The following is a 57671-nucleotide window of genomic DNA, read 5'->3' as shown; positions in this document are numbered from 1 at the left end:
TTCCGCCAAGGAGAAATCCAAATTCCTTGTGTCTCCCACCGATCTTTTGTTCATTCGAGTGAATGGAAATCCCGATTACGTTGGTCGTTGTTCCGTATTTTCGGGACACAAAGAGAAGATCTACTTCAATGATCACATCATGCGAGTATCGCCAAAATTCGATTTGATTTCCCCGGTCTTCTTGCAGGCGATGCTGGATTCTCAATTTGGCCGAGACCAAATTACGACGCACAAGAAGACGTCGGCTGGCCAGCACACAATCAACCAGGATGGCTTGTCGAAGATCGAAATCCCGCTTCCTCCGCTCGCGCTCCAGACTCGTTTTGCGAGTGAATTGGCGAAAATCGATATCCAGGCCCGGCTAGCGGCGGAAAATCAGCAAGGGCTCGACGCCCTCTTCGCCTCCCTCCAACATCGCGCGTTCCGGGGCGAACTCTGAATGACTCGGATCGAGTTCGACTGGGATCCGGCCAAGGCGCGCTCGAACCGAGCCAAGCACGGCGTCAGCTTCGAGGCGGCCATGAGTGTATTCGCCGACCCGCTGGCGCTCAGCCGCCTCGACGACGACCAGGCCGTGGGCGAGGAGCGCTGGATCACCCTCGGCATGGCTGCGGCCGTCGAGCGCCTGCTGCTGGTCGTCCATACCCATGTGGAGCTTTCCAGTGATAGGATCGCGGTCCGGATCATCTCCGCCCGTCGGGCGACGCGCCATGAGACACGACAATACGAAGAAGGCCTCTAGAAGGAACGAAGCCGTGAAGGACGAGTACGATTTCACCGGCGCCGAGCGCGGCAAGTTCCATGTGAAGGACGCCGTCCTCGCCCCGCCGGTCCACCTGGAGACCGACGTGCTCACCTATCTGGCGGCGCGCGCCGAGGCCCGGGGCGCCACCCTCAGCGAACTGGTCAACGGCCTGTTGCGCGCCGATATTGCCCTGATCGAAGCCGCCGGCTGATCGGGGCGGCGGTTGGGGGGCATGTCACAGTTCGCCTTCCTCGCCGCAGAGTTTCCCGAGGTCTATAGCCTGGCCGCCCGCGCCGAAGGCATGGCGCGGACCGATGCGCGCGGCGCCTGCTTCTATGCCCGACTGTCGCTGGAGACCATCGTCGGCTGGCTCTACCGGCATGAGGCCAGCCTGAAATCCCCCTACGAGAACACCCTGGCCGCGCGCCTCCACGAGGCGACGTTCCGGAACCTGGTTGGTCCTGCGCTTTTGGCCAAGGCCAAGGTGATCAAGGACCTGGGCAACAAGGCCGCCCACGAGGGCGCGCGCGCCGTGCCGTCCGGCGACGGCATCGCCACCGTGCGGGAGCTTTTCCATCTCGCCTACTGGCTGGCGCGCACCTACGCAGGTGCCGCGAAGCCCGCGGACGCCATCGCCTTCTCGGCCGACGCCCTGCCGCTCAACAAGGCGGTGCCGGCCGAACGGCTGGACCAACTGAACGCCGCCGCCGAGCGCTTCGTCGAGGCGGTGAAGGCGCGCGAGAGGGCCGAGGCCGCGCAGCGGACCAGCGAGGCGGACCGCAAGGGGCTTGAGGCCGAGATCGCGAGGCTGCAGGCCGAGGTCGCCGCCGCCAAGGCCGCGAATTCGCGGGCGCCCGACACCCACGACTACGACGAGGCGACCACTCGCGACACCTTCATCGACCTCTTGCTGCGCGAGTCCGGCTGGACCTTCACCCGACCCGGCCACGACACCGAATATCGGGTCACCGGCATGCCCAACCAGCCGGGCGAGGGCTTTGTCGACTACGTGCTGTGGGGCGACGACGGCAAGCCGCTGGGGATCGTCGAGGCCAAGCGCACCCGCAAGGACGCCCGCGCCGGCCAGCAGCAGGCCAAGCTCTACGCCGACTGCCTAGAGGCGATGACCGGGCAGCGGCCGGTAATCTTCTGCTCCAACGGCTACGAGCACTGGATCTGGGACGACACACGCTATCCACCCCGGCCAATCCAGGGGTTCCTGACCAAGGACGAGCTGGAGCTCTCGATCCGGCGGCGCACGACCATGCGCCCCCTGGCTTCGGCAGAGATCGATGGGACGATCGTCGAGCGCTACTATCAGACCCGCGCGATCCGCCGCGTCGCCGAGGCCTTCGAAAAGGACCGCTCACGTCGCGCCCTGCTGGTTATGGCCACCGGCTCGGGCAAGACACGGATGGTCATCGCCCTCGCCGACCTTTTGATGCGGGCCAACTGGGCGCGGCGCATCCTGTTCCTGGCCGATCGTCAGGCCCTGGTGAATCAGGCGGTGGGCGCGTTCCGCAAGTTCCTGCCCGACGCATCGCCCGTGAACCTGCTGATGGACAAGAACGCCACGGGCCGCGTCTACGTCTCGACCTACCCGACGATGATGAACCTGATCGACAAGGCCGATGGCGGCGAGCGGCGGTTTGGCCCTGGCCACTTCGATCTGATCGTCATCGATGAGGCCCACCGGTCAGTCTACCGCAAGTACGGCGCGATCTTCGACTACTTCGACAGTCTGCTGGTGGGGCTGACCGCGACGCCAAAGGACGAGGTCGATCGCGACACCTACCGCCTGTTCGACCTACAGCGGGGCGTGCCGACCGACGCCTATGGCCTCGATGAGGCCGTGAATGACGGCTTCCTGGTCCCGCCGGTCGCGGTCTCAGTGCCGCTGAAGTTCCAGCGCAGCGGAATCCGCTACGACGATCTCTCCGAGGACGAGAAGGAGCAGTGGGACGCTGTCGAATGGGATGAAGATGGCAATGTACCTGCCGTCATCGAGCCTGCGGCCCTAAACCAGTGGCTGTTCAATGCAGACACCGTGGATAAGGTGCTGGAGCACCTGATGACTCATGGGCAGCGGGTCGCCGATGGGGACCGCCTGGGCAAGACCATCATCTTCGCCAAGAACCAGGATCACGCGCGGTTCATCGTCGAACGCTTCGACAAAGCCTATGGGCATCTGAAGGGCTCGTTCGCCCGCGTGATCATTTCGGCAGACTCCTACGCCCAGTCGCTGATCGACGACTTCACGCAGGCGGAGAAGGGCCCGCACATAGCGGTGTCGGTCGACATGCTAGACACCGGCATAGACGTCCCGGAGGTCGTGAACCTCGTCTTCTTCAAAGTGGTGCGCTCGAAGACCAAGTTCTGGCAGATGCTCGGGCGCGGCACGCGCCTGTGCCCCGACCTGTTCGGACCGGGCCAGCACAAGACCTATTTCTCGGTGTTCGACTTCTGCCAGAACTTCGAGTTCTTCAATCAGAACCCGGACGTCACGGATGGCGCAATCGGGGAGTCGCTTTCGAAGCGCCTGTTCGCCGCGCGTGTGGAGCTGATCTGCGCCCTGGACGCGCTGCATCCGGGTGGCGATGGCGTGGGCGAGGACGGCACGTTGTTCGACCATCCCGACGACGCCGAGTGGACGCCGGCGAGGCTGCGCGAAACCCTGGCCGCGTTGCTCCGGGAAGAGGTCGGCGGCATGAGCCTCGACAACTTCCTGGTTCGGGCGCACCGCCGCTACATCGAGAAGTTCGGCGACGAAGCCGCCTGGGCGCGGCTCAGCCTCGACGATCAGGCCGAGCTGGTGAACGAGGTCGCGGGCTTGCCGACCAGTGTCACCGACGACGATCTCGCAGCCAAGCAATTCGACGCCCTGATTCTGCGCACGCAGCTCGCGGTGCTGCGCGCCGAGAGCGCGTTCGCCGGGCTGCGCAAGAAGGTGGTGGAACTGGCCGCCTTGCTTGAAGAGATGTCCAACATCCCCGCCGTGGCGCGCGAACTGGCGCTGATTCAGGAAATCCAGGGCGACGACTTCTGGCAGGATGTCACCGCGCCGATGCTGGAAGCCGTGCGCCGGCGGCTGCGGGCGCTGATCAAGCTCATCGAGGTCTCAAGCCGCGGCATCGTCTACACCGACTTCGAAGACGTCATCGGCCCAGGGGCAGAGATCGAAGTGAAGGGCGTCGGCGCGGGGGCCGACATGGTCCGTTTCCGCCTGAAGGCGCGCCACTTCCTGCGCGAACACGAGGACCATATCGCCGTCCAGAAGCTGCGGCGTAACGAACCGCTCACCGGCACCGACCTTGCCGAACTGGAACGGATCTTCGTTGAAGCCGGCGTGGCCGAGCCGCAAGACTTGGCGCGCGTGGAAGCCGACGGTGGCCTGGGCCTCTTCGTTCGCTCGCTGGTGGGCCTTGATCGGGAAGCGGCTAAGACTGCTTTTGGCGCGTTCATCGCCGCCCGCACGCTGTCGGCGAACCAGATCGAATTCCTGAACATGATCGTCGAGCACCTGACCGAGCGGGGGCAGATGGACCCGCGACTGCTCTATGAGAGCCCGTTCACCGACATGGACCCTATGGGCGTCGCCGGCCTGTTCGGAGACGACGCCACCGCGATCATCGATATTCTGGCCGAGGTGAAGCGGCGAGCCGCCGCCTGATCGGGCCGAGGGTCCCCTCCCCTCAAATTTTCCCTCGGAAAATTTGACTCCCCACCTCCCCCGCCATACCCCCACGCCCATGATCCCCCGCTACGCCCGCAAGGAAGCCGCCGCCATCTGGAGCCCCCAGACGCGCTTCAAAATCATGTTCGAGATCGAGGCCTATGCGGCCGACGCCATGGCGGAGCTGGGGGTGATCCCCAAGGAGGCCGCGCGGGTGATCTGGGAGAAGGGCCGCGACGCGGTGTGGGACGCCGACCGGATCGACGAGATCGAGCGCGAGGTGAAGCACGACGTCATCGCCTTCCTGACCCATGTGACCGAGATCGTCGGCCCCGAGGCGCGGTTCCTGCACCAGGGGATGACCAGTTCGGACGTCAACGACACCGCGCTCGCCGTGCAGCTGTCCCGCGCCACCGACCTGTTGCTCGAGGACGTCGACCTAGTGTTGGCCGCGCTGAAGCGCCGCGCCTACGAGCACCGCTTCACCCCGACCGTGGGGCGCAGCCACGGCATCCACGCCGAGCCCACCACCTTTGGCCTGAAGCTCGCCGGCCACTACGCCGAGTTCGTCCGCGCGCGCGAGCGGCTGGCCATGGCGAAGTATGAGATCGCCACCTGCGCGATCTCGGGCTCGGTGGGCAGCTTCGCCAACGTCGACCCGCGGGTGGAGGCGCATGTGGCGGAGAAGCTGGGGCTGGCGGTCGAGCCGGTCTCGACCCAGGTGATTCCGCGCGACCGGCACGCCGCCTATTTCGCGGCGCTGGGCGTCGTGGCGTCCTCGATGGAGCGGCTGGCGACCGAGATCCGCCACCTGCAGCGCACCGAGGTGCTGGAGGCGGAGGAGCCGTTCGACGCGGGCCAGAAGGGCTCGTCCTCCATGCCGCACAAGAGGAACCCGATCCTGACGGAGAACCTCACCGGCCTGGCGCGGCTGGTGCGCTCGGCGGTGACGCCGGCGCTGGAGAACGTGACGCTGTGGCACGAGCGCGACATCAGCCACTCGTCGGTCGAGCGCGGCATCGCGCCGGACGCCACGGTGCATCTGGATTTCGCGCTACGGCGCCTGGCCGGCGTGGTGGAGCGGCTGGTGATCTACCCGGAGAACATGGCCAGGAACCTCGACCGGCTGGGGGGCCTGGTGCATTCGCAGCGGGTGCTGCTGGCGCTGACCCAGAAGGGGATGAGCCGCGAGGATTCTTACGCGGCGGTGCAGCGCAACGCCATGCGGGTGTGGCGCGGCGAGGGGAACTTCCTCGACTTCCTGCAGGCCGATCCGGAGGTGACGCTGAGCGACGCCGAATTGGGCGAGCTCTTCGACCTCGGCTACCACTTCAAGCACGTGGATACGGTGTTCGCGCGGGTGTTCGGCGACGAGGCGAACGGCGCGGCGGCTAAGGCGGCGGCGCAGTAACAACTACTGATGTCATCCCGGACGGCCGAAGAGCCGATCCGGGACCCAGGAGCCACCGCACAGCCTGAACCCCTGGGTCCCGGCTCTCCGCTACGCTGCGGCCGGGATGACGGGAGTTTGGATGGCTTGGGGGACCGACGCGGACCCGGGGGCGGTCACTTGCCCTCGCGGACGCTTTCGCGGGCCTGGGCCATCAGTTCGGCCATCTTCATCCGCACCTCGCCCTCGGTGATGGCGACGCCGGCGCCCTTGAGGTCTTCGAAGACCTTGCGCAGCACGTCGTCGTCGCCCGGCTGGTCCACCTCGGACTTCACGATAACCTGCGCATATTCAATGACATGCTTGTCGGTCAGGCCCATCAGGCCGGCCGCCCACTCGCCCAGCGCGCGGTTGCGCCGGGCCTGGGCCTTGAACTCCTGCTCTTGATCGAGCGCGAAACGCTTCTCGAAGCCACGTTCACGGTCGTCAAAGGTGGTCATCTGGGTCCTGGAGAAAGCGGCGCAACGGGCGACCACATATCCCGCCCCGTTCCCGGTCGCAATCGAAAGGCGGCCTGGCCGCGAGGTTCTGGGGCGGTTGTGGGTCAGGTTTGCGCCCCGGGTCCGCATCCGCTAATTTCCCGCCGCCTCATATGAAGCGAGACGCCGAGTCGAATCCGCGCGCGAGGGACTTGGACCCCGCGCGTTTTTCGTCATTTCGACCGGCAGAGCCCTCGTCCAGGGAGAAGGCGTGACGATGACCCGCCGTAAGAAGATCTACGAGGGCAAGGCGAAGATCCTCTACGAGGGACCGGAGCCGGGCACTCTGATCCAGTACTTCAAGGACGACACCACCGCGTTCGACGCCACCAAGAAGGCCGTGCTCGAGGGCAAGGGGGTGATCAACAACCGGATCAGCGAGCACATCATGACCAAGCTCGCCTCCATCGGGGTGCAGAATCACTTCATCCGCCGCCTGAACCTGCGCGAGCAGCTGATCCGCGAGGTGGAGATCATTCCGCTGGAGGTGATCTGCCGCAACGTCGCCGCCGGCTCGCTCTCCACGCGCCTGGGCCTCCCCGAAGGTCAGGCCCTGCCGCGCTCGATAATTGAGTTTTGCCTCAAGGATGACAAGCTGCACGACCCGCTGGTCTCCGAAGAGCACATCACCGCGTTCAACTGGGCCTCGACCCAGGAGATCGACGACATCATGGCGCTGACCCTGCGGGTGAACGACTTCCTCACCGGCATGTTCGGCGCCGTCGGCATCACGCTGGTCGATTTCAAGGTGGAGTTCGGCCGGGTCTGGGAGAACGACTTCGCCCGCATCATCCTGGCCGACGAGATCAGCCCGGACAGCTGCCGCCTGTGGGATTCGACCACCAACGAGAAGCTCGACAAGGACCGCTTCCGCCGCGACCTGGGCAACGTCATCGAGAGCTACACTGAGGTCGCGCGGCGCTTAGGCATCATGAAAGAGATGCCGACCGTGATCCAAGGCGGCCTGCACTGATGAAGGCGACGGTTCATGTGTTCCTGAAGCCCGGCGTCCTCGACGTGCAGGGCAAGGCCGTCGAGCAGGCCCTGCACGGCCTGGGCTGGGGCGGCGTCTCGAGCGTGCGTGTCGGGCGCACCATCGAGTTCGATCTGGCGGCGAAGGACGCGGCGGCGGCCGAGGCCGAGGTCAAGGCCATGTGCGACAAGCTGCTCGCCAATACGGTGATCGAAAGCTACCGCGTGGAGGTGGCGTGAGGGGGCTCACGCCCCTCGCCCTCCTCGCAACACTCCCGATCTGCGCCTGCGCGCCGAAACCTGAGGCCGCGGCGCCGGCGCCGCTGGCGCTGGATTGTTCCATGGCCTTCGACGCCCAGAGCGCCAGGCTCACCGCCCAGCCGCACCTCGTGCCGGCGCCGCACGCGCCCGGCGAGCCCTACGCCTACTATTCCATGGAGGATGGCCACGCCTCCTACCTGATCACCCTGAAAGGCGCGCCCGGCTATCCGGCGATCCTGATGCAGGCGGCGCGCGGCGGCCAGGTGACCACCACCGGCTGTCGCTACGGCGATGCGAAGGGCTACAAGCAGCTCGTGGCCTATCTCGACAGCCTGAAAACCTGGACCCGCAGATGAGGGGGGACCCGCCGATGAGCCGCTATCACCTCGCCCAGATCAATATCGGCCGGCTTCGGGCGCCGGTGGACCACCCGATGATCGCCGACTTCGTGGCCAATCTGGCGCGGATCAACGCGCTGGCGGACGGCCATCCGGGCTTCGTCTGGCGCCTGACCGGCGACGGCGATGACGCCACCGACATCAAGCCGGACGCCTCCGACCCGATGATGGCGCTGAACATGTCGGTCTGGACCGATCCGCAGTCGCTGGGCGCCTTCGTCTACCGCTCCGACCATGTGGCGATCATGCGCCGCCGACACGAGTGGTTCGAAAAGCTCGAACTCTACATGGCGCTGTGGTGGGTCCCCGTCGGACACCGGCCCACAGTCGAAGAAGGCTGGGGCAAGGTCGAGACCCTGCGCCGCCTTGGCCCCACGGCCGAGGCCTTCACCTTCCGCCAGCCCTTCCCGGCGCCCGACGCCGACCAAGCCCCGCCGCCTGTCCTGGACGAGTGCGCCTGATGAAAGCTCCCCAATGAAAGCTGCCGTCATTGTCTTCCCCGGCTCCAACTGCGACCGCGACTGCAAGGTGGCGATCGAGCGCTCGACCGGCGCCCATGTGGACATGGTCTGGCACGGGGACACGCAGCTGCCCGCCGGCCTCGACCTGATCGTCCTGCCGGGCGGCTTCTCCTACGGTGACTACCTGCGCTGCGGGGCCATGGCGTCGCTGTCGCCGATCATGGGCGAGGTGAAGGCGGCCGCCGAGTGCGGCGTCGCCACCGTCGGCATCTGCAACGGCTTCCAGGTGCTCTGCGAGGCCCAGATGCTGCCGGGCGCGCTGTTGCGCAACGAGCGGCTGAAATACGTCTGCAAGGCGGTCGATCTGGAGGTCACCAACGCCCAGACCCGCTTCACCGCGGGCTACGCCGGCCGCCGCCAGGTCGCCATGACCGTCGGCAACGGCGAGGGCAACTTCTTCGCCGATGAGCCGACGCTGGACCGGCTGGAGGGTGAGGGTCAGGTGGTGTTCCGCTACCTCGACAATCCCAACGGCTCGGCGCGCGGCGTCGCCGGCATCGTCAACGCCCGCGGCAATGTGCTGGGCCTGATGCCGCACCCCGACCGCGCCTTCGAGGCCGAGCTGGGCTCGGCCGACGGCGCCATCCTGTTCCAGAGCGCGCTCGCGAGCGCGTAAGAGGCCCTGTCGATGTCCCTGAAAGCCCTGATGCTCGCCGCGCTGGCAGTGATCGCCGCGCCCGCCACCGCCCAGACCCCGGCCATGACGCCCGATATCCCGGCGAAGTTCGAAGCGCCCACCGTCCGCAACGACTGGATCAAGCGCACGGTGATGATCCCCATGCGCGACGGGGTGCGGCTCTACACCGTCATCGTCATGAAGAAGGGCACGCACGACGGCCCGATCCTGCTGAGCCGCACGCCCTACAACGCCAAGAAGCGCGCCGAGCGGTTCTCTTCGCCGCACATCGACGCGGAACTGGCGCAGATGGACGAGCCGTTCGTCGAAGACGGCTACATCCGCGTCTATCAGGACATCCGCGGCAAGTACGGCTCCGAGGGCGACTACATCGTCACCCGGCCGCTGATCGGCCGGCTGAACCATACCAAGATCGACCACACCACCGACACCTGGGACACCATCGACTGGCTGGTGAAGAACACGCCGGAGAGCAACGGCCGGGTCGGCATGATCGGCTCGTCCTACGACGGCTTCACCACGGTGATGGGCCTGATCAATCCTCACCCGGCGCTGAAGGCCGCCGCGCCGGAAAGCGCGATGATCGATGGCTGGATGGGCGACGACTGGTTCCACTACGGCGCCTTCCGCCAGAAGAACCTCGACTACTTCACCGGCCAGATGAGCGCCCGCGGCGCAGGCTCCGAGATTCCGCGCGAGGCCTTCGACGACTACACCAACTTCCTGCGCGGCGGTTCGGTCGACGACTACGCCCGCGCCGCCGGCCTCGACCAGATCCCCTTCTACAACAAGGTTGTCGAGCACCCGGCCTATGACGAGTTCTGGTCGCAGCAGGCGCTGGACAAGACGCTGGCCGCCCAGCCGCTGAAGGTGCCGACCATGTGGATCGGCGCGCTGTGGGACCAGGAGGACATGTGGGGGACCATCCACGCCTATCTGGCCACGGAGCCCAAAGACACCACCAACACCATGAACTACCTGGTGCTGGGCCCCTGGCGCCATTCCGGCGTCAACTACGAACAGCGCCAGCTGAACGCCATCAAGCTGCCGGGCGACACGGCCACCGAGTTCCGCACCAAGATTCTCAAGCCCTTCCTCGACGAGCACCTGAAGACCAATGGCCCCAAGGCCAACACACCGCCGGTGTTCATCTTCGAGAGCGGCTCTATGGAATGGAAGAAGCTGCAGAAATGGCCGCTCTCCTGCGAAAGCGGCTGCGCGGGCAAGATGAAGCCGCTCTATCTGCAGCCCGGCCAGGGCCTGGGTTTCGGGGCGCCGCCGGCGTCAGGCCCGGCTTACGACGAATATGTCTCCGACCCGGCCAAGCCCGTGCCCTATGTCCACCGGCCCGTGCGCAATGACGAGGCTACCCAATGGCAATACTGGCTGACCACCGACCAGCGGCACGTGGACGGCCGCACTGACGTCCTGACCTACGAGAGCGCGCCGCTCACCGCCCCGTTGCAGATCTCCGGCGCGCCGATCGTTAACCTCTTCGCCTCGACCAGCGGGACCGACAGCGACTGGGTGGTGAAGATCATCGACGTCTATCCGGACACCGTCCCCAGCCAGGTCGAGCTCGGCGGCTATGAACTGCCCATCGCCATGGACATCTTCCGCGGCCGCTACCGCGAGAGTTTCTCAGACCCGAAACCGATCCCAGCGGGTGAGGTGGAGAAGTACCGGTTCCTCATGCCGACGACGAACCATGTGTTCCTGCCGGGGCACCGGATCATGGTCCAGGTGCAGTCGAGCTGGTTCCCGCTCTACGACCGCAATCCGCAGACCTTCGTTCCGAACATTTTCTTCGCCAAGCCTGCCGACTATGTGAAGGCCACCCAGCGCATCTTCCACTCAGGCGCGCAGGCGACAAACATCGAGCTGCCGGTCGTCGAGATGCATTGATCCGTCTTATGGGATCAGTATGTTGCGCCCGCGCCGCGTCGCGGTTTGGCAACAATACGAAATGCTGGCGCCGCGTTTCGGAAAGACGGTTATGCGAAGAGCCGTCCCGGATCGTAGGATTGTTGCTTTCTCCCACCGACCCGCGACGGGTTGCCCTTTCGAATTAGGTCCTTGCGGGTGCGTCCCCTGAACAAGTTCTCTCGTCTGCCGGTGCTTGCGCTGCTGCTGCTGGTCGCTGCGTGCGGCGCCAAGCCGGCCCAAAAGCCGACGCGGACTCCCGAGGTCGGCTATGTGGTCATGACCCCCCAGACGGTGCCGCTGGTGATCGAGCTGGCCGGCCGCACCAACGCCTATGAGACGGCCGACGTGCGCCCCCAGGTCTCCGGCGTGATCAAGGCGCGCCACTTCGTCGAGGGCAGCGTCGTCAAGAAGGGCCAGACCCTCTACGAGATCGACCCCAGCCTCTATCGCGCCGCGGTGGCCCAGGCGCAGGCCAACCTCGCCAACGCCGAGGCGGTCCGCGAGGCCGCCGCCGCCAAGGCCGCCCGCTACAAGCCGCTGGCCGACATCGAAGCCGTCGCCAAGCAGGACTACACCGACGCCAAGGCCGCCGCCGACCAGGCCGCCGCCCAGGTGGCGCAGAACCAGGCCGCCCTGCAGACCGCCAGGATCAACCTGCAGTTCACCACCGTGCCGGCCCCGATCAGCGGACGGATCGGCCGCTCGCTGACCACGGTCGGCGCCCTGGTCACCAACGGCCAGACGACCGCGCTCGCCTCGATCCAGCGGCTCGACCCGATCTTCGTGGACATTCAGCAGTCGAGCGCCGACCTGACGGCGCTGCGCCGCGAACTAGCGTCATCCAACATCACGCCATCGTCGGCCATCGCCCGCCTGACGCTCGACGACGGCAGTGAATACGCGGTGCCCGGCAAAGTCGATTTCGCCGAGCCCGTGGTCGACCAGTCGACCGGCACGGTGACGCTCCGCGCCACCTTCGCCAACCCCACCGGCATCCTGCTGCCCGGCATGTACGTCCGCGCCCACCTCAGCCAGGCGACGGCGCACGATGCGATGCTGGTGCCGCAAGTCGGCGTCAGCCGCGACCCGCGCGGCAACGCCACCGTCTATGTCGTCGGGCCGGACAACAAGGCCGCGGTCCGCCAGATCAAGGCCGACCGGACCATCGGCGACAAATGGCTGGTGACCTCCGGCCTCGCGCCCGGCGACAAGGTGATCACCGAAGGCCTGGACAAGGTGAAGCCTGGCCAGCTCGTGCGCCCGGTGCCGGCGGGGTCGGCGCCGCGGCCGCCCGGCGGGCGCAGCGGCGGTTCCCATGGAGGCGGCCACTCCACGCCGGGTGGCTGAACCCGCATGATCTCGCGCATTTTCATCGACCGACCGGTCTTCGCCTGGGTGATCGCAATCGTGATCATGCTGGCGGGCCTGGGCTCGATCTTCACGCTGTCGGTCGAGCAGTATCCCGACATCGCCCCGCCGCAGGTCAACATCCGCGCCACCTATCCCGGCGCGTCGGCCGAGGTGCTGGAAAACAGCGTCACCCAGATCGTCGAGCAGCAGCTCACCGGCATCGACGGCCTGATCTATTTCCAGTCGACGTCGGACTCGAGCGGCAACGTCAACATCACCGTCACCTTCGTGAAGGGCACCAACCCCGACATCGCCCAGGTGCAGGTGCAGAACAAGGTGCAGGCGGCGATCCCGCGATTGCCGCAGGAGGTGCAGCAACAGGGCCTGATCGTCACCAAGTCCAACCCGGACTTCCTGTTGATCACCTCGATCTTCGACACCACCGACCGGCAATCCAGCGCCGACGTCTCCGACTACGTCGTCTCCAATCTGCAGGAGCCGGTCGGGCGCATCGCCGGCGTCGGCGATATCCGCGTGTTCGGCGCCCAGTACGCCATGCGCATCTGGCTCGATCCCTACAAGCTGGCGGGCGTCAAACTGATGCCCAGCGACGTGATCAGCGCCCTGCAGGCCCAGAACACCCAGGTCGCCGCGGGCCAGATCGGCTCCCTGCCCTCGAACGCCGGCCAGATGCTCAACGCGACCGTCACCGCCCACTCGCGGCTGAACACCGTCGACCAGTTCAACAAGATCATCCTGAAGACCCAGAGCGACGGCTCCCACGTCCTGCTGGGCGACGTCGCCCGCGTGGAGCTCGGCAGCGAGAACTACGGCACCATCAGCCGCCTGAACGGCCACCCGGCCTCGGGCATCGCGGTGTCGCTGTCCCCAGGGGCCGACGCCCTGAAGACCGCCGAGCTGGTCCGCGCCGCGATCACCGAGCGCGCCAAGTCCTTCCCGCCGGGCTACGCCTACGCCTTCCCGAACGACGCGACGGCCTACATCAAGCTCAGCGTCCGCGAGGTGGTCCAGACGCTGGCCGAAGCTATCGTCCTGGTGGTCATCGTGATGTTCATCTTCCTGCAGAGCTGGCGCGCGACCCTGATCCCGGCGATCGCGGTGCCCGTGGTGCTGCTGGGGACCTTCGGCATCCTGGCCATCGCCCACTTCAGCATCAACGTGCTCACCCTGTTCGGGCTGGTGCTCTCTATCGGCCTCCTGGTCGACGACGCCATCGTGGTGGTTGAGAACGTCGAGCGGGTGATGGCCGAGGAGCCCGGAATCTCACCGCGCGAGGCCACCATCAAGTCGATGGACCAGGTGCAGACCGCGCTGATCGCCATCGCGCTGGTGCTGTCGGCGGTGTTCCTGCCCATGGCCTTCTTCGGCGGCTCGGTGGGCGTGATCTACCGGCAGTTCTCGATCACCATCGTCTCGTCGATGGTGCTGTCGGTGTTCGTGGCCCTGACGCTCTCGCCGGCGCTCGCCGCGACGCTCCTGAAGCGCCCGGGCACGGAGCACCATAGCGGCAATTTCCTCGACCGCGGCCTGACGAAATTCGGCGGCTGGTTCAACCATTGGTTCGAGCGCAACGCCGAGCGCTACCACAACGGCGTCAAGTGGGTGATCTCCAAGATGCGCCTGGCCATGCTGGTCTACGCCGGCTTGGTGGCGATCCTGATCGTGGTCTTCCTGCGCCTGCCGACCAGCTTCCTACCGCAGGAAGACCAGGGCACCGCCCAGATCCAGTACACGCTCCCGCCCGGCGCCACGATGGAGCGCACGTTGGCGGCGGTGCACCGGATCGAGGCCTATTTCATGACCAAGGAGAAGGCCAACGTCACCGCCGTCTACGCGGTGCTTGGCCGGAGCAACCAGGGTTCCGCCCAGAACGCCGGCCAGGGGTTCATCTCCTTCGCCCCGTGGGACGAGCGCAAGGGCTCGCAGAACGCTGCGCCGGCGATCACGCAGCGCGCCACCCGCGCGCTTAGCGGCCAGCTTCGCGACGCCCAGTTCTTCGCGCTCAACCCCGCTCCGGTGCGCGGCCTTGGCCAGTCCAGCGGCTTCACCATGGAGTTGCTCAACTCCGGCGGCCTCACCCGCCAGCAGTTCAAAGACGAGATGCGTGAGCTGCTCGCCCAGGCCAAGGAGGACCCGGTCCTCACCGGCATTCGCCAGAACTCGCTGGACGACACCCCGACCCTGTCGGTCGATATCGACGAGCAGAAGGTCGGCGCGCTCGGCATCTCGCAGGCCCAGGTCGACCAGACGCTGGCCACAGCCTGGGGCGGCAACTACGTCAACGACTTCGTGGATCGCGGCCGGGTGAAGCGGGTCTTCGTGCAGGGCGACGCCCAATACCGCAGCCGGCCCGAGGACCTCAGCAACTGGTATGTGCGCACCGCCAGCGGCGAGATGGCGCCCTTCTCCTCCTTCGCCCGGATCAGCTGGGCCCAGGCGCCCTCGGCGCTCGGGCGCTTCAACGGCGTCTCGAACTACGAGATCCAGGGCGACGCCGCGGTCGGCAAGAGCTCCGGCGAGGCCATGGACCACATCGCCGCCATCGCGGCGAAACTGCCCGGGACCTCGATCGCCTGGAGCGGGCTCTCCTACCAGGAGCGGCTGTCGGGCGGCCAGGCGCCCTTCCTCTACGCGGTCTCGCTGATCGTCGTCTTTCTGTGCCTGGCGGCGCTTTACGAGAGCTGGTCGGTGCCGTTCTCGGTGATGCTGGTGATCCCGCTGGGCCTGCTGGGCGCGGCCATCGCGGTGGCGGCGCGCGGCCTGACCAACGACGTCTATTTCCAGGTCGGCCTTTTGACCACCATGGGCCTCTCGGCGAAGAACGCGATCCTGATCGTCGAGTTCGCCGAGGCCGCCGAGCAGCGCGGCGCCAAACCGCTCGACGCGGCGTTGCAGGCCGCGCGCCTGCGCCTGCGGCCGATCCTGATGACCAGCCTGGCCTTCATCTTCGGGGTGTTCCCGCTGGCCATCGCCACCGGCGCCGGCGCCCAGAGCCGGATCGCCATTGGCACCGCGGTGATCGGCGGCATGCTGACCGCCACCGCCATCGCGATCTTCTACGTGCCGATGTTCTTCGTCATGGTGCGGATGATCTTCAAGAGCCGCCACCACAAGCACGAGCCGGCCGACGCGCAGGCCGCGCCCGCGCCAGAGCCCGCCGAATGAACAGGCTCTTCGCGGTCCTGCTCTGTGGCGCAGCGCTCGGCGCCTGCACCCTTGAGCCGCACTATGTGCGCCCGGCGCCGGCCGTGCCGCAGACCTGGCCGGTGGGCGCCGCCTACGCCCCGGCCAGCGCCGCCGCCCTGCCCTCGCTTAGCTACCGCGACGTCTTCAAGGACGCGCACCTGCAGACAATCATCGGCCAGGCGATCGCCAACAATCAGGACCTGCAGATCGCGCTCGCCAATGTCACCATCGCACGCTCGCAGTACCGGGTGCAGCGGGCCGCCCTGCTGCCGCACATCTCGGTCACCGCCTCCCCCGCCGAGAGCCGCGGCAACGCCGTGATCCATCCCGGCGGCATCATGGCCAGCCCGCGTGAGACCAGTCGCAGCTACACCGCCGACCTCGGCTTCAGCGCCTTCGAACTCGATCTCTTCGGCCGCATCCGCTCGCTCACCCACGCCGCCCAGCAGCAATACCTGGCCAGCGAAGCCGGCGTCCACGCCGCGCGCCTGACGCTCGTGGCCCAGGTCGCCGACGCCTATCTGACGCTCGCCGCCGACAAGAGCCTGCTGGCCATCGCCAACGAGACCGTGGCCAGCACCCAGCGCACCGTCGACCTCACCCAGGCGCGGCTCAGCGGCGGCATCGCCCCCCGAACGGACCTGCGGCAGGCCCAGACCACGCTGGACCAGGCCAAATCCGACGCCGCCAATCTCGTCACCCTGGTCGCCCAGGACCGCAATGCGCTGGAGCTGCTAGTCGGCGCCCGCGTGGCCGACACCGACCTCCCGGCCAACATCGAGAGCGTCGAAGGTTTCCTCACCGAGGTCCCGGCCGGCCTGGATTCCCGCATCCTGTTGCGCCGGCCCGACGTCGTGGAGGCCGAATACAAGCTACGCGCGGCCAACGCCCAGATCGGCGCTGCGCGGGCCAACTTCTTCCCCACGATCGACCTGACCGCGCTGGCCGGCGCGGCCAGCCCCGCGCTGGGTCAGCTCTTCAACGGCAGGAACTTTAACTGGTCGGTCAGCAGCACGATCACCCAGCCGATCTTCGCCGGCGGCGCCAATGTCGCGAATCTGGCCTTGGCCAAGGGGCAGCGCGACCTCATCGTCGCCGAGTACCAGAAGGCGATCCAGACCGCCTTCCGTGAGGTGGCCGACGCCTTGGCGCGGCGCGGCACGGTCAACGACCAGATGGCCGCCCAGGACGCCCTGGTGGCCGCCGCCACCGACGAGTACAACCTCGACCTCGCCCGCTATCAGCAGGGGATCGACCCCTATCTGAACACCCTGGTCGCCCAGCGCACGCTCTATCAGGCCCGCCAGACCCAGGCGCAGACCCGGCTGATCCGCGCCGACAGCCTCGTGACCCTCTATCAGACCCTGGGCGGCGACCAGCTGATCGACGCCAAGCCGACCGGCCCAGTCCCCGCCGCCAGGTAGGCCCATGTGACCTGGGGGCATGCTTGTCGTGCGGTCCCGGCGGACTAAGGTGGCGGCCCAAGCTGATCGATTTGAAGCGGGAGACGCGTCATGGCCGATTTCGGAGCCGACCTCGAGCTTGAGGACTTCCGCAAGGACGCCGCCGCCTGGCTGAAGGCCAACTTCCCCGCGACGCTCTCCGGCAAGGGCCAGCTGGCCATGAGCGAGCGCTCCGGCCAGAGCCCCGAACTCGCCCAGTGGCGCAAGGCCATCGGCGAGAAGGGCTGGGCCACGCCCACCTGGCCCGTCCAATACGGCGGCGGCGGCCTCTCGCCCGCCCAGGCTCGCGTGTTGCAGCAGGAAATGGCCAAGGCCGGCGCCTTCAACCCGCTCCTGTTCGGCATGGGCGTGACCATGATCGGCCCGACGATCCTCGACTACGGGACCGAGGCGCAGAAGGCCCAGCACATCCCGCCGATCGTGCGGGGCGAAGTGCAGTGGTGCGTCGGCTATTCCGAGCCCAACGCCGGCTCCGACCTCGCCTCGCTGCAGACCAAGGCCGTCGACGCCGGCGACCATTGGGTGATCAACGGCCAGAAGACCTGGACCAGCGGCGCGCAATATTCCGACTGGTGCGGCCTGCTCGCCCGCACCGACCCGTCGGCCAAGAAGCACGACGGCATCTCCTTCATGCTGGTGAACATGCGCCAGCCGGGAATCGAGACCCGGCCCATCGCGCTGATCGCCGGGGCCTCGCCGTTCTGCGAGACCTTCTTCACCGACGCGACCGCGCCGAAGGACGCGCTGCTGGGTCAGCTCAACGTCGGCTGGACCGTGGGCAAGCGCCTGCTGCAACACGAGCGCGCCAGCCAGACCGGCGCCATCGGCGGCGGCCGCCAGGCGCCGCTCAGCCAGATCGCGAAGAAGTATGTGGCGCTCGACGCGGACGGCCGCATCGCCGACCTCGACCTGCGCACCCGCCTCACCCGCCACGAGATGGACGCCAAGACCCACGCCCTGACGCTGGCGCGGGTCATGGCCGAGTCCAAGGAAGCCAACGGCGCGACGAACGGCGCCTCGGTGCTGAAGAACTCCGCCACCCACGTCGCCCAGACCCGCGCCGAGCTGACGCTCGAGATCATGGGCGCCCAGGGCCTGGGCTGGCAGGGCGACGACTTCAGCCGCGAGGAGATCGAGACCGTGCGCGGCTGGCTGTCGGGCAAGGCGATGTCGATCTACGGCGGCTCGGCCGAGATCCAGAACAACATCATCTCCAAGCGCATCCTGGGCCTGCCGGACAACACCCAGTCGACCTGAAAGAGCGGCCACAGACCCAAAAGCAAGAAAGGCCGCCCTTGCGGACGGCCTCTGCCGCTTCCTTTTTGACCGCGCAGGACCGAAATCCTGGGAAGCGCCGCGGGGCCCCTTGCCCCGGCGACCGGTTACCGACCGCCGTTGCACAATTTGTGCGCGCGGCTCTCGAGGCTGGCAAGCGGCAGGACGACGCAGCCGTACTGTTCCGCCCGGGCTGTAGCGGCGGCGCAACGCCGCGAAATGGCCCCATTGGGAACGAGCCCCGGCCACATCGCGCCGCTTTTCTCAAGCCGTCGGTCGACCGGCCTCCGGTCCGGACCTTGAACAGCCCCCCAGCCCGCCGAATTGGGCGCCGGTCGGCCGACACTTCCAGCCCCTTGAAGCGCCCCTGCCTGTCGCGCGCCCTATCGCGCCGGAGGCCGAGTCCGGCTAGAAGCCCGCCATGAGCGCCCTGCCCTCCAAGACCATGGCCGAAACCGCCGCCGAGTTCGGCCTCAGCGCCGCCGAATACGGCGTCATCGTGCAGCGCCTGAACCGCGAGCCGAACCACGTGGAGCTCGGCGTCTTCTCGGTCATGTGGTCCGAGCACTGCTCCTACAAATCCAGCAAGAACCAGCTGCGGAAATTCCCCGTCACCGGCCCCAAGGTGATCTGCGGCCCGGGCGAGAACGCCGGCGTCATCGACATCGGCGACGGCCCCGACGGGACGAAACTGGCCTGCATCTTCAAGATGGAGAGCCACAACCACCCCTCCTATATCGAGCCCTACCAGGGCGCGGCCACCGGGGTCGGCGGCATCATGCGCGATGTCTTCACCATGGGCGCGCGGCCGGTCGCTCTGCTGAACGCCCTACGGTTCGGCGACCCGAGCCATCCCAAGACCAAGCGCCTGGTCGGCGGCGTGGTCAGCGGCATCGGCGGCTACGGCAACTGCGTGGGCGTGCCGACCGTCGCCGGCGAGACCAACTTCCACCGCGGCTACGACGGCAACATCCTGGTCAACGCCATGTGCGTGGGTCTGGCCGACGCCGACAAGATCTTCTATTCCGCCGCGCCCGCCGCCGGCCTGTCGGTGGTCTATTTCGGCTCCAAGACCGGCCGCGACGGCATCCACGGCGCGACCATGGCGTCGGCGGAGTTCGACGACGCCTCCGACGAAAAGCGCCCGACCGTCCAGGTCGGCGACCCCTTCGCCGAGAAGCTCTTGATCGAGGCCACCCTGGAGCTGATGGCCTCCGGGGCCGTCGCCGCGATCCAGGACATGGGCGCGGCCGGCCTTACCTCCTCCTCGGTCGAGATGGCCGGCAAGGGCGGCGTCGGCGTCGAGCTCGACCTCGACTGCGTGCCCCAGCGCGAAGAGGGCATGAGCGCCTACGAGATGATGCTGTCGGAGAGCCAGGAGCGGATGCTGGCGATCCTCAAGCCCGGCCGCGAGCACGACGGCGAGCGGATCTTCGCCAAGTGGGGCCTGGACGCCGCCACCATCGGCAAGACCACCGACACCGGCCGCCTGGTCCTCAAGCACAAGGGCGAGATCGTCTGTGACGTGCCGCTGGCCCCGCTGTTCGACGACGCACCGCTCTATGACCGCCCCTGGACGCAGCCCGTCCTGCAGCCGCGGCTGACGGGCTCCGATATCCCGCCGACGGCCAATGTGGATGCTCCCGGTGAATGGGAAGCTGCTGTGCTCAAGCTGATGTCCTGCCCCGACATGGCGTCGAAGCGCTGGCTCTGGGAGCAGTACGACCGCCACGTCATGGCCGATACGCTTGAAGACAGCGCCACCGGCGCCGACGCCGGCATCGTGCGCGTCCATGGCACCAAGAAGGCGCTCGCCGTCACCTCCGACGTCACGCCCCGCTACGTCCAGAACGACCCCTACGAGGGCGGCAAGCAGGCCGTGGCCGAGGCCTGGCGCAACCTGACCGCGGTCGGCGCCACGCCCATCGCCATTACCGACAACCTGAACTTCGGCAATCCAGAACGCCCTGAGATCATGGGCCAGATCGTCCGCGCCATCGACGGCATGGCCGAGGCCTGCCGCGCCCTCGACTTCCCCGTCGTGAGCGGCAACGTAAGCCTCTACAACGAGACCAACGGCGCCGCCATTCCACCGACCCCGACCGTGGGCGCCGTGGGCCTGATCGAGGACTATTCAAAGCGAGCTGACTTCTCGTCGATGAAAGCCGGCGACCTGCTAATCCTGATCGGCGACGGCGCGGCCGAACTCGGCGCCTCGATGTATCTCCGAGAGATTCTGGGCCGCGAAGACGGCGCGCCGCCGCCGGTCGACCTCGATGAGGAGCGGAAAAACGGCGACTTCGTCCGCTCTCTCATTCAGGACGGCCTCGTTCGCACCGTCCACGATATCTCAGACGGAGGTCTGATCGCCGCCGCCGCGGAAATGGCGCTCGCCTCGAATGTTGGGATGACGTTGGGCTACGCCTATTGGGGCGTCGCCGAACTGTTTGGCGAAGACCAGGCGCGTTACCTCATCGCCGTTCCCGCCGCCGAGGCTGATGGGATATTCGACCGAGCACTGGCAGCCGATATCGATGCGCATCCGGTCGCCGACGTCGGTGGCGACAACCTTATCGTCGTGCACGACAGCGGAGCGGATCGCTTCAGCATCAGTCTGCAGCGCCTGCGCACCGCCCACGAGGGCTGGATGCCGGGCTTCATGGGCGCCTGATGACGAGCCGCGCCGCCGACCCCAACCTCATCGGCCAGCCGGGTTCCCGCGCCCTGATCCCCACGCCCGCGGCCGTCCTCGACCTCGACGCCTTCGACCGCAACGTCGCCAAGATGGCGGCCCGGGCCAAGGCAGCGGGCCTGGCGCTCCGTCCCCATTCCAAGTCACACAAGTGCTCGGCGGTCGCCCATCGCCAGATCGAAGCCGGCGCGGTCGGCATCTGCTGCGCCAAGCTCGCCGAGGCCGAGGCCATGGCCGCCGCGGGCGTCAGCGCGATCCTGGTCACATCGCCCATCGCCGGCGCCGCCCAGGCCGCGCGCGCCGCGGCGCTCGCCCAACAGGTGGCCGACTTCCGCATCGTCATCGACCACCCCGACGGCGCCGCCGAGCTGGCCGCCGCTTCGCAAGGTCCGATCCAGGTGCTGATCGACGTCGACCCCGGCATGGGCCGCAGCGGCGTACACGACGCCGCCCAGGCGGTGGCGGTGTTCCGCGCCATCGCCGCCCAGCCGAACCTGACCCTGCTCGGCGTCCAATGCTACGGCGGCCACTGGCAGCACATCGAAGGCGCAAACGCCCGCGCCGCCGCCGTCGCCGACGGCATGGCCTATCTCTCGGGCGTCATCGCGGCCCTGCGCGAAGCCGGCGCGAAGATCGGCGTGGTCACCGGCGGCGGCACCGGTTCCTTCGCCGCCGACGCCGCCCAGGGCGTGCTGACCGAAGTGCAGCCCGGCTCCTACGCCTTCATGGACCGCGACTACCGCGACGCGCTGAAGGCCGATCCCGACGGCGCCTTCGAACAGGCGCTGGCCATCGCCGCCACCGTGATCAGCGCCAACCACCCACAGTGGGTGACCGTCGACGCGGGCCTCAAGGCCTTCGCCACCGACGGCCCCCTGCCCGTCGCGCTGACGCCCAAGTTCGCCGAGGCCGCCTACCGCTTCTTCGGCGACGAGCACGGCCGGCTGATGCGCCCGGACGGTGAGGCGGTCGCCCGCGGCGAGCGCGTGGACTTCGTCCCGCCGCACATCGACCCGACGCTGGACCGCTACGACGTCATCCATTTCGTGCGCGGCGATACGCTGGTCGAGATCGCCCCGGTCGAGGCCCGCGGCGCCTCGCAGTAGCGCCGTCCAACTGCGGAGCCACGCCCCATGAAGGCCTATCGGTTCGACAGCTTCGATAACCTGGACGCCCTGCGCCAGCGCGAGGAGGCCGATCCCCGACCCCAGCGCGGCGAGGTCCTGGTCCGTGTTCGCGCGGTCTCGCTGAACTTCCGCGATATCGCCATGGTGCTCGGCCGCTATCCCCGCGCCTGCCGTCCCGGCCTGATCCCGGCCAGCGACGCCGCCGGCGAGGTGATCGAGGTCGGTGAAGGCGTCACGGCCTTCAGGCCCGGCGACAGGGTCATGGGCGCCTTCCACCCGCGCTGGTTCGGCGGCGAGATGCCCTCGACCATTCTCGCCGACAGCTACGGCGCCGAGAACGACGGCTGGCTCGCCCAGCTGAAGGCCGTCAGCCAGGAGGCGATCGTCCGCCTGCCGGATGGCCTGTCCTACGAAGAGGGCTCGACCCTGCCCTGCGCGGGCCTCACCGCCTGGAACGCGCTCACCGGGGCCACGCCGATCCGCGCCGGCCATTCGGTGCTGATCCAGGGCTCCGGCGGCGTCTCGATCTTCGCCCTGCAACTCGCCCGCATGGTCGGCGCGACGGTGATCGCCACCACCTCCAGCGCTGGCAAGGTCGAGCGGCTGAAGGCCCTGGGCGCCGCCGCCGTGGTCAACTACGCCGACGACCCGGAGTGGGGCAAGGCCGTGCGCAAGCTCGCCGGCGGCCGCGGTGTGGACCGGGTTGTCGAGGTCGGCGGGCCAGGCACGATCGGCCAGTCGCTGCGCGCCGTGGCCCTGGGCGGCGAGATCGTCTCCGTCGGCTTCCTGAGCACCGACAACCCCGGCATCGACTTCTTTGCGCTGAAGGCCAGCGGCGCCTCGATCCGCAACGTCGCCGTCGGCGACCGCGCGGGCCTGATCGAGATGACCCGCGCCATCGCGATGACCGGCCTCAAGCCGGTGATCGACCGCGTCTTCGACTTCGACGCCGCCCGCGAGGCCTTCGCCTATCTCGAAACCGGCGCCCAGTTCGGCAAGATCGTGATCCGGGTCTGAGCGTCAGGCCCCGATCGTCGCTAGTCGTCGGCCGAATTGCGCGGCGCGCGCGGGACGCTGGAGGCCAGTTCGACGTGCAGGTGCGCGCCTTGCGGGCCGTGGGCGCGCTCGGCGAGCACACGGAAGGCGCCGCCGGCGTTCTGCTTCAGCTTGGCCGCGGCCTCGGCCGTCGACAGATGGGCGACCACCGCGTCATAGGCCTGCGGCGCCTCCGGCCCGCCCACCGAATGCTTCGAGGTGCGGCCCGGCGCGACCGTCCCCGCGCCCTGGCGCCGCAGCGCATCCTCCTGGGCCTTGGTGCGGTAGCCGCTGGTCTGGCGCCAGCGTCCGGGACCGAACACCCGGTCCATGGTCGCGGAGAAGTCACCGGCCGGCGCCTGTGACGCCGGCACGGGCTTGGGATGGAAGCGCGCATAGTCGGCGTCGGCCGAGACGACCTCGATCTGGGCGTGGGCTGCCGTCACTAGCCCGCCGAGCGCCAATGCGGCGGCAAGTCCTGTCGCACGAAACCTCATCGCGCCAGTTTAGCCGCGACAGGCTTTCCAGACCGTTCAACGGACTTGAGAAAGCCGCGCAGACGGCGCTTGGCGGCGCCGCCAAGCTTGTTAGGGTCGCATCCAGCCCGCTCGCAAAGGATGCCCCGTGCGCCCGATCCTCCTCGCCGCCGCCATCGCCGCCCTGCCGCTCACGGCGCTTTCCGCCGAACCGACCAAGGACACCAGCGCCTGGTGGGGCCACATCAAGGTTCTGGCCTCCAACGGCTACGAAGGCCGCCTGACCGGCAGCCCCGGCTACATGAAGGCCGCGCGCTATGTGGCGGCCAAGTTCAAGGCCGCGGGCCTGAAGCCCGGCGGCGACAAGGGGACCTACTTCCAGTCGGTCGGCTATCTCGAGGAGAACGTCGACGCCGCCCACTCGACCGTCGCCCTGGTCGATGCCGGGAAGGCCACGCCGCTGGCGGTCGGGCCGGACCTGATCCTGGGCTCCCGCGACGCCCAACCGGCGACCGTCGAGGCGCCGCTGGTGTTCATCGGCTACGGCCTGCACCTGCCCGAGGCCGGCTACGACGACTTCGCCGGCCAGGACCTGAAGGGCAAGATCGTGGTGATCCTGGGCGGCGGGCCCGACACGCTCTCGGCGGCGCTGAAGTCGCACGCCTCATCGACCGAGCTCCCCAAAGCCATCGAGGCGGCGGGCGCGGTGGGCGTGGTGCGCCTGCTGAACCCCAAGGCCATGGACATCCCCTGGCCGCGGATGATCGGCAACTCCAGTCAGCCCGGCATGCGGCTGGCGGCGCCCGACCTGCAAACCTACCACGGCCCGATGTTCGCCGCTCAGGTGAACCCGGAGAGCGCCCAGAAGCTGTTCGCCAAGTCCGGCCATACCTACGCCGAACTGCTGGCGCTGGCTGACGCCCATAAGCCCCTGCCCCGCTTCGCGCTCAACCAGTCGCTGAAGGCCAGCGTGGTCACGCAGACCCACGCCATCGCCTCGCCCAATGTCGTCGGCGTGCTGCCGGGCTCCGACCCCACGCTCAAGGCGCAGTACGTCGTGGTCTCCGCCCACCTCGATCACCTGGGCGTCGGCGAGCCGATCCAGGGCGACAAGGTCTATCACGGCGCCATGGACAACGCCGCCGGCGTCGCGGCGATGATCGAGACCGCCAAGGCGCTGCACGCCACCCACGCGCACCCCAAGCGCTCCATCGTCTTCGTGGCCATCGCCGGCGAGGAAAAGGGGCTGCTGGGCTCCAAGGCCTTCGCCGAGCATCCGACGGTGAAGAAGTCTTCCATCGTCGCGGACATCAACATGGACGAGTTTCTGCCGCTCTTCCCGCTGAAGCACCTGCTGATCCTGGGCGAGGGCGAAAGCACCCTGGGCGACGCCGCCCGCGAGGTGGCGGCGGCCCGCGGCTACGACACGCTTCCCGACCCCGCGCCCGACCGCAACATCTTCGTCCGCTCCGACCAGTACAGCTTCATCAAGACCGGGGTGCCGTCGGTGGCGCTGAAGGTCGAGGGCCTGCCGGGGTCGCCCGAGGCGCAGATGGACAAGGACTGGAACACCTACCGCTATCACGCGCCGCAGGACGACCTCAGCCAGCCGGTGGACCTGAAGTCGGCCGACGACTTCGACGCCTATCTGCTGGCGCTGCTCAACCACGTCGCCGACGCCAAGGCCCGGCCGGTCTGGCACAAGGACAGCTTCTTCGCCCGCTTCGCCACCAGCCCGACGGCGGTCGGAAGCTAGGCGGCGCGGGCCGCCTGCAAGGCGTGGGCGTTGATGATCGCCGGGATCAGGCCGGGGAAACGGCCCTCGATCTCGGCGCAGCGCGAGATGTTGCGCATCTCGACGCCTTGGCGCTCGGAGCGGATCAGGCCGGCCTCGCGCAGCACCTTGAAGTGATGCGACAGCGATGATTTGGGGACCGGCTTGTCGTTGACTTGCGCGAAGGCCGAACAGGTCTGGGCGCACGCGGCGCCGGCGATGTTGGTGAAGATCGCCACGCGCACGGGGTCGGACAGGGCATGCAGGATGCCCTCCAACTGAACGTCTTCGATCGCGGGGTGCGCCAGCGGTCTCATAATTTTCAAGTAGGAGGACTTGAAGCTAAGTTCAATAGTTCCATTTATCCGAACCATGGAACGGAGACGGCGCGGAGACCGCGCTGCCGGATCGCTCCCAGGCTCTTGAAGGAACCGAACCCATGAACCAGCTCACCGCCACCCGTCCCGTCGCCGTCAATGGCCTGAAGCTTGAAGGCAAGGTCGCCGTCGTCACCGGAGCCTCCAAGGGCATCGGCGCCGCCGTCGCCAAGGCGCTCGCCGCCCAGGGCGCGTCCGTGGTCGTCAACTACGCCTCCAGTCAGGCCGGCGCCGACGCGGTCGTCGAGGCCATCACCGCCGCGGGCGGCAAGGCGGTCGCGGCCCACGGCGACGTCTCCAAGGCGGCCGAGGCGCAAGGCATCATCGACGCCGCCGTCGCCGCCTACGGGCGCCTCGACATCCTGGTCAACAATTCGGGCGTCTATGAGTTCGGGGCGCTCGACGCGATCACCGAGGACCACTTCCACAGGATGTTCAATATCAACGTCCTGGGCCTGCTGCTCACCACCCAGGCGGCGGCCAAGCACCTGGGCGAAGGCGCCAGCGTGATCAACATCGGCTCGGCCGTCACCAGCCTCTTCCCGCCGGACTCAGCGGTCTACACCGGCACCAAGGGCGCGGTGGACGCGATCACCGGCGTACTGGCCGTGGAGCTCGGCCCGCGGAAGATCCGCGTCAACTCCGTGAACCCTGGCATCGTCGAGACCGAAGGCTCCCACGCTCAGGGCTTCATCGGGTCCGACTTCGAAAAAGCCATCGTCGCGCAGACTCCGCTGGGCCGCGCGGGTCAGCCGGACGACATCGCCGACGTGGTGGTCTTCCTCGCGTCCAACGACGCCAAGTGGCTGAGCGGCGAACATCTGTCGGCCAGCGGCGGCCTGCGCTGATCCCCCAGCCAGGGAACGCCCGGCTATCACAGCCTCCCCTGCCGCGCCCGCGGTGGGGGAGGTTCCTCTATGAAAGGGCCCGCTGCAGCAGATCGAGCGCCGCCGCCGTGAAGGCGGTCATGTTAGCGGCCCGGTCGCTCTCACCGGTCTCGATGGTCACGGCCATCTCCATCGGGCCGGAGATGGCGATGCAGGTGTGGCCGGCGGCGTCGCCGTAGCCGTTGCCGGTCGGGCCCGCCGCGCCGGTCTCCGACAGGCCCCAGGTCGCGCCGAACCGTTCGCGCGCCGTGCGCGCCAGCAGCAGCGCGTAGGGTTCGCTCGCCGAGCGCATCCCGGCCACCGCCTCGCGCGGCAGGTCCATCAGCACCATCCGCGCCTTGCCGGTGTAGACCACCGCGCCACCCAGGTAATATTTCGACGCCCCCGGCACGCCCAGCAGCGCCGCCGAGATCAACCCGCCGGACGAACTCTCGGCCACCGCCACGGTTTCGCCCCGCGCCTTCAGCCGCTCGCCCAGCGCATTGGCCAGCTCGTCCACATCGGCCACGGCCGTCTCCTTTTTCTTGGCGCTGGGCGGCTTCGGCGCCCATGATGGCGCCCATAAGAACACGCCATTTCCCGGGAGGATATTTCATGGACGCCCAATCGCAGTGGACGGGCCTGGACGCGGGGCGCCTGGAGCGCATCGGCGAGCATCTGGAGCGCAACTACATCGGTCCGCAGAAGATCGCCGGCTGCCAGGTGAACGTCGCCCGCCACGGCCACCTCGCCTATTCGAAATCCTTCGGCAGCATGGACCTGGCCCGCGGCAAACCCACCGCCGACGACACCATCTACCGCATCTATTCCATGACCAAGCCGATCACCTCGGTGGCGCTCATGACGCTGTACGAGAAGGGCTATTTCCAGCTCAACGATCCGGTCAGCCGCTATGTGCCGTCCTGGAAGAACCACCGCGTCTGGCTCAGCGGCGAAGGCGGCGGCATGCAGACCGAGGCTCCGGCGCGGCCGGTCAGCTTCCGCGACGTGCTCTCGCACCAGGCGGGCCTGACCTATGGCGGCGGCCTGCCGGGTGTCGGCATTCAGCATCCGATCGACAGGATCTACCGCGACCTGAAGATCCGCTCGGCGGGCGGCGCGGACTCCATGCAGGAATTCCTCGACAAGCTCAGCCACGTGCCGCTGCGCTATCAGCCGGGTCAGGCCTGGATGTATTCGCTGGCCACCGACGTCTGCGGCGCCCTGGTGGAGGTGATCTCCGGCGTCCCCTTCGCCCAATATCTGCAGGAGAACATCTTCGCGCCGCTGGGCATGAAGGACACTGCCTTCCAGGTCGCGCCGGACAAGGTCGACCGCTTCGCCGCCAACTATCAGCGCGGACCCGACAAGACGCTGAAGCTGATCGACGATCCGGCGACCAGCGACTTCACCAAGGAGCCGGGCTTCAAGTCCGGCGGCGGCGGCCTGACCGGCACGTCGGCCGACTACCTGCGCTTCTGCGAGATGCTGCGCCGGGGCGGCGAACTCGACGGCGCGCGCATCCTGGGCCCGCGCACGCTCGAGGTGATGCACATGAACCACCTGGCCGGCGGCAAGGACCTGACCCAGCTCGCCATCGGCGGTTTCTCGGAGACCGCCAACGAGGGCGTGGGCTTCGGCCTGGGTTTCGCAACGACCTTGGGCCAGGTGCAGACCGGGACGCTCGGCGTCGGCGACTACTATTGGGGCGGCGCGGCCTCGACGATCTTCTGGGTCGACCCCAAGGAGGACCTCTCGGTGGTCTTCATGACCCAGCTGATGCCGTCGGGCACCTTCAACTTCCGCGGCCAGCTGAAGAGCATCATCTACGCCTCGATCATCGACTGACGCCGGGCGCCGCCCTGCTGACATGAAGCTGTCAGCAGCGGTTTCGTATGTCCCGTCTCCAACCTGGGGATAGGACCATGAACGCCATCGTGATGATCAAGGACGGCCGCCGCGACTTCGACTTCCTGCACGGCGACTGGCGGGTCGCGCACCGTATGCTCAAGCGCCGCGGCGCCCACTGCGAGGACTGGCTGGAGTTCGAGGGGACCAGCTGCAACCGCCCGCTGATGGGCGGCCTCTGCAACGTCGAGGAGGCCGACCTGCCGGCGCGCCACAGCCAGGGCGTCGCCTTCCGCACCTTCGACATCGCAAGGCGCACCTGGTCGATCTACTGGGTCAGCAGCATCGACGGCATGATGGGCGAGCCGGTGCACGGCCGCTTCGAGAACGGCGAGGGCCGCTTCTACGGCGTCGACCTGGACGACGGGCGCTGCGTGCGCGTGGTATTCGTCTGGGACCAGATCACCGCGTCTTCGGCCCGCTGGACCCAGGCCTTTTCCTATGACGAGGGGCTGACCTGGGAGACGAACTGGATCATGCAGTTCACCCGCGCCTGACCATAAGGGCTTCGATGAACGCACAGCTCCTGTCGCTCGCCTCGCTGTTCGCGGTCTGCCTCGCGACCAGCATCGTGCCGGGCCCGAACAACTTCATGCTGATGCGGTTCGGCATGCGGCACGGGCGCGCGACGGCGCTGGCGTCCGGCTTCGGCGCGACGCTGGGCTGCATCGTCTGGTGCCTGCTGGCCGCGCTCGGCCTGGCGGCGCTGTTGGCCGCGGCGCCCTGGCTCTATAAGGCCTTGCGGATCGGCGGCGGCCTCTACCTCGTCTGGTTCGCCATCGCGCTCTGGCGGACCAAGCCGGACGCGGGCGACCCGACCGGCGAGCCAGCCCCGCTCGGCTGGCAGGCCGCCTTCTGGCAGGGCTTCGCCATCAACATGACCAATCCGAAGTCGATCCTGTTCTTCGCCAGCATCTTCTCGGCCTACGTCGGCCCGAACACGCCCGCCTGGGCCCATGTGGCGGCGGTCGCGATCTGCGTGGCCACCTGCCTGGGCTGGCAGATCGCCATGGCCTGGCTGTTCTCCACCAGGCGCGCCGCCGACGCCTACGCCCGCGCCCAGCGCCCCCTGGACCGCGCGTCCGGGGCGATCATGGGCGCCTTTGGCCTCAGCCTTCTCTGGGTCTTCGATTGAGCTTGGTCAGCGGGGGCGCTAAGCCAGCGCCATGCCCATCGCCCAGCCCCAACTCGAAGCCATCCTCCGCGAAGGCTTTCCCGACGCGCAGATCGTGATCGAGGACCTTGCCGGCGACGGCGACCACTACAAGGCCCGCATCGTCTCCACCGCCTTCGCCGGCCTGCCGCGCGTGCGCCAGCACCAGCTGGTCTATGCGGCGCTGAAAGGAAAGATGGGCGGCGAACTCCATGCGCTGGCCCTCGAGACCAGCGCTCCGGCTTGACCCGCCAATACTTGACCCGGGCGGGCCTCGTCCCTAGCTCTGGGCCTACAGATTTGCGCCGAAGGGCCATCCGATGACCGAGACCACCTCCGCCGACCCGATTCACGACTTCATCGCCAGCGCCGTGGCCGACCATGCCGTCGTGCTGTTCATGAAGGGCGTCCCGGAACAGCCGCAGTGCGGCTTCTCCGCCGTCTGCGTGCAGATCCTCGACCACCTGGGCGCCGACTTCGTGGGCGTCAACGTCCTGCAGAACGACGCGCTGCGCCAAGGCATCAAGGACTTCTCCGACTGGCCGACCATCCCGCAGCTCTATGTGAAGGGCGAGTTCGTCGGCGGCGCCGACATCGTGCGCGAGATGTACATGAACGGCGAGCTGGCGTCGCTGCTGCGCGACAAGGGCATCGAATTCAAGGAATAAGCGCCCGGCCGCAAATGCGGCCGGTTAGTAAGGCGAAGGGCGATGCACCGGTTGCGGCGGCATCGCCCTTTCCGTTTTGACGCGATCAAACATCGGGCTGTCACGCGGCGGTAAGACGCAGACGCTACCTTGCAACGGTTCGTTAACCACAACCGTCAAGGGAGCCTGCAATGTCACGTCGAGGAATCAGCGGCGTCGTGGCCACAGCCGCGATGCTCGCCACGCTTTCGACGCACGTTGCCCATGCCGAGAGCCTTTTGGGCCCCGGAACTGTCGATCGCGTGCTGATAATCAGCATCGACGGCATGCACGCCATCGACTTCGCGAATTGCAGCAAAGGCGTTTCGCCGATCGATGGCGGCACACCCTACTGCCCGCACCTGGCCAGTCTCGCCCAGCGCGGCGTTGCCTATCAGCAGGCGACCACCTCGCGCCCGTCCGACTCCTTCCCGGGGCTGACCGCGATCGTCACCGGCGGCTCTCCCCGTTCGACCGGGGCGTTCTATGACGTCAGCTACGACCGTTCGCTGTCGCCACCGGCCAAGACCACGCCCTACGGCATCGTCGGCGGTGCCGACCTCTGCCCGAAAGTCGTCGGCACCCAGATCGGCTTCGACGAAGAAATCGATGTCAACCTGACACGGATCGATGCCGGCGGCGGCATCGATCCCGGCTTCCTGCCGCGCGACCCGAGGAATCATTGCGCACCGGTCTATCCGCACAGCTTCATTCGGGTGAACACACTGTTCGAGGTGGTGAAGGCCGCCGGTGGCTACACCGCCTGGTCGGACAAGCATCAGTCCTATGAACTGGTGAAGGGCCGCAGCGGCCTGGGGGTGGATGATTTCTATGCCCCGGAAATCAATTCGATACCGGTTTCGCTGCCCCAGGTCACCCTGACGGCTTGCAACCCACTGCCGGATCAAACCGCCGTCGCCAGCAGCAATGCCTGGACCGACAGTTTCGCCAATATCCGCTGCTACGACAGTCTCAAGGTCCAGGCGATCTTGAGCGAGATCAACGGTCGCCGCCATGATGGCATCGGCTCTGCTCCGGTACCGACCGTGTTCGGCATGAATTTTCAAGCGGTCAGTGTCGGTCAGAAGCTGATTGAGAAGAGCGTCGGCATGACTGGCGGCTATACCGACCCCTATGGGGTGCCGACGACCCCGCTGCTCGACGAAATCAAATTTGTCGACCATTCGATTGGCCTGATGGTCGAAGCCCTCAGGGCGCGTAGCCTGCTCGACCACACGCTCATCATCATCAGCGCAAAACATGGCCAGTCGCCGACCGATCCGAAGCGCGTGCAGCGCATCCCGGCCGACAACGCCAGCCTGGCGCCGCCCTCGTCGATCCTCAGCCCGAAGGGCGTCGGTCCGGGCTTCCCAGTCGTTCAAGCGCTCGAGGATGACGTCTCGCTGATCTGGCTCAGCGAGAATAATCTGACCCAGACCGCCGGCAACGTCGCCCTGCTCGAGGCGCACGCGAACCAGATTGGAGCGGGTGGCGGTCAGATCTATGCCGGCCCGACGCTCAATCTCCTATTCAACGACCCGGCCATCGATCCGCGCACGCCGAACATCATCGTCACCCCGAATGTCGGCGTCATCTACACGGGCGGCACCAAGAAGTTGGCGGAGCATGGCGGCTTTGCCCATGACGACACCAATGTCATGCTGCTGGTCGCCCATCCGTCCCTGGCTGCGGCGACGATCAGCACGCCCGTCGCCACCACCCAGATCGCACCGACCGTGCTCGCCGCTCTTGGCCTCGACCCCAGTTCGCTTGATGCCGTCCGCAAAGAGGGCACGGCGATCCTGCCGGCACTTGGTCACTAGCACCGTTAGATCGGGGCAGTTCCCTTTGGTCGAGGCGATCCGCAGACCGCGGATCGCCTCATCCCGGCCCGGGGTGGTCGGATACCGCCTAATCGCCTGAAAGCGGAACGACCATCACCTTGTCGACGCGGTGGCCGTCCATGTCGACCACCTCGAAGCGCCAGCTGTCGACCGTGGTGTGGTCGGCGACGCGCGGCACGCGCTTCATCTGCGCCATCAGGAAGCCGCCCAGCGTGTGGAAATCGCCGCTGTCTTCCTCGGGCAGGTTCTTGATGCCGAGCGCGTCCTTGACGTCGTCGACCGGCGTCAGCCCATCAATCAGCCAGGTGCCGTCCTCGCGCCGGACGATGCCCTGCTCCCCCGGCTCGCCCAGCTCGGCGATGTCGCCGACCAGTGCCTGCAGGATGTCGTGCAGGGTCACCAGCCCGTCGAAATCGCCGTATTCGTCAACGATCAGGGCCAGCGGCTCGCCCGACTTCCGCAGCGTCTCCAGCAGCTTCAGGGCCGGGACCGTGTTCGGTACGTAGAGCGGCGGGCGGATCAGCGCGCGCAGGTCGATCGGCTGGCCTGAGAGTGCCGCCGCCAGCAGATCCTTGACCTGCAGAATGCCGACCACGTTCTCCGGCCCGCCCTCGACCACCGGGAAACGCGACAGGTCCGACGCCTTGACCTTGGCCAGATTGTCCTCGAGCCCATCTTCCAGGTCGAGCAGCTCGACCTGGGTACGCGGCGTCATGATCGCATCGACATGGCGGTCGCCAAGCCGCAGCGCCATCTGCACGATCGAGGATTCGGCCTCGTGGAACTCGCCGGCCGCCGCCCCCTCGCGCATCATCAGGTTGATCTCCTCGTCGGTCACCGGCGCCGAGGAACTCGTCGAGACCGGCAGCAGCTTCAGAACGAGGTCGGTCGCGCCGCTCAGGAACCATTCCGCCGGCGAGACGACGATGGTGACCACCGTCATGAAGCGCGCGAGGAACGTCGAGATCGCCTCGGGATGGGCGATGGCGATGCGCTTCGGCACCAGTTCGCCGACGACGATGGTCATGAACGAGATGGTGATCACGATCAGGCCGACGGCGAGCGCGTGGGCATAGTCGGCGAGCGCCGGAATCTGTTCGATCGTGGCCGCCAGCGGGATCGCGAAGCTGTCGCCGCCGATGGTCGAGACGCTGACGCCGATCAGCGTGATGCCGATGGAAACGGTCGAGAGAAACCGGCCTGACTTGTCCAAGAGGGCCAGCGCCGCGACCGCGCCACGGTTGCCGTTGTTGGCCGCCGCCTGCAGCCTGGTCTTGCGCGACCCGACGAGCGCCAGCTCCGCCATGGCGAAAACGCCATTCAGCAGAATGAGGAAGAGGAGGAGGATGATTTCGATCAGCATGTCCGGTCGGACGATCATAGCACGGGCTACCGTTCCGTTCGACCGAGCTCAAGCCGTTCGCCCATAAAAGAAAAGCCGCCCCGAAGGGCGGCTTTCCGAGATCGGTCGACCGGGCCGGAGCCGATTAGCGCGAGTAGAACTCGACCACCAGGTTCGGTTCCATCTGCACCGGGTACGGCACGTCGGCGAGCTTCGGCGCGCGGACGTACTTGCCCTTGAGCGCAGCAGCGTCGACTTCGTGGTAGGTCGCGAAATCACGCTCGCCCGAGGCAACCGCCTCGAGGACCAGCGCCATCTGCTTGGACTTGTTGCGCACCTCGACGGTGTCGCCGTCCTTGACCTGGTAGGAGGCGATGTTGACGCGCTTGCCGTTCACGGTCACATGGCCGTGGTTGACGAACTGACGGGCAGCGAACACGGTCGGGACGAACTTCATGCGGTACACGACCGCGTCCAGACGGCGCTCCAGCAGCTCGATCAGGTTCTCGCCCGTGTCGCCACGGCGACGGACGGCTTCGTCATACAGGCGGCGGAACTGGCGCTCGCCGATGTTGCCGTAATAGCCCTTGAGCTTCTGCTTGGCCATCAGCTGCGTGCCGTAGTCGGTCGGCTTCTTGCGGCGCTGACCATGCTGGCCCGGACCATATTCGCGGCGGTTGAGCGGGCTCTTGGCCCGGCCCCACAGATTCACGCCGAGGCGGCGATTGATCTTGTACTTGGATTCTTGACGCTTGCTCATGGCACTCTCTTTTGGCCTCCCGCTTCGGGATGGCCTTTTGTCCCGGTAGTCCCGCATCAGACCTGCCCTCAGGCCATGCGGGCGGGGCGTCCTCAGATTTCGAGAACCCCGCATTCCCGGGAATGGGAAGGCGCGGAATATACGGCCTCCCCGGCCGCTGTCAACCGATCGAGCCTGGATGCATGGCCGATGCGCGGCCGACGGGGCCGGAAATGCCGGCCGCGTCCTTTCAGAAGGTCGCCGGTTGGGGTAATCGAAGGCCATGCCGATCGACGGGCTAGTCACCAATCTCCGGGAACCTGCGCTGCGCGAGATCGTCCGCTTGTGGGACGAGGCGCGCGGTGGGCGGCGATTTCCGGCCTGGCGCGACATCGACCCGGTCAAGCTGGCCCCGCACCTGCCGATCCTGTGGGCCTGGCGCTGGGACGAGACGCGCGGAACCTTCATCGGGCGTCTCGCCGGCGAGGCGATCCTCGACGCCATGGGCCCGGGCTTCCGCGGCAGCCGGATCGAGGATTACTTCGCCGGTCGCAATGCCGAGACCTTCATGGCCCGCTATCGCCGCATTCTCGACGAGCCGGCGGCAATGGTGAACAGCGGTTTCGTGTTCTCGCTGATCGGCGGCTCCGGGATCGGCGAGCGCGTTGCCCTGCCGCTGGCCGATGACGGCGAACATCCCGACGGCGTGTTCGGCGCCACGATCTACCGTGTGACCGGCGAGCGCCTGGCCCGCTACCGGGTCACGGTCGCGAGCGGGCGGGAGACGGTCAGGTTCTTTCCGCTCTAAGCGCCGCCGCCTCGCTTCCTGCTCTGCACCAGCGCCGCGACGACGCCGTGCAGGGTCTTCACGTCCTGCTCGGTCAGGTTCGCGCGGGTCAGCAGGTTGCGCAGATTACGGATGGTATGGCCGCGCCGTTCCGGCGGGTGAAAGAAGCCGCCGGTCTCCAGCTCCGCCTCCAGATGCGCGAACAAATGCACCATGTCGCCATGGGTCGCCGGCGTCGAGATCGCCGGGACGATCTCGTCCGGCATCGGCTCCGCCGTGCGCTTGCGCCATTCCCAGCCGATCAGCAGCACCGCCTGGGCGAGATTGAGCGAGGTGAAGCCGGGATTGAGCGGAAAGGTCACGGCCGCGTCGGCGAGCGCCACCTGGTCGTTGGTCAGGCCCGAGCGCTCGCGCCCGAACAGCACGCCGCAGCGGCCGCCCTGCGCCATCTCGGCGATCATCCGGTCCGCCGCCTTGTCGGGCGACAGCACCGGCTTCACCATGTCCCTGAGCCGGGCGGTCGTGGCATAGACGTGATGGAGGTCGGCGATCGCCGCCTCGACCGTGTCGAACACGCGCGCACCGTCGATCACCACGTCGGCACCGGCCGCCGCCGCGCGCGCCGGCTCCGACGGCCAGCCGTCGCGCGGATCGACCAGCCGCAGATCGGTCAGGCCGCAATTGAGCATGGCCCGCGCCACGGCGCCGATATTCTCGCCGAGCTGCGGCTCGCACAGGATGACGGCAAGACCTTCGGCGGCCATCTCAGACCTCCGCGCGCCGCCAGATCGTGCCGTTCGGCCCGTCTTCGAGCGCGATGCCGGCGTCGGTCAGTTCCTTGCGCAACCGATCGGCCTCGGCGAAATTCCGCTCGGCCCGGGCCGCGATGCGCGCCGCGATCAGCCGTTCGACCTCGGCATCGTCGAGCCCGCCGGCACCGGCCGGCCGCCAGCGGAACCAGGCCTCCGGGTCCTGCTCCAGCAGGCCCAGCACCTCGCCGCTCGCCAGCAGCGCGCCCTTGGCGGCCGCCTTGGCCGGAAGGGTCTTGGCCTTGTTGAGCTCGGTCGCGAGCTCGTGCAGCACGGCCTGGGCCTGGGGCGTATTAAGGTCATCCGACAGCGACGCCATCACCGGCACTTCGTCCGGATAGGCGGGGTCGACATCGGTGACGGCACGCAGTGCGCCATAGAACCGGTCGAGGGCACCCTTGGCCTCGCGCACCCGCTCGTCATTCCATTCGAGCGGCTCGCGATACTGCGCCGACAGCATGGCATAGCGCAGCGCCTCGCCCGGGAACCGCTCCAAGAGCGCATGCACCGTCTCGATATTGCCAAGCGACTTCGACATCTTCTCGCCGCCAAGGTCGAGAAACGCGTTGTGCATCCAGACATTGACGAACGGCCGGCCGTCGTGGGCGCACAGGCTCTGCGCCCGCTCGTTCTCGTGATGCGGGAAGATCAGGTCGACGCCGCCGCCATGAATGTCGAACGTCTCGCCCAGGTGCTTTTCGGCCATCGCCGAGCATTCGATATGCCAGCCGGGACGGCCACGGCCCCAGGGGCTGTCCCAGCCCGGCTCGCCATCCTTGGCCGGCTTCCACAGCACGAAATCGGCCGGCGCCTGCTTATAGGGCGCCACTTCGACCCGGGCGCCGGCGATCATATCGTCGAGATTGCGGCCCGACAGCGCGCCATAGTCGGCCATCGAGGCGACGGCGAACAGCACATGGCCCTCGGCCGCATAGGCGTGGCCCTTCGCGATCAGGTCTTCGATCATCGCGATCATGTCGCCGATATGCTCGGTCGCGCGCGGGGTCAGGGTGGGAACCAGCGCGCCAACGGCGGCCATATCCTTGTCGTACTGAACCGCGGTCCGCTCGGTCACCTCGCGGATGGTCTCGCCGCTCGCCGCCGCCGCCGCGATGATCTTGTCGTCCACATCGGTGATGTTGCGGGCGTAGGTGACGTGCTCGGCACCATAGATCTCGCGCAGCACGCGGAACAGCAGGTCGAACACGATGACCGGCCGGGCATTGCCGATGTGGGCATAGGAATAGACCGTCGGTCCGCAGACATACATGCGGACGTTCGACGGGTCGATCGGCCGGAAGTCTTCCTTGCGGCGGGTGGCGGTATTGTAGAGAGCGAGCGGCACGGGCGCTTCTTTCTGAGCGAGACGGCAAATTCGAAGGGTTTATGCGGCCCGGCGGCCGCGACGTCCAGCGCTAGTCCGGACAGCCACACCTACAGAAAACGCCGTCCATCTCATGCCGCATGGCCTTCGAGCCTCCGCAAGGCACGTTCCCGCCCGATCAGGGGCAGGAGCCGGGCCAGTTCGGGTCCGTGATCGACGCCGGTGAGCGCCAGGCGCAGCGGCAGGAACAGCTCCCTGCCCTTGCGGCCCGTCGCCGCCTTCACGGCGCCGGTCCAGGTGCCCCAACTCGATCCGTCGAGCTTACCATCAGGCAGGTGCTGGGCGGCAAGCGCCAAGAATTCCGGATCAGCGACGACCGGCGTCACCGCCCCTTCAATCACATCCCACCACTGAAGCGCGTCGCCGAGGCGCAGCAGATTGCCGCGCACCGCGTCCCAGAATTCGGCAGTGGCGCCGGCCGGCAGGCGCGCGGCTACATCCTCGAACGGCAAAAGATGCATGAGCTTGGCGTTCAGATGCTCCAGCTCGACGACGTCGAGCTTCGGCTGGCTGCGGCCGAACTTGCCGATCTCGAATTCCTGGATAAGCTGAGCGATGCCAGTGTGGATCTCGATCGGATCGGACGTGCCGAGCTTGGCCAGCAGGCTCAGGATCGACATCGGCTCGATGCCGTCGTCGCGCAGGTTCTCGAGGCTGATCGAGCCGGTGCGCTTCGACAGCTTGCCGCCCGACGCGTCGGCGATCAGCGAGAAATGGCCGAAGGTCGGCGGTGCGGCGCCCAACGCCTCGAACAACTGCGACTGGACCGCCGTATTGGCGACGTGATCCTCGCCACGGATGATGTGGGTGACGGCGAATTCGACATCATCGACCACCGAGGACAGCGTGTAGAGCGGCTGGCTGTCGGCCTTGATCAGTACCGGATCGCTCATGCTCTCGGCATGGATCTCGACCGGTCCACGCACCATGTCGTCCCAAGCGACCGTGCCGCGCTCGAGCTTGAAGCGCCAGGTCGGCCTCTCGCCCGCCGCCATGCGGTCCTGGATCTCGCGAGGCGTCAGCTTGAGCGCCGCCCGGTCGTAGATCGGCGGCCGGCCGCGGGAGAGCGCCAGCTTGCGCTTCAGCTCCAGCTCCTCCGGCGTCTCGAAGCACGGGTAGAGCCGGCCCGCCGCACGCAGCCGGTCGGCAGCCTCGGCGTAGCGGTCGAACCGGTCGGATTGGCGCGCGAACAGGTCCCAGTCGAGCCCGAGCCAGGCGAGGTCGGTCTCGATCGCCGCGGCATGAGCCGCCGTCGACCGTTCCAGATCGGTATCGTCGATGCGCAGCATCAGCCGGCCGCCCGATTTGCGGGCGAAGAGCCAGTTGACGATGGCGGTTCGGACATTGCCGAGATGCAGCCGGCCGGTCGGGCTCGGTGCGAAACGCAGAATGGGGGTCACTCAGCCGCCCTGAAATGAATTGGTGATCGGATAGCGCCGATCCCGCCCGAACGCGCGGCGCGTCGTCTTGACACCCGGAGGTGCCTGACGACGCTTGTACTCCGCCCGGTCGAGCATACGCCAGACCCGCATCACCGTCTCGGGCGCATGGCCGCGTGCCACGATCGCATCGACAGGCATCTCCCGCTCGATCAGAGCCGCGAGGATATCGTCGAGCACGTCGTAGGGCGGCAGGGTGTCCTGGTCCTTCTGGTCGGGCTTGAGCTCGGCCGTCGGCGGCTTGGTGATGATGCGCGCCGGCATGACCGGACCGTCGGGCCCGAGCGCGCCCGCGGGCTTATGGTCGTTGCGCCAGCGGGCCAGCGCGAACACGCTCGTCTTGTAGATGTCCTTCAGCACGGCATAGCCGCCGCACATGTCGCCGTAGAGCGTCGCATAACCGACCGACATCTCCGACTTGTTGCCGGTCGACAGCACCATCCAGCCGAACTTGTTCGACAGCGCCATCAGCGTCACGCCGCGGGCACGCGCCTGCAGGTTTTCCTCGGTGATGTCGCCGTTGCGCCCGACGAAGGCCGGCACCAGCATCGTGCCGAACGCGTCCACCGCCGGGGCGATGTCGATGGTCGTGAGCTCGGCGCCCAGCAGTTCCGCCGCTGCCGCCGCGTCTTCGCGGCTTTCCGCGGATGTATAGCGATAGGGCATCATCACGCAGCGGACCCGGTCGGCCCCGAGCGCGTCGACCGCAACCGCCGCCGACAGGGCCGAATCGATGCCGCCCGACATGCCGAGCGCCACGCCCGGAAAGCCGTTCTTGCTCACATAGTCGCGCAGGCCCAGCACCATCGCCTGATAGGTGGCAGCCAGGCCCTCCTCGGGCCGGGACATCAGGCCGGGTTCGATCACCCAGCGTTCGTCGTCGTCGAAGCGCCACTCCGTCGGCACCAAAGCCTCCTGCCAGGATGGCGCCTGCAGCCTCAGACGGCATTGCCTGTCGAGCGCGAACGACCCGCCGTCGAATACCAATTCGTCCTGGCCGCCGACCTGGTTCACATAGAGCAGCGCCAGGCCGCTTTCCTGGACGCGCTGGACCGCCAGCTGCACGCGCTCATCCTGCTTGTCCGCCTCGAACGGCGAGCCGTTCAGCACGATCAGCATCTGCGCGCCGGATTCCTCCAGTGTCTCGGTGACGTCGGGCGTCCACATGTCCTCGCAGATCATGACGCCGAGCCGGACGCCGCGGAACGCGATCGGCCCGGGCGGCGGGCCCGCGGCGAACACGCGCTTCTCGTCGAACACGCCATAGTTCGGCAACTCGTGTTTGAAGCGCATGACCCGGAGTTCGCCGCGATCCAGCAGCAGGGCCGCGTTATGGACCCTGCCCTCGTGGCGCCAGGGCGCGCCCAGCAGCAGGGCCGTGCCGGAGGCAGTCGCCGGCTTCAGCGCCTCGACCGCCTGCTCGACCGCATCGAGGAAATCCTGCCGCAGCACCAGGTCCTCGGCCGGATATCCCGCCAGGAACAGCTCCGGCGTCACCAGCAGATCCGCCCCCTGCTCCCGCGCCGTCGCCAGCGCGGCCCTCAGCTTCGCCGCGTTGCCGGCGATGTCGCCGACCGTTGGATTGAGCTGGGCCAGCGAAATCTTCAGACGATCGGTACTCGGCACGGGATGAGGCCTTTCAAGGATGCGGCGCGGGATCCTGCCGTCGCACGCCCGGACCCTAGGAACCGGGCCGATCCCTGTCAACGCGGCGGCCCGCACGAGCCACGTGGCGCTCGCATGGATGTCATCCCATCGCGCGTAGCGCGCGAGGGGAGACCACACTAGGATAGGGCGCTAAGATCCCGGCCCCGCGCCATGGAGTTTGCCGCCGTGCAGGTCAATCACCGCATCACCCTCGCCGCACGCCCGGTCAATCGGCCGGTGCAGCCGAGTGATTTCCGCCACGAAGAAGCGCCGGTCCCGGTGCCGTCCACCGGCGAGGTTCTCCTGCGCACGCTCTACCTGTCGCTCGATCCCTACATGCGCGGGCGCATGAGCGAGGCGAAGTCCTATGCCCAGCCCGTGCAGATCGGCGAGGTCATGATCGGCGAGGCCGTGGCCGAGGTCGTGACCTCCAACGATCCCTCGCTCCAGCCGGGCGACACGGTCCTGGCGCGCACCGGCTGGCAGGAATACGCCGTCATGCCGGCGAAGGGGCTGATCAAGGTCGACGGCACCAAGGCACCGCTGTCCCATTATCTGGGCGTGCTCGGCATGCCGGGCATGACCGGCTATTTCGCGCTGCTCGACATCGGCAAGCCCAAGCCCGGCCAGACCGTGCTGGTCAGCGCCGCCGCCGGCGCCGTCGGCCAGGTCGTCGGCCAGATCGCCAAGCTCAAGGGCTGCCAGGTTATCGGCATCGCCGGCGGGCCCGAGAAATGCGCCTATGTCACGGACGAGCTTGGGTTCGACGCGGCGATCGACTACCGCGGCAAGGACACCGCCGCCCTCGTCGCCGAACTGGCGCGGCTCGCCCCCGGCGGCATCGACGTATTCTTCGACAATGTCGGCGGCATCATCCATGACGCGGCGATGTCGAGCCTGGCGCTCAATGCCCGGATCATCATCTGCGGCGCGGTCGCGATCTACGACAAGCTCGAGTCCCAGGACACGGGCGCGCGCTGGATGCGTCAGATCCTGGCGAAGCGTGCCCGGATGGAAGGATTCCTGGTATTCGACTATGATCATCGCCGTGCGGAATTCCTGGCCGACATGACCGCCTGGCTGCGCGGTGGGCTGATCCGCTATCGCGAGGACGTGGCTGAGGGCCTCGCGAAGACGCCGGAAGCCTTCATCGGGCTCCTGGCCGGCAAGAACCTCGGCAAGCAATTGATCCATGTGGCGAGCCCGTCCGTCCGATGAGAGCATTCGGTCCCGTCGTCGCTGCCGCCCTCGCGGCGCTCTTCGTCCTTCCGGCGGCCATCCCCTCCGCCCGAGCGGCCGACGTCCCGAATGCGCCGCCGGCGCTGACGGTCTATTCCGACCGGCACCAGACCGAAGACGCCCAGCTGTTCGCCCAGTTCACCAAGGCCACCGGCATCCCGGTCGACCTGGTCGACGAGGATTTCGATCCGCTGCTCGAGCGGCTGACCAAGGAGGGACAGCACACCGGCGCCGATCTCGTCCTGTCGGTCGGCGCCGCCACGCTCTGGCGCTGCGCCCAGGCCGGGCTGCTGCAGCCGATCACGTCGGAGACGATCCTGCAGGCCGTACCGGCCAATCTGCGCGACAAGACCAACCAATGGATCGGTCTCGTCTATTGGGCCCGCGTGATCGCCTATGAGAAGGACCGCTTCAAGCCCGAAGATGTCGCCAATTACGAGGATCTGGCCGATCCGAAATTCCAGGGCCAGATCCTGGTTCGATCGGCCTCCAGCCTCTACAATCAGGCCTTGGTCGCCTCGATGATCGCGAGCCTCGGCACGGCTCCGACCGAGACCTGGGCGCGCGGCCTGGTCGCCAATCTGGCCCGGCCGCCGCAGGGCGGCGACACCAACCAACTGCAGGCCATGGCGGAGGGCGAAGGCAGCGTGTCGATCATCAACACGCGCTATTGGGCGCGCTTCGCCGCGTCCGACAAGGTGACGGAGCAGGAGGTCGTCGCCAATGTCGGCCTGGCGTTCCCGAACCAGGCGAACCGCGGGACCGAGGTCGACATCGCCGGCGCCGGCATCTCGCGCTGGTCGGCCCATCCGCGCGCGGCCGCCATGCTGCTGGAATTCCTGCTGAAGCCCGAGGTTCAGAAGCAGTTCGCGGCCGCCAATTTCGAATATCCCGTGGTCGCGGGCGTCGAGCCGGCGCCGGTGCTGGCTGGCCTCGGCCCCTTCAAGATCGACAGTCTGGCGGTCGGCAAGCTTGGCAAGTTCGCGCCGGAGGCCGACGAGGCGATGGCGCGGGCCGGCTGGGAGTAGCGCACCGGCCGGCGGCAGGCCCGGGCACAAGCATCTTCTCGATAACGGGAGAAGCGACATGAGCCAGTCGGACGACGACGCACCGCTATGCCAGGGGCCGGACCCGAAGCCGCGGCCGCCCAGCTTTGCCCTGCCGCCCGGCGCCACCGACTGCCATGCCCATGTGATCGGCCCGTTCCAGCTGTTCGCGCTGCAGGAGGACCGGAGCTACACGCCGCCCGAAGCGCCGCTCGTAGCCTATCGCACCCTGCTCGACACGCTGGGGCTGGAGCGCGGCGTGGTCGTGCAGCCGAGCGTGTTCGGCACCGACAATGCCTGCACGCTCGATGCGCTCGCCAAGCATCGCAACCGCCTGCGCGGCATTGCGGTGATCGACCACACCATCACCGACGGCAGGCTCGAGCGGATGGCCGGCAACGGCATCCGCGGCATCCGCTTCAACTTGTTATTCCGCGGCGGCGTGGCGCTCGACCTCTTGGAGACCCTGGCCAAACGGATCGAGCGGTTCGGCTGGCATATCCAGTTGCTGATCGACTGCCGCACCCTGCCGATCCTGGCGCCGAAGCTCGCCCGCCTGCCGGTCGACATCGTCATCGACCATATGGGCCACATGCCCACATCCGCCGGGGTCGACCATCCGGGCTTCAAGCATCTGCTGAAGCTGGTCCACGAGGGCCGGACCTGGGTCAAGCTCAGCGGCGCCAACCGCATCTCGACCGCAGGTGCCCCCTATCACGACACCATTCCCTTCGCCCAGGCCCTGATCGACGCCGACCCGACGCGCCTCGTCTGGGGGTCCGACTGGCCGCATGTCGCGATCGACGGCTACATGGCGAACGACGGCGAGTTCCTGGATCTGCTGAAGCTCTGGGTTCCGGACGAGCGTCAGCGGCATCTGGTACTGGTCGAAAACCCGGCCCGTCTCTACGGCTTCGGCGATTGAAGTCGGCGCTCTTGGTAACGGACTGTTGCCGGATCCGGGTCTTGCAAACTCCGGACGCAAAAATTTGATCGGTGCGATGCGGCCGCTCCCTATAATTGCGCCATGAACCGAACGCCGCACATCATGGTCGTGGACGACGACGAACAGATCTGTTCGCTCCTGTCCAAGTTTCTCGCCCGCTACGACTACCGCGTCACGACCGCGCGCGACGGCAAGCAGATGTTCCGGGCGCTCGAAGTCAGCTCCATAGACCTCATCATCCTCGACCTGATGCTGCCGGGCGAAGACGGCTTCGACCTGTGCCGGAAGATCCGCAGCAGTTCGGCCGTCCCGATCATCATGCTGACCGCGATGCGCGAGGACACCGATCGCATCATCGGGCTGGAACTGGGCGCCGACGACTACCTGGGCAAGCCGTTCAACACGCGCGAGCTTCTGGCCCGCGTCAAGGCCGTGCTCCGGCGCAGCACCATGCGCCCGCGCCCGGCCGAGGAGAGCGCGTCGGGCATGCTGGAGTTCGACGGCTGGAAGATCGATCTCGCCAAGCGCGAGCTGCGCAACCCGGAAGGCGCCCTCGTCCAGTTGACCGGCGGCGAGTTCGACCTGCTGTCGGCCTTCGCCGACCATGCCGGGCGCGTGCTGACGCGCGACCAGCTGCTCGACATCGCCCGCGGACGCGCCACGGAGGTCTTCGACCGGTCGATCGACGTCCAGGTCAGCCGGCTTCGGCGCAAGATCGAGGCGGACCCGAAGGAGCCGGCGCTGATCAAGACGGTGCGCAGCGGCGGCTATATCTTCTCCGCAACCGTGACCCGGCTCTGACATGCGGACGCCGCGCCTGCTCCGCGACACGCTGGCGCTCCGGCTGGCCCTGACCACGCTCGCGACCATCCTGGTCATAGTGCTGATCGGCACCGCCTTTACCCTGCTGAACAGCAATCTCGCCCGGCCGCCGCTCGAACATACCGGCCTCTTGAACGAGGTCAGCGTCGGGTTGCGCATGCTCGACGCGGCCCCGCCCGAGCGGCGCCCGGAACTCGCCGATGCGGCCGGCAACGGCGATCATTTCGTCACCTGGTTTCCCTTCCTGCCCGAGCCCCAGGCGGGAACGCCGATCCCGCCGGGCGCCGAGCCGTCGATCGACGAGTTGCGCAACATGGTGGGCGATCCGAAACGCGACGTCCGGGTCTTCCACACGCGCGCGCTGTCGCCGAACTCGCCGCTGCTGTACCACGACGGTCACCACCTGCCGGACCCGCGCATTGCTGCCATTCAGCTGCACGACGGCAGTTGGGCCGTGTTCACCGTCGGCGAACGGAACTGGGGCCTGACGCGGCCCGAGCGGCGCGTCATCTTCATTGCCATCGCCATTCTGTCGATCATCCTGGTGTCGTTCGCCTCGACCCGCCTGCTCGCCCGCCCGATCGAGCGTTTTACCGGTGCCGCCGAACGGTTCGGGCGCGATCCCAAGGCGGCGCCGATCGCCGAGACCGGGCCGGCCGAGCTGCGCCGCGCCGCCCGCGCCTTCAACGGCATGCAGGCGAGCGTGCAGCGCTTTATCGAGGATCGCACCCAGATGGTCGCCGCGATCTCCCATGATCTGCGCACGCCCATCACCCGGCTCCGGCTGCGTGCCGAGTTCGTCGAGGACGAGGAGCAGCGCGACCGGATGCTGGGCGATCTCGACCAGATGGCCGAGATGATCGAGGCGACGCTCGCCTTCGCCCGCGACGATGCGGCGAGCGAGCCACCGACCTCGCTCGATCTGCCGAGCCTGCTGGAGAGCATGGTCGACGAGGCGGCCGACGCCGGCCATGAGGCAAGCTACGCCGGCCCCGCCCACCGCATCTTCCAGGGCCGCCCGGTGGCCCTGCGCCGCGCCTTCGGCAATCTGGTCGACAACGCGATCAAATATGGCGAGACGGTCGAGATAGCGCTCGCCGACACGGGCGACGGCTGCAAGGTCACAATCGCCGATCGGGGGCCGGGCATCGCCGCGACCGATCGCGAACGGGTATTCGCCCCGTTCGTCCGCCTGGAAGGCTCGCGCAATCGAGATACCGGCGGGACCGGCCTCGGCCTGTCGATCGCCCGCTCGATCATTCGCGGCCACGGCGGCGAGATCCGCCTGGAAAACCGCCCGGAAGGCGGCTTGCGCGTGATGGTCGACCTGCCGGGCTGAAGACGGTCAATAGGCCGTGGGCGCGGTGAAGGCGTAGAGCTTGTTGTTGCCCGAGCCGAAGCGGCGGTAGCCGGAGCCCCAATAGACCATGCCCATGGCGATCGACGGCCCACAGATCACCGACCCGCCGCTGGCGAATTGCCAGAGAATGCCGCCGCCGGCCGCGTCGATCGCCACCATGTCGCCCGACATGGAGCCGGCATAGACGACGCCGTTCGCGACACTGAGCGCACCCAGCGCGCCGGCATTCAGGGTCGGGTTGAGCGGGTTTTTGCCGGTCGCCGGGATCTGCCAGAGGATCCGGCCGGTCGCGGCATCGAGCGCCGCCCAGGATCCGGCACGCCATTGCACCGTGCCCGCGGGCGCCAAGTCGTAGGGCACGGCGCCGCTGTCGTTGATCGCCACATAGACCCGCGCGCCATCGGCCGCCGTGCCCCACATGATGCCGCCCGCGCCGCCGCCGGGGCCGACCTGGGTCGCCCAGACTGTCGTGCCGGTATCGGGATCGAGCGCCCAGTAGGCCCCGCTCTTCTGCCCGGCACCCACGAGGTCGACCAGTTGCCCCCCGACCGTGGTGGTGAAGAGATTGGCGCCGGCGCCAAAGTCGAAGTCGGGCCCCCGCGGATTCGGACAGGGAATGCCCTTGGCCGGGCTCGCGATGCAGGAGTTGACGTAGGTGTCGGCGCCGATCATCCGCCGCCCCCATTTCACCTGACCGGTGTAGAGGTCGAGCGCCACGATCGCGTCGATGTAGTCGTCCGGCGCCAGGCAAGCGCTCTGCTGCTCGGGTGTCTTGGCGGCCTGCAGACATGTCGTGACCGGCGCCGGCACCGTATAGTTGTTGCCGGTCGTGGCGTAGAGCGATCCGCGCTTGACGTCGATGGCGAAGCTGCTGCTCCACACGGCGCCGCCGGTGTAGCCCGCCGGCACGGTCCGGAAGCTCCAGACCACGCGACCGGTGTCGACGTCGAGCGCCGCGATCGTGCCGCGGAACGAGGGGACGTAGCCCGCCCGTTGCTGTGCCAGCCCCTCCTCGACCGAGGAGACGCCGACATAGACGAGGTTGCCGAGCACGGTCGGCGACGCGGTAATGAGCGCTGCCGGCAGCGCGTCGACCACCGTTCGCCAGACGAACTGGCCGGTCGCCTTGTCGATCGCCAGGATCGTCCCCGACGCCTCGTCCCCGACGATGATCGTGCGCTGGGTGATGGCCGGGCTGCTGCGGCTCAGCGAGTTCGGATTGCCGGTATAGTCCGAGAGCTTTCGGCTCCAGACCGGTGTCCCGGTCGCGGAGTCGAGCCGGTACAGCCCGCCGCCCCAATCCGGTACATAGAGCGCGCTGCCTTCCACTGTCGGGGTCGCCGACACGTCGCCGGCCGTGGTGAACATCCATTTCGGCGCAAGGTTTGCCGCGTTACGCGGGCCGATCTGCCAGGCGAGCGAAGACCCGTGGGAGTCGGCCTGATTGCCGCCGGCGACCCGCCATTCGCCGTCTCCGGCGAGCCAGGCCTGCGCGCGCGCCGCCCCGGGCAGCGCGGCGGCGATCATGGCCAGGAGCGCGACAATCTTACGACACGTAGCCATCGCAAGCTCCATCCAAGGGTGTGGAGCAACACTACCTCAGGTTTACCGACCCAGCCTAGGACATAAAGGGGACGAGGCGGCCGGCAGGAACAAAATCCTCCCGGCCGGGTTTCGGTCGCTTAACGACGCGGTTGCGGTTGGCGATGTTGCAGTGCACTCTAATCGGAGCGCCACGGCAGATGGTCGCGCGGGGAGAGATACCAAGACGGCGTTTCGGTACCCCTTTCCGCTTGAGGTACACCGTGCATTTCGTCCTGATGATTCTCGTTTGCGCAGCCTCCGTCGATCACGATGCCTGCGACGCCGACACCGCAATCGATCTGGTGCAGAAGCCCGCGACCTCGGAACTCGACTGCAACGGCATCGGCGGCCAGGCGCAGTTCGCCACCTCGGCCTTCGCCGGGCGGGACGATACCTACATCAAGACCGTCTGCCGGCGCGTGAAGGACGGCGCCAGGGCGTCTGCCGGCTGAACCGGTTCAGCCGCCGCTGGCCTCGTCGGCCTCGGACCGCTTCTTCAATAGGAACTCGCGCCCGAGCTTGACCAGCGGCACGCCGTCATAGGCGACGATATCGGCCGTGGCATAGGTCTCGGACCATTGGTCCGGCAGATAGGAGCCGGTGCCGACCACGTCGAGCGGCGCATTGGCCGCCGCCATCATGCGGCATTTGGCCGGCGAGAAGCCCGAGGAGCCGACGATCTTCACCTTCCTGAAGCCGGCCTTGTCGAGCGCCTTCCTGACCGCCCAGATTGCCGCGGCCGAGACGCCGGTGCCGACCAGATAGCGCAGTTCCGCCTCGGTTCGGTAGCCGCGGATCGATTTCGGGGCATGGCGCTCCAGCACCGCGTAGGACTGGGCGAGATCGAGCCCCTCGACATAGCGGCCGCCGTGGGTATCGAGCCGGACCGACAAGCGACCGGCGGCGGCAAGCTCGGGGAAGCGCCGGGCCACCGCCAGGGAATCACTTATTTCGTTGCCGAAATAATCGACCAGGATCGTGATTGGCTCGTTCGGGAAGGTCTCGTGGTACATCTCGGCCGCGCGCACGGTCGAGCCGGCGTAGCCGATGAGCGCATGCGGCATGGTGCCGAGGCCGCGCTCCTGGCCGAAATAATGCGCGGTTTCGGTCGTGGCGTTGCCGATGAAGCCGACCGCGCCGACCTCGTCCCTGGCGGCGGCGGAGCCGACCGAGGCGGCATAGGCCATCATCTCGGCCATCTCGGCACCGGCGCAATGACGTGCATCCATGGCCAGGAACGCGACCTTGGGCAGTTCCTGGCACATGACATAGGCATTGTAGGCCGCGACGCACGGCGGGCCGAGGCGCTGCAGATAGAGCGTCTCCAGATCGACCAGGTGCTTCAGCGATCCGGTGATGTAGAGCATCGGATCGCCGGCGCCGACCCACTCGCCTTCCTGGTGGACGAGCTCGATCTGGAAGCGGACGCCGCGCTCGCGCGCTGCCTTCTCCAGGAATTCAATCACTAGGCGGGGCGTGGAAATGACCGGGCGCCGCATGAACACGGCATAGGTTACTTCCTTGTCGCCGAACCGCTCGACCACCTGCTTGGTGCGCAGGAAATAATGGTCGGTCAGGTCGGGGACCGCATCGATCTCGGGCAGATGGACAACCCCTTGCGCTGCCACGCGGGCGGAATCCGGCATGTCAGGACGCCGCCGCCAGGGCCGAGCCGGACAGGCGGCCGGTTGCGTGTCGGCGGGACTTCAGTTCTTCGGCCATCAGGAATGCAAGCTCCAGCGACTGGCTGGCATTGAGCCTCGGGTCGCAATGGGTGTGGTAGCGGTCGCCGAGCGAGCTGTCGCTGATCGCCTGCGCACCGCCGATACATTCGGTCACTTCCTGACCGGTCATTTCGAAATGTACGCCGCCGGCATGAGTTCCTTCGGCCTCATGCACATCGAAGAAGCCGCGCACCTCCTTGATGATCCGGTCGAAGGAGCGGGTCTTGTAGCCGGTCGAGGACGTGTGGGTATTGCCGTGCATCGGATCGCACACCCAAACGACCTTGCGCCCTTCGCGCTTGATCGCGCGCACCAGCGGCGGCAGCAGCTCCGTCACCTTTTCCGAGCTCATGCGCGTGATCAGCGACAAGCGGCCCGGCTCGTTCGCCGGGTTGAGGATGTCGATCAGGCGCAGGAGATCGTCCGGGTTGGTCGAGGGGCCGGCCTTGAGGCCGATCGGGTTGTTGATGCCGCGCGCGAACTCGACATGGGCACCGTCGAGCTGGCGGGTCCGGTCGCCGATCCAGACCAGGTGGGCCGAGCAGTCGTACCAGTCGCCGGTCGTCGAATCGACGCGGGTCAGCGCCTCCTCGTAGGGCAGCAGCAGCGCCTCGTGCGAGGTGAAGAATTCGGTCTCGCGGATCTGCGGGCTGGTCGCCGAGGTGAAGCCGCAGGCCGCCATGAAATCGAGCGTCTCGGTCAGGCGGTCGGCGAGCGCCTGATAGCGCTCGCCCTGCGGGCTCTTGGCCACGAAGCCCTGGTTCCAGAGATGGACTTGATGCAGGTCGGCGTAACCGCCGCTGGCGAAGGCGCGCAGCAGGTTGAGCGTCGCCGCGGACTGGCTGTAGGCCTGGACCATGCGCTGCGGATCGGGGACGCGGGCCGCGGCGGTGAAGTCCATGCCGTTGATGATGTCGCCGCGATAGGACGGCAGGCTCACCCCGTCGATCGTCTCGTTCGGGGCAGAGCGCGGCTTGGCGAACTGGCCGGCGAGCCGGCCGAGCTTCACCACCGGCACCGCCGCGCCGAAGGTCAGCACGACCGCCATCTGCAGCATCACGCGGAACGTGTCGCGGATGTTGTTGGCGTGGAATTCGGCGAAGCTTTCGGCGCAATCACCGCCCTGCAGCAGGAACGCCCTGCCCTCGGCCGCGTCGGCCAAGGCGGTCTTGAGGCGGCGCGCCTCGCCGGCGAAGACCAGCGGCGGAAAATTCCGCAGCACTCCCTCGACCGTGCCCAGCGCCTCGGCATCGGGATATTCCGGCACCTGGACGATCGGGCGGGCACGCCAGCTTTCGGGGGACCAGGTCTCAACCATTTCCGCCTCGTCTCAACTCGCGGCTATTCGGCCGCTTTCGCTACCGGGTCGGGAAGCTTGTCGCGCATGGTGACGAACTCCTCGGCGGCGGTCGGATGGATGCCGACCGTCTGGTCGAACTGCTTCTTGGTGGCGCCGCATTTCAGCGCGATCGCCAGCCCCTGGATGATTTCCGGGGCATCGGCCCCCACTATGTGGCAGCCCAGCACCCGGTCCGTCGCCCGGTCGACCACCAGCTTCATCATCGTCCGCTCCTCGCGGCCGGTCAGCGTGTGCTTCATCGGCCGGAAGCGCGACCGGTAGATATCGACCGCGCCAACCGTCACCCGCGCCTCGGCCTCGGTCAGCCCGACCGTCGCAACCGGCGGCTGGCTGAACACGGCGGTCGGCACGTCGGTCGGGTCGAAACTGGTCGGATTGTCGTTGAACAGGGTCTCGGCCAGCGCCCGCGCCTCGGCGATCGCGACCGGCGTCAGATTGAGCCGGTTGGTGACGTCACCGACCGCATAGATCGAGGGCACCGAGGTCTGCGACCATTCGTCGACCGGAATGGCGCCGAACTTGTCGGTCGCGATCCCGACGTTCTCGAGCCCGATGCCTTCGGTGTTGGCACGGTAGAGCGATGCCCGGGCGCGGGTATTGGGCTCACGGCCGGTCGCATAGAGCACCACGTCGGCCTCGATCGGCGTGCCGCTCTCCGGCATGAGGGTGAGCCCGCCCGGTCCCTTGTCGATCCGGGCGATCTCGGTGTGATTGCGGATCTGGATGCCATGGCGGACGAGCGCCTCGGTCAGGGCGTCGCGCGCGTCCTCATCGAAGCCGCGCAGCACCTTCTCGCCGCGGATCACTTGCGTCACCTCGCTGCCCAGCGCCGCAAAGATGCCGGCGAATTCGACCGCGATGTAGCCGCCGCCGACGATCGCGATGCGCTTCGGCAGTTCCGGCAGATCGAGCGCCTCGTTCGACGAGATGACATGCTCGATGCCCGGGATTTCCGGCGCCACCGGCCGGGCGCCGGTCGCGATCAGGATCCGGCGAGTGGTGAAACGCTCGCCGCCGACCTCGACCGTGTGCGGGTCGATGATCTTGCCGCGCTTCTCGTAGAGCTTCACGCCGCTGTCCGAGAGCAGCTTCTTGTAGATGCCGTTCAGCCGGTCAGTCTCGCGGTTCTTGTTGGCGATCAAGGTCGGCCAGTCGAACTTCGTCTCGCCCACGGTCCAGCCGTACCCGGCCGCATCGGCGAAGTCCTCGGCGAAATGCGCGCCATAGACCAGGAGCTTCTTCGGCACGCAGCCGCGGATGACGCAGGTGCCGCCGACCCGGCTGTCCTCGCAGATGCCGACCGTGGCCCCATAGGATGCCGCCCGGCGCGAGCCGGAGACGCCGCCTGAGCCGGCACCGAGGGTGAAGAGATCGAAATCGTAGCTCGCCATGATATCCGTCGATGCCGCCTTCGAAATGCGCCCCGCGATGCGTCGCAATCGGTCCAAAGGGCGGATACGCTAGTCCGGGACGAGCGGCTTGCCCAGGCCCTTTACGCAGACGCGCGTTGCCCAGGGTGCAGAGATAGGGCCGGCCCACCTCGCGCCCAAGAGGCCGCCCTCGGATATCAGGGCCGCTTCGGCACCTTGTAGCCGTCGGTGAGTGTGCCGAGGAACGCGATCACATCGTCGATCTCCTGGGCGTCGAGCGCCGGCGCCTGGCCGGGCTTGCGGTCGAACGGCGGATCGGTGTTGACGTTGTCATGATAGACCGCGGGCAGGTCGTCGTATTTGTCGACCGTCCCGTCCGGCTTGCGCCCGTACCATTTGCCCGGATCGGTGTCGCGCTGGACGTAGAATTCCATGACCTCGCGCAGGCTGTGGAACGCGCCATTGTGCATGAAGGTCTGGCGGAGCGTGACGTTGCGGAGCGACGGCGTCTTGAACAGCCCGCAATATTCCGCCCGGTCGCGGAAATCCGTGCGGTCCGGTCCGCAGAGCCCGAGGTCGAAATGCCGGGGATCGGCGTTGGCCGGGATGGCGCGATTGCGCGGAACGCCGATGGCGATCAGGCCGTCATCGGTGAATTGCGGCGGCGCGCCATTGCTCGACGGCTGGCTGATGTGGCAGTTGGCGCAATTGCCCTTCTCGGGATCCTCGAACAGGGCCAGCCCCCGCGCCTCGGCCGGGCTGAGCTCGGCCTTGCCGGCCAGATAGGCGTCGTACTTGCTCGAATAGGGATAGAACACCCGCCAATTCTGCTCATAGACCTCGAGCGCTTCGGCCGCGGCATCGAATAGCTCATCCGGCCCGGCGAGCCTGGCGCCCAGGATCCGGCGCAGCGACGCGGCATAACCGGCCTGTTCCAGCCGACGAGCGACCTCGGCCGCATCCTTGTTCGCCATTTCATACTCGGACAGCAGCGGAATGCGTGCCTGCTCGCGCCCACGATCGACGCGCCCGTCCCAGGTCAGGCCGCCGGTCGGCCCATTGTCGATACTCTCGTCGCCATCGTCCTCGCTTTCGAAATAATGCTCGGTAAAGGGCGGCGTCGCCTGCAGATAGGTCAGCGACGGCACCGCGCGCCTGCCGGGCTGCTTCATGTCGGCGCCGCCCATCTGGACCGGCAGCGCGTTCGCCGGCCCGAAGCCATGGGCCGGATCGTGGCACGACGCGCAGGCGAGCTTGCCCGAGGCCGACAGGGACGGGTCGCGGAACAGGCGCGCACCCAGTGCGTCCAGCGCCTGGATCTGGCGGCGCACGGCGGCGCGCGACATGGCGCCCGACTTGGCGCCCTGCGGCGCATCGGCCGCCCCGGCCACGCAGACCATTGCGGGAAAAAGCAAAAGCAGCGCCGGAAGGATTTTTTTGCGGACTATCCGCATAGGTTTCACACTTTTATGATGCGGTGGGTGCGAGTGATTGGATTTTCCGGCAGGGGAAGAGACCGTGAAGGCGACAAAACTATTATCGGCATCTGTTACGGGTTTGCTGGCGCTCGGCGCCTCGGCGTCGGTTTCGGCCGCCCCGAAGGTCGCCACGCCGGCCGGCGGCCTCGACCAGATCGACACGGTTGTCGTGATCTATGCCGAGAACCGCAGCTTCGACAATCTCTACGGCAGCTTTCCCGGCGCCGACGGCCTGAAGCAGGCGTCAGAGACCAGCCTGAAGCAGCTCGATCGCGACGGCCGGGTCATGGCCGAACTGCCGCCGATCTGGGACGGGCTGACCGCCAAGGGTGTCGCCCCGCCGGTGATCCAGGCGGTGACCGAGCATATGCCGAACCGTCCCTTCGCCATTGACGATCCCAAGGGGCTCGACACCAAGCTCAACGTGGTGACCCACGATCTCTGGCATCGCTTCTACCAGAACCAGATGCAGATCGACGGCGGCAAGAACGACAAGTTCGCGGCCTATGCCGATGCCGGCGGCCTGGTCATGGGCCATTATGACGGCCGCAAGCTGCCGATGTGGAAGATCGCCCGGAAATATACGCTGGCCGACCATTTCTTCATGGGTGGCTTCGGCGGCTCGTTCTTCAATCATTTCGAGCTGATCTGCGCCTGCGCGCCGAGCTATCCGAACGCCGACAAGAGCCCGGCCAAGGATTCGATCTCGGTGGTCGAGGCCGACGGTGCTGCGCTCAAGATCGCCGACAATTCGCCGGTATCGGCACTGGGCGGCGTCCCGAAATTCGTCAAGGACGGCAACCTCACGCCCGACTTCTTCGCCGTCAACACCATGCAGCCGCCTTATCAGCCGAGCGCCAACAAGCCGGCGCCGGGCGGCGATCCGGCCCTCGCCGACCCGAGCGTCGCGACCACCCTGCCGCCGCAGACCGCCGAGACCATCGGCGACCTGCTGTCGGCCAAGGGCGTCAGTTGGGCCTGGTACAGCGGTGCCTGGGCCGCGGCACTCGACGGCAAGGGTGGCGCCCCGGTGTACTTCCAGTTCCACCATCAGCCGCTCAACTATTTCGCCAGCTTCGCGCCCGGCACGCCGGCGCGGGCCGAGCATTTGAAGGACGGCGGCCTGGGCGGCGCCGAATTCATCAAGGCGATCGACCAGGGCCGCCTGCCCCAGGTCACGTTCTACAAGCCCCAGGGCAACTTGAACGAGCATGCGGGCTACGCCGACGTGAAGTCCGGCGACCAGCACCTGGTCGACCTGATCCATCACCTGGAAAAGAGCCCGCAATGGAAGCACATGCTGGTCGTCGTGACCTATGACGAGAACGGCGGCTTCTGGGATCACGTGGCGCCGCCCAAGGCCGATCGCTGGGGCCCCGGCACGCGCATCCCGGCCTTCATCGTCTCGCCTTATGCCAAGCGCGGCTATGTCGACCATTCGACCTACGACACGACTTCGATCCTGCGCTTCATCAGCCACCGCTTCGCCCTGCCGGTACTGCCCGGCATCAAGGCACGCGACGAGGCGCTCGCCGCCAACCACAGCCCCGCGCTGGGCGACCTGACCGGCGCGCTCAACCTCGGCGGCAACAAGAGCTGACCCGGACCGGCCGGGCGGGGTTCAGCCCCCGCCCGCCCCTTCGGCCAGCAGCCAGGCCCGGAGCCGGGCGATCTTCGGCCGGTTGGCGATCGCCTCTGGGCAGACCAGGTGGAAGCCGTAGCGGCCGGGCATGTCGAGCGTGAACGGCCGCACCAGCCGGCCATTCAGCAGATCGTCACCAAGGATGGTCGAGCGCCCCATGGCGACGCCCATGCAGACCGCTGCCGCCTCGAGCCCGACACCGATATCGTCGAACAGCACCATGTCGCGCGGCCTCAGGTCCGGCAGCCCGGCGGCGTCCAGCCACCGCGGCCAGTAGGGCCGGTTGATCAGGTCGAGCAGCACATGATGCTGCAGATCCTCCGGCCCGCGGATCGCGTCGGGCCCCTCCAGCAGCTTCGGGCTGCATACCGGATAGACCTTGTCGTCGAGAAACCTGTCGGCCCTGAGGCCGGGCCAGGGTCCGACGCCATGGCGGATCGCCGCGTCGACACCTTCGCGCGCGAAGTCGGTGTAGTAGTTGCTGGTCAGCAAATGCAACTCGATGCCGGGGAAGCGCTCGCGGAAACGGCCGAGCCGCGGGGCCAGCCATTTGACCGCGAAGGACGGCGAGACATTGACCGTCAGCACGCCCTTCACCTCGTGCTCGATCACCGAGGCGACGCCGTCGGCCAGGCGGTCGAACGCGTCAGCGACGATCGGCAACAGCGCCTCGCCGGTCTCGCTCAGCACGAGCGCATGAGGCATGCGTTTGAAGAGGGACACGCCCAGCCGGTCTTCGAGCGCGCGGATCTGATGACTGATGGCGCTCTGGGTGACGCTGAGTTCGGCCGCAGCCCTAGTAAAACTGAGCAATCTGGCCGCCGCCTCGAAGGCACGCAATCCATTCAAGGGCGGCAGGCGGCGTTCCATGAGGCACCCCATGAAATTATCTCATGGACCGTAGAGAAAGCCTCGTTTGTCGGCAAGAGGAGGCGTCATCAGGTTACCACTCAACGGCACACGACGCCGAACCAGATGAAACCGAGATCCGCCATGTCCGCCACCGCCGCCTTCGCCGCCCCCGCCCGCCCCTCGACCCCTTCGCTGTTCGCGACCGTCGCCCTCTGGGCCGAGCGCGTCAGCCAGCGCCGGGCGCTGGCTTCGCTCTCGATCGCCGAACTGAAGGACATCGGCGTCGATCCGGCTGACGCGCAGGCCGAAGCCGCCAAGCCGTTCTGGGTTGCCTGAAGAATATCTTCGGTCATGGCCGGGCTTGACCCGGCCACGACGGTCCTGATCGGCCAGGATTACTGGTTGATCCCGCCCAGGCAGAGGTACTTGACCTCGAGATAATCCTCGATGCCGTATTTCGAGCCTTCGCGGCCGAGGCCCGACTGCTTGACGCCGCCGAACGGTGCCACCTCGGTCGAGATGATGCCTTCGTTGATGCCGACGATGCCGTATTCCAAGCCCTCGGCGATGCGGAAGATCCGGCCGATGTCGCGGCTGTAGAAATAGGCCGCGAGACCGAACTCCGTATCGTTGGCGAGCCGGATTGCTTCCGCATCGGTCTTGAAGCGGAACAACGGCGCCAGCGGCCCGAACGTCTCCTCCTTCGCCACCGCCATGTCCGGCGTCACGCCGGTGATGATCGTCGGCTCGAAGAAACTGCCGCCGAGCGCATGGCGCTTGCCGCCGAGCGTCACCTTGGCGCCCTTGGCGAGCGCGTCGGCGATATGCTGCTCGACCTTTTCGACCGCCTTGCCGTCGATCAGCGGCCCGATCACGGTGCCCTGCTCGAAACCGTTGCCGACTTTCAAGGCCGCGACGGCATCGGCGAGCTTGCCGGCGAAGGCGTCATAGACGCTGTCCTGGACCAGAATGCGGTTGGCGCAGACGCAGGTCTGGCCGGCATTGCGGTACTTGGACGCGATGGCCCCCTTCACCGCCGCATCGAGGTCGGCATCGTCGAACACGATGAAGGGCGCGTTGCCACCCAGCTCCATCGAGCATTTCTTGATGCTCTCGGCCGCCTGCTTCAGCAGCACCCGGCCGATCTCGGTCGAGCCGGTGAAGGTCACCTTGCGCACGATGTCGTTGGACGTCATCTCACCGCCGATCGCGGAGGCGCTGCCGGTCACCACGCTGAACACGCCCTTGGGAATGCCCGCGCGCTCCGCCAGCTCGGCGAGCGCCAGCGCCGAATAGGGCGTCGCGGTCGCCGGCTTCAGCACCATGGTGCAGCCGGCGGCCAGCGCCGGGCCGGCCTTGCGTGTGATCATCGCGGCCGGGAAGTTCCACGGCGTGATCGCGGCGACGACGCCGATCGGACGGCGGATGGTGAGCCCGAACTTCGCCGGGTCGTCGAGCGGGACGTAATCGCCGCGGATCTTGTCCGCGAGGCCGGCGTAGTACTCCAGGTTCTCCTGGACCCGCGCCGCCTCGAGGACCGCGTGCGCGAGGGGCTTGCCCTGCTCCTGCGAGAGGAGCTTCGCGATCTCCGGGACCGCGGCCTTCATCTTCTCGGCCGCGAGGTGCAGCAGCTGCGCGCGCTTGCCCGGCGGCAGCGCGGCCCACGCCGGGAACGCCTTCGCCGCGGCCTCGACCGCCGCGTCGACGTCGGCCGCGGAGCCGCGCGGGATCGAGTCGACGACCGATCCGTTCGCGGGGTTCTTGACCTCCATCGTCTTGCCCGCCTGGGCGTCCACGAGCTCGCCA

52 protein-coding genes and 1 pseudogene (1 of these 53 running past the window's edge) are annotated in these 57671 nt (G+C 67.5%); 35 read left to right on the top strand and 18 right to left on the bottom strand.

Going from position 1 to position 57671, the window contains the following annotated elements; genetic code table 11:
• The 5 genes from VKQ35_RS07495 to purB form a co-directional block, all read left to right on the top strand.
• A protein-coding gene (locus VKQ35_RS07495) for a restriction endonuclease subunit S (protein ID WP_324360117.1) crosses the window boundary here: on the top strand, positions 1-439 show its final stretch. It extends 728 nt beyond the left edge of the window; only the last 439 of its 1167 coding nucleotides appear in the window; its start codon lies beyond the left edge, outside the window; the stop codon is at positions 437-439.
• Positions 440-742 carry a BrnT family toxin gene (locus VKQ35_RS07490; protein ID WP_324360114.1) on the top strand — a complete coding sequence of 101 codons (303 nt, stop codon included), beginning with the start codon at positions 440-442 and terminating at the stop codon, positions 740-742.
• Positions 711-956, top strand: coding sequence for a hypothetical protein (locus VKQ35_RS07485; RefSeq protein ID WP_324360112.1), 246 nt, complete (start codon positions 711-713; stop codon positions 954-956). The genes VKQ35_RS07490 and VKQ35_RS07485 overlap by 32 nt, the downstream gene beginning before the upstream one ends.
• Before the next feature lie 21 nt (positions 957-977).
• The gene (locus VKQ35_RS07480) at positions 978-4415 is read left to right on the top strand and encodes a DEAD/DEAH box helicase family protein (protein WP_324360110.1); all 3438 of its coding nucleotides are present in this window, start codon (positions 978-980) and stop codon (positions 4413-4415) included.
• Positions 4416-4494: 79 nt separating this feature from the next.
• On the top strand, positions 4495-5829 hold the full coding sequence (gene purB, locus VKQ35_RS07475) for an adenylosuccinate lyase (protein ID WP_324360108.1): 1335 nt from the start codon (positions 4495-4497) through the stop codon (positions 5827-5829).
• On the opposite strand, the pseudogene VKQ35_RS22030 reads toward purB, so the two are convergent.
• Together VKQ35_RS22030 and VKQ35_RS07470 are read right to left on the bottom strand one after the other, a co-directional pair.
• Positions 5810-5938 (bottom strand): annotated as a pseudogene (locus VKQ35_RS22030) (hypothetical protein); the annotation flags it as partial. The gene purB and the pseudogene VKQ35_RS22030 sit on opposite strands and share 20 nt — an antisense overlap.
• A gap of 46 nt (positions 5939-5984) precedes the next feature.
• A complete protein-coding gene (locus VKQ35_RS07470; protein ID WP_324360106.1) occupies positions 5985-6308 on the bottom strand; it encodes a DUF1476 domain-containing protein in 324 nt (107 codons plus the stop codon).
• Positions 6309-6564: 256 nt separating this feature from the next.
• Here VKQ35_RS07470 and purC point away from each other — a divergent pair, with 256 nt between their 5' ends.
• From purC to VKQ35_RS07405, 13 genes are all read left to right on the top strand, one after another.
• The gene (gene purC / locus VKQ35_RS07465) at positions 6565-7320 is read left to right on the top strand and encodes a phosphoribosylaminoimidazolesuccinocarboxamide synthase (RefSeq protein ID WP_324360105.1); all 756 of its coding nucleotides are present in this window, start codon (positions 6565-6567) and stop codon (positions 7318-7320) included.
• Positions 7320-7559, top strand: a complete 240-nt coding sequence (purS, locus tag VKQ35_RS07460; protein WP_324360104.1) for a phosphoribosylformylglycinamidine synthase subunit PurS — start codon at positions 7320-7322, stop codon at positions 7557-7559. Before purC ends, purS begins: the two co-directional genes overlap by 1 nt.
• A 101-nt stretch (positions 7560-7660) precedes the next feature.
• Positions 7661-7936, top strand: a complete 276-nt coding sequence (locus tag VKQ35_RS07455) for a hypothetical protein (RefSeq protein WP_324360102.1) — start codon at positions 7661-7663, stop codon at positions 7934-7936.
• A gap of 14 nt (positions 7937-7950) precedes the next feature.
• Positions 7951-8439 (top strand): DUF3291 domain-containing protein, encoded by a 489-nt coding sequence (locus tag VKQ35_RS07450; protein WP_324360101.1) that lies wholly within the window; start codon positions 7951-7953, stop codon positions 8437-8439.
• A 13-nt stretch (positions 8440-8452) separates the two neighbouring features.
• Positions 8453-9115, top strand: coding sequence for a phosphoribosylformylglycinamidine synthase subunit PurQ (purQ, locus tag VKQ35_RS07445; protein ID WP_324360099.1), 663 nt, complete (start codon positions 8453-8455; stop codon positions 9113-9115).
• A 12-nt stretch (positions 9116-9127) separates the two neighbouring features.
• Positions 9128-11041, top strand: a complete 1914-nt coding sequence (locus VKQ35_RS07440) for a CocE/NonD family hydrolase (protein ID WP_324360097.1) — start codon at positions 9128-9130, stop codon at positions 11039-11041.
• A gap of 177 nt (positions 11042-11218) precedes the next feature.
• A complete protein-coding gene (locus tag VKQ35_RS07435; protein WP_324360281.1) occupies positions 11219-12409 on the top strand; it encodes an efflux RND transporter periplasmic adaptor subunit in 1191 nt (396 codons plus the stop codon).
• A 6-nt stretch (positions 12410-12415) separates the two neighbouring features.
• The gene (locus tag VKQ35_RS07430) at positions 12416-15598 is read left to right on the top strand and encodes an efflux RND transporter permease subunit (RefSeq protein WP_324360095.1); all 3183 of its coding nucleotides are present in this window, start codon (positions 12416-12418) and stop codon (positions 15596-15598) included.
• The gene (locus VKQ35_RS07425) at positions 15595-17043 is read left to right on the top strand and encodes an efflux transporter outer membrane subunit (protein ID WP_324360093.1); all 1449 of its coding nucleotides are present in this window, start codon (positions 15595-15597) and stop codon (positions 17041-17043) included. Before VKQ35_RS07430 ends, VKQ35_RS07425 begins: the two co-directional genes overlap by 4 nt.
• 90 nt (positions 17044-17133) lie before the next feature.
• The gene (locus tag VKQ35_RS07420) at positions 17134-18339 is read left to right on the top strand and encodes an acyl-CoA dehydrogenase family protein (protein ID WP_324360090.1); all 1206 of its coding nucleotides are present in this window, start codon (positions 17134-17136) and stop codon (positions 18337-18339) included.
• A gap of 439 nt (positions 18340-18778) precedes the next feature.
• Positions 18779-21028 (top strand): phosphoribosylformylglycinamidine synthase subunit PurL, encoded by a 2250-nt coding sequence (gene purL / locus VKQ35_RS07415; RefSeq protein ID WP_324360088.1) that lies wholly within the window; start codon positions 18779-18781, stop codon positions 21026-21028.
• A complete protein-coding gene (locus VKQ35_RS07410; protein ID WP_324360086.1) occupies positions 21028-22155 on the top strand; it encodes an alanine racemase in 1128 nt (375 codons plus the stop codon). The genes purL and VKQ35_RS07410 overlap by 1 nt, the downstream gene beginning before the upstream one ends.
• 27 nt (positions 22156-22182) lie before the next feature.
• A complete protein-coding gene (locus VKQ35_RS07405; protein ID WP_324360084.1) occupies positions 22183-23193 on the top strand; it encodes an NAD(P)-dependent alcohol dehydrogenase in 1011 nt (336 codons plus the stop codon).
• Between the two features lie 20 nt (positions 23194-23213).
• Here VKQ35_RS07405 and VKQ35_RS07400 read toward each other — a convergent pair whose 3' ends face one another.
• Positions 23214-23657, bottom strand: a complete 444-nt coding sequence (locus tag VKQ35_RS07400; protein WP_324360082.1) for a hypothetical protein — start codon at positions 23655-23657, stop codon at positions 23214-23216.
• Positions 23658-23835: 178 nt separating this feature from the next.
• Between VKQ35_RS07400 and VKQ35_RS07395 the strand changes: the two genes are divergently transcribed.
• On the top strand, positions 23836-25443 hold the full coding sequence (locus tag VKQ35_RS07395; protein ID WP_324360080.1) for a M28 family metallopeptidase: 1608 nt from the start codon (positions 23836-23838) through the stop codon (positions 25441-25443).
• On the opposite strand, the gene VKQ35_RS07390 is transcribed toward VKQ35_RS07395, so the two are convergent.
• The gene (locus tag VKQ35_RS07390) at positions 25440-25778 is read right to left on the bottom strand and encodes a helix-turn-helix domain-containing protein (RefSeq protein WP_324360078.1); all 339 of its coding nucleotides are present in this window, start codon (positions 25776-25778) and stop codon (positions 25440-25442) included. The two genes, VKQ35_RS07395 and VKQ35_RS07390, sit on opposite strands and share 4 nt — an antisense overlap.
• 122 nt (positions 25779-25900) lie before the next feature.
• Between VKQ35_RS07390 and VKQ35_RS07385 the strand changes: the two genes are divergently transcribed.
• On the top strand, positions 25901-26686 hold the full coding sequence (locus tag VKQ35_RS07385; protein WP_324360076.1) for a glucose 1-dehydrogenase: 786 nt from the start codon (positions 25901-25903) through the stop codon (positions 26684-26686).
• Positions 26687-26753: 67 nt separating this feature from the next.
• Here the strand turns inward: VKQ35_RS07385 and VKQ35_RS07380 are convergent, their stop codons facing one another.
• The gene (locus VKQ35_RS07380; protein ID WP_324360074.1) at positions 26754-27233 is read right to left on the bottom strand and encodes a CinA family protein; all 480 of its coding nucleotides are present in this window, start codon (positions 27231-27233) and stop codon (positions 26754-26756) included.
• 86 nt (positions 27234-27319) lie between these two features.
• Between VKQ35_RS07380 and VKQ35_RS07375 the strand changes: the two genes are divergently transcribed.
• The 6 genes from VKQ35_RS07375 to VKQ35_RS07350 all read left to right on the top strand — a co-directional run bounded on the left by VKQ35_RS07375 (position 27320) and on the right by VKQ35_RS07350 (position 32274).
• Positions 27320-28552, top strand: coding sequence for a serine hydrolase domain-containing protein (locus VKQ35_RS07375; protein ID WP_324360072.1), 1233 nt, complete (start codon positions 27320-27322; stop codon positions 28550-28552).
• Positions 28553-28629: 77 nt separating this feature from the next.
• A complete protein-coding gene (locus tag VKQ35_RS07370; RefSeq protein ID WP_324360070.1) occupies positions 28630-29109 on the top strand; it encodes a DUF1579 domain-containing protein in 480 nt (159 codons plus the stop codon).
• A 14-nt stretch (positions 29110-29123) separates the two neighbouring features.
• Positions 29124-29747, top strand: a complete 624-nt coding sequence (locus VKQ35_RS07365) for a LysE family translocator (protein WP_324360068.1) — start codon at positions 29124-29126, stop codon at positions 29745-29747.
• A gap of 31 nt (positions 29748-29778) precedes the next feature.
• On the top strand, positions 29779-30012 hold the full coding sequence (locus VKQ35_RS07360; protein WP_324360066.1) for a BolA family transcriptional regulator: 234 nt from the start codon (positions 29779-29781) through the stop codon (positions 30010-30012).
• A 73-nt stretch (positions 30013-30085) separates the two neighbouring features.
• Complete coding sequence (gene grxD / locus VKQ35_RS07355) at positions 30086-30433, top strand: Grx4 family monothiol glutaredoxin (RefSeq protein ID WP_324360064.1); 348 nt, start codon at positions 30086-30088, stop codon at positions 30431-30433.
• Positions 30434-30630: 197 nt separating this feature from the next.
• On the top strand, positions 30631-32274 hold the full coding sequence (locus tag VKQ35_RS07350) for an alkaline phosphatase family protein (RefSeq protein ID WP_324360062.1): 1644 nt from the start codon (positions 30631-30633) through the stop codon (positions 32272-32274).
• Between the two features lie 88 nt (positions 32275-32362).
• Here VKQ35_RS07350 and VKQ35_RS07345 read toward each other — a convergent pair whose 3' ends face one another.
• Together VKQ35_RS07345 and rpsD are read right to left on the bottom strand one after the other, a co-directional pair.
• On the bottom strand, positions 32363-33676 hold the full coding sequence (locus VKQ35_RS07345; RefSeq protein ID WP_324360060.1) for a hemolysin family protein: 1314 nt from the start codon (positions 33674-33676) through the stop codon (positions 32363-32365).
• Between the two features lie 106 nt (positions 33677-33782).
• On the bottom strand, positions 33783-34397 hold the full coding sequence (gene rpsD / locus VKQ35_RS07340) for a 30S ribosomal protein S4 (protein WP_324360058.1): 615 nt from the start codon (positions 34395-34397) through the stop codon (positions 33783-33785).
• A gap of 262 nt (positions 34398-34659) precedes the next feature.
• Between rpsD and VKQ35_RS07335 the strand changes: the two genes are divergently transcribed.
• Positions 34660-35184: a PAS domain-containing protein gene (locus VKQ35_RS07335; RefSeq protein WP_324360056.1), complete on the top strand. Its 525-nt coding sequence runs from the start codon at positions 34660-34662 to the stop codon at positions 35182-35184.
• On the opposite strand, the gene VKQ35_RS07330 is transcribed toward VKQ35_RS07335, so the two are convergent.
• The 4 genes from VKQ35_RS07330 to VKQ35_RS07315 form a co-directional block, all read right to left on the bottom strand.
• Positions 35181-35927, bottom strand: coding sequence for an RNA methyltransferase (locus VKQ35_RS07330; protein WP_324360054.1), 747 nt, complete (start codon positions 35925-35927; stop codon positions 35181-35183). The genes VKQ35_RS07335 and VKQ35_RS07330 overlap by 4 nt on opposite strands.
• A 1-nt stretch (position 35928) precedes the next feature.
• The gene (cysS, locus tag VKQ35_RS07325) at positions 35929-37317 is read right to left on the bottom strand and encodes a cysteine--tRNA ligase (RefSeq protein ID WP_324360052.1); all 1389 of its coding nucleotides are present in this window, start codon (positions 37315-37317) and stop codon (positions 35929-35931) included.
• A gap of 110 nt (positions 37318-37427) precedes the next feature.
• On the bottom strand, positions 37428-38756 hold the full coding sequence (gene gltX / locus VKQ35_RS07320; protein ID WP_324360050.1) for a glutamate--tRNA ligase: 1329 nt from the start codon (positions 38754-38756) through the stop codon (positions 37428-37430).
• Entirely contained in the window at positions 38757-40421 is a 1665-nt protein-coding gene (locus VKQ35_RS07315; RefSeq protein WP_324360048.1) for an NAD+ synthase, read from the bottom strand.
• Between the two features lie 192 nt (positions 40422-40613).
• On the opposite strand from VKQ35_RS07315, the gene VKQ35_RS07310 reads away from it, so the two are divergent.
• The 5 genes from VKQ35_RS07310 (at position 40614) to VKQ35_RS07290 (ending at position 45834) form a co-directional block, all read left to right on the top strand.
• Entirely contained in the window at positions 40614-41660 is a 1047-nt protein-coding gene (locus tag VKQ35_RS07310; RefSeq protein ID WP_324360046.1) for an NADP-dependent oxidoreductase, read from the top strand.
• The gene (locus VKQ35_RS07305) at positions 41657-42709 is read left to right on the top strand and encodes an extracellular solute-binding protein (protein WP_324360044.1); all 1053 of its coding nucleotides are present in this window, start codon (positions 41657-41659) and stop codon (positions 42707-42709) included. The genes VKQ35_RS07310 and VKQ35_RS07305 overlap by 4 nt, the downstream gene beginning before the upstream one ends.
• Before the next feature lie 58 nt (positions 42710-42767).
• The gene (locus tag VKQ35_RS07300) at positions 42768-43652 is read left to right on the top strand and encodes an amidohydrolase family protein (protein WP_324360042.1); all 885 of its coding nucleotides are present in this window, start codon (positions 42768-42770) and stop codon (positions 43650-43652) included.
• Positions 43653-43754: 102 nt separating this feature from the next.
• A complete protein-coding gene (locus tag VKQ35_RS07295) occupies positions 43755-44474 on the top strand; it encodes a response regulator (RefSeq protein WP_324360040.1) in 720 nt (239 codons plus the stop codon).
• Position 44475: 1 nt separating this feature from the next.
• Positions 44476-45834 carry an ATP-binding protein gene (locus VKQ35_RS07290; RefSeq protein ID WP_324360038.1) on the top strand — a complete coding sequence of 453 codons (1359 nt, stop codon included), beginning with the start codon at positions 44476-44478 and terminating at the stop codon, positions 45832-45834.
• 6 nt (positions 45835-45840) lie between these two features.
• On the opposite strand, the gene VKQ35_RS07285 is transcribed toward VKQ35_RS07290, so the two are convergent.
• The gene (locus VKQ35_RS07285; protein WP_324360036.1) at positions 45841-47382 is read right to left on the bottom strand and encodes a PQQ-binding-like beta-propeller repeat protein; all 1542 of its coding nucleotides are present in this window, start codon (positions 47380-47382) and stop codon (positions 45841-45843) included.
• Positions 47383-47660: 278 nt separating this feature from the next.
• On the opposite strand from VKQ35_RS07285, the gene VKQ35_RS07280 reads away from it, so the two are divergent.
• Positions 47661-47891, top strand: coding sequence for a hypothetical protein (locus VKQ35_RS07280; RefSeq protein ID WP_324360034.1), 231 nt, complete (start codon positions 47661-47663; stop codon positions 47889-47891).
• A 6-nt stretch (positions 47892-47897) separates the two neighbouring features.
• On the opposite strand, the gene VKQ35_RS07275 is transcribed toward VKQ35_RS07280, so the two are convergent.
• From VKQ35_RS07275 to VKQ35_RS07260, 4 genes are all read right to left on the bottom strand, one after another.
• Positions 47898-49085: a hypothetical protein gene (locus tag VKQ35_RS07275; protein WP_324360032.1), complete on the bottom strand. Its 1188-nt coding sequence runs from the start codon at positions 49083-49085 to the stop codon at positions 47898-47900.
• 1 nt (position 49086) lies between these two features.
• Positions 49087-50481, bottom strand: a complete 1395-nt coding sequence (locus VKQ35_RS07270) for a class II 3-deoxy-7-phosphoheptulonate synthase (protein WP_324360030.1) — start codon at positions 50479-50481, stop codon at positions 49087-49089.
• A 23-nt stretch (positions 50482-50504) separates the two neighbouring features.
• Complete coding sequence (gene gor / locus VKQ35_RS07265) at positions 50505-51914, bottom strand: glutathione-disulfide reductase (protein ID WP_324360028.1); 1410 nt, start codon at positions 51912-51914, stop codon at positions 50505-50507.
• Between the two features lie 176 nt (positions 51915-52090).
• A complete protein-coding gene (locus tag VKQ35_RS07260) occupies positions 52091-53503 on the bottom strand; it encodes a cytochrome-c peroxidase (RefSeq protein ID WP_324360026.1) in 1413 nt (470 codons plus the stop codon).
• On the opposite strand from VKQ35_RS07260, the gene VKQ35_RS07255 reads away from it, so the two are divergent.
• Entirely contained in the window at positions 53451-54971 is a 1521-nt protein-coding gene (locus VKQ35_RS07255) for an acid phosphatase (RefSeq protein ID WP_324360024.1), read from the top strand. The two genes, VKQ35_RS07260 and VKQ35_RS07255, sit on opposite strands and share 53 nt — an antisense overlap.
• A 21-nt stretch (positions 54972-54992) precedes the next feature.
• Here VKQ35_RS07255 and gcvA read toward each other — a convergent pair whose 3' ends face one another.
• Complete coding sequence (gene gcvA, locus VKQ35_RS07250; RefSeq protein WP_324360022.1) at positions 54993-55883, bottom strand: transcriptional regulator GcvA; 891 nt, start codon at positions 55881-55883, stop codon at positions 54993-54995.
• Positions 55884-56006: 123 nt separating this feature from the next.
• Between gcvA and VKQ35_RS07245 the strand changes: the two genes are divergently transcribed.
• Entirely contained in the window at positions 56007-56201 is a 195-nt protein-coding gene (locus VKQ35_RS07245; protein ID WP_324360020.1) for a DUF1127 domain-containing protein, read from the top strand.
• Positions 56202-56260: 59 nt separating this feature from the next.
• Here the strand turns inward: VKQ35_RS07245 and VKQ35_RS07240 are convergent.
• Positions 56261-57671, bottom strand: a 1411-nt coding sequence (locus VKQ35_RS07240) for an NAD-dependent succinate-semialdehyde dehydrogenase (RefSeq protein WP_324360018.1), incomplete at its 5' end; no start/stop codon positions are given.

Origin of the sequence: Phenylobacterium sp., assembly GCF_035309685.1 — a bacterium.
GTDB lineage: Bacteria > Pseudomonadota > Alphaproteobacteria > Caulobacterales > Caulobacteraceae > Phenylobacterium.
This window is presented reverse-complemented; position numbering and strand designations above follow the sequence as displayed.

Bases quoted from the DNA above. Each gene is read 5' to 3' on its own strand.
- VKQ35_RS07490 (WP_324360114.1), top strand. From the start codon at position 440: ATGACTCGGATCGAGTTCGACTGGGATCCGGCCAAGGCGCGCTCGAAC.
- VKQ35_RS07485 (WP_324360112.1), top strand. From the start codon at position 711: ATGAGACACGACAATACGAAGAAGGCCTCTAGAAGGAACGAAGCCGTG.
- VKQ35_RS07480 (WP_324360110.1), top strand. From the start codon at position 978: ATGTCACAGTTCGCCTTCCTCGCCGCAGAGTTTCCCGAGGTCTATAGC.
- purB (WP_324360108.1), top strand. From the start codon at position 4,495: ATGATCCCCCGCTACGCCCGCAAGGAAGCCGCCGCCATCTGGAGCCCC.
- VKQ35_RS07470 (WP_324360106.1), bottom strand. From the start codon at position 6,308: ATGACCACCTTTGACGACCGTGAACGTGGCTTCGAGAAGCGTTTCGCG.
- purC (WP_324360105.1), top strand. From the start codon at position 6,565: ATGACCCGCCGTAAGAAGATCTACGAGGGCAAGGCGAAGATCCTCTAC.
- purS (WP_324360104.1), top strand. From the start codon at position 7,320: ATGAAGGCGACGGTTCATGTGTTCCTGAAGCCCGGCGTCCTCGACGTG.
- VKQ35_RS07455 (WP_324360102.1), top strand. From the start codon at position 7,661: ATGGCCTTCGACGCCCAGAGCGCCAGGCTCACCGCCCAGCCGCACCTC.
- VKQ35_RS07450 (WP_324360101.1), top strand. From the start codon at position 7,951: ATGAGCCGCTATCACCTCGCCCAGATCAATATCGGCCGGCTTCGGGCG.
- purQ (WP_324360099.1), top strand. From the start codon at position 8,453: ATGAAAGCTGCCGTCATTGTCTTCCCCGGCTCCAACTGCGACCGCGAC.
- VKQ35_RS07440 (WP_324360097.1), top strand. From the start codon at position 9,128: ATGTCCCTGAAAGCCCTGATGCTCGCCGCGCTGGCAGTGATCGCCGCG.
- VKQ35_RS07430 (WP_324360095.1), top strand. From the start codon at position 12,416: ATGATCTCGCGCATTTTCATCGACCGACCGGTCTTCGCCTGGGTGATC.
- VKQ35_RS07425 (WP_324360093.1), top strand. From the start codon at position 15,595: ATGAACAGGCTCTTCGCGGTCCTGCTCTGTGGCGCAGCGCTCGGCGCC.
- VKQ35_RS07420 (WP_324360090.1), top strand. From the start codon at position 17,134: ATGGCCGATTTCGGAGCCGACCTCGAGCTTGAGGACTTCCGCAAGGAC.
- purL (WP_324360088.1), top strand. From the start codon at position 18,779: ATGAGCGCCCTGCCCTCCAAGACCATGGCCGAAACCGCCGCCGAGTTC.
- VKQ35_RS07410 (WP_324360086.1), top strand. From the start codon at position 21,028: ATGACGAGCCGCGCCGCCGACCCCAACCTCATCGGCCAGCCGGGTTCC.
- VKQ35_RS07405 (WP_324360084.1), top strand. From the start codon at position 22,183: ATGAAGGCCTATCGGTTCGACAGCTTCGATAACCTGGACGCCCTGCGC.
- VKQ35_RS07390 (WP_324360078.1), bottom strand. From the start codon at position 25,778: ATGAGACCGCTGGCGCACCCCGCGATCGAAGACGTTCAGTTGGAGGGC.
- VKQ35_RS07385 (WP_324360076.1), top strand. From the start codon at position 25,901: ATGAACCAGCTCACCGCCACCCGTCCCGTCGCCGTCAATGGCCTGAAG.
- VKQ35_RS07375 (WP_324360072.1), top strand. From the start codon at position 27,320: ATGGACGCCCAATCGCAGTGGACGGGCCTGGACGCGGGGCGCCTGGAG.
- VKQ35_RS07370 (WP_324360070.1), top strand. From the start codon at position 28,630: ATGAACGCCATCGTGATGATCAAGGACGGCCGCCGCGACTTCGACTTC.
- VKQ35_RS07365 (WP_324360068.1), top strand. From the start codon at position 29,124: ATGAACGCACAGCTCCTGTCGCTCGCCTCGCTGTTCGCGGTCTGCCTC.
- VKQ35_RS07360 (WP_324360066.1), top strand. From the start codon at position 29,779: ATGCCCATCGCCCAGCCCCAACTCGAAGCCATCCTCCGCGAAGGCTTT.
- grxD (WP_324360064.1), top strand. From the start codon at position 30,086: ATGACCGAGACCACCTCCGCCGACCCGATTCACGACTTCATCGCCAGC.
- VKQ35_RS07345 (WP_324360060.1), bottom strand. From the start codon at position 33,676: ATGATCGTCCGACCGGACATGCTGATCGAAATCATCCTCCTCCTCTTC.
- rpsD (WP_324360058.1), bottom strand. From the start codon at position 34,397: ATGAGCAAGCGTCAAGAATCCAAGTACAAGATCAATCGCCGCCTCGGC.
- VKQ35_RS07335 (WP_324360056.1), top strand. From the start codon at position 34,660: ATGCCGATCGACGGGCTAGTCACCAATCTCCGGGAACCTGCGCTGCGC.
- VKQ35_RS07330 (WP_324360054.1), bottom strand. From the start codon at position 35,927: ATGGCCGCCGAAGGTCTTGCCGTCATCCTGTGCGAGCCGCAGCTCGGC.
- VKQ35_RS07310 (WP_324360046.1), top strand. From the start codon at position 40,614: ATGGAGTTTGCCGCCGTGCAGGTCAATCACCGCATCACCCTCGCCGCA.
- VKQ35_RS07305 (WP_324360044.1), top strand. From the start codon at position 41,657: ATGAGAGCATTCGGTCCCGTCGTCGCTGCCGCCCTCGCGGCGCTCTTC.
- VKQ35_RS07300 (WP_324360042.1), top strand. From the start codon at position 42,768: ATGAGCCAGTCGGACGACGACGCACCGCTATGCCAGGGGCCGGACCCG.
- VKQ35_RS07295 (WP_324360040.1), top strand. From the start codon at position 43,755: ATGAACCGAACGCCGCACATCATGGTCGTGGACGACGACGAACAGATC.
- VKQ35_RS07290 (WP_324360038.1), top strand. From the start codon at position 44,476: ATGCGGACGCCGCGCCTGCTCCGCGACACGCTGGCGCTCCGGCTGGCC.
- VKQ35_RS07285 (WP_324360036.1), bottom strand. From the start codon at position 47,382: ATGATCGCCGCCGCGCTGCCCGGGGCGGCGCGCGCGCAGGCCTGGCTC.
- VKQ35_RS07275 (WP_324360032.1), bottom strand. From the start codon at position 49,085: ATGCCGGATTCCGCCCGCGTGGCAGCGCAAGGGGTTGTCCATCTGCCC.
- VKQ35_RS07270 (WP_324360030.1), bottom strand. From the start codon at position 50,481: ATGGTTGAGACCTGGTCCCCCGAAAGCTGGCGTGCCCGCCCGATCGTC.
- gor (WP_324360028.1), bottom strand. From the start codon at position 51,914: ATGGCGAGCTACGATTTCGATCTCTTCACCCTCGGTGCCGGCTCAGGC.
- gcvA (WP_324360022.1), bottom strand. From the start codon at position 55,883: ATGGAACGCCGCCTGCCGCCCTTGAATGGATTGCGTGCCTTCGAGGCG.
- VKQ35_RS07245 (WP_324360020.1), top strand. From the start codon at position 56,007: ATGTCCGCCACCGCCGCCTTCGCCGCCCCCGCCCGCCCCTCGACCCCT.